Origin of the sequence: Acidaminobacter sp. JC074, assembly GCF_022496765.1 — a bacterium.
GTDB lineage: Bacteria > Bacillota > Clostridia > Peptostreptococcales > Acidaminobacteraceae > JABXKX01.
In genome coordinates this window covers 1-57,671 of the sequence record NZ_VANV01000017.1, presented here as the reverse complement: position 1 = coordinate 57,671, position 57,671 = coordinate 1, and the positions used below count along the sequence as shown (strand labels likewise).

The following is a 57,671-nucleotide window of genomic DNA, read 5'->3' as shown; positions in this document are numbered from 1 at the left end:
GTCACAAACAACTTATACACTTGTGATTACTCGTGAACAAGCTAATACTGATAGTAGCTTAAGTAGCTTATCGGTGACCAACTTTAGTTTGGATCAAAGCTTCGAAGCTAGCACCACATCTTATACATTAACAGTTCCTTATTCTACAAATCAAGCAACTATTAATGCAACTACTGCTTCTAGTTTGGCATCTATGAATGTGAATGAATCATTTATAGAACCTCTTGACGAAGGTGTGAACACATTTAATATTATTGTCACTGCAGAAGATGGTACAAGTACAACTTATACATTAACTATAACAAGAGAAGCTATCAGTTCTGACAGTAGTTTAAGTAATCTATCTATTACAGATTATAATTTAGACCCAACATTTGACTCTGGAACTTTATCCTATACGTTAACAGTTCCATATACCGCTTCACAAATAACTGTTAATACCAATGCATCGCATTTGGGAGCAGTTGTGAAAGTAGATGGAAATGTTGTTTCAAATCAAAATGGTACTTCGACAGTAGATTTAAATGTAGGACCTAATACGATAGTAGTTCTCGTTACTGCTGAAGACTTAACCACAACAACTTATGAGATAGATGTGACTAGAACTGCAGCAGATACAGATTCTACATTAAGTGGACTAACAGTCACTGATAATAGTTTAAATGAAGTATTTGAGTCGAGTACTGCTAACTACACCTTAACAGTACCTTATTCAACATCTCAAATAGAAGTTAATGCTACATTGACATCAGATAAAGCTTCTATGACCATTGATGGTAATTCTGTTACAGGTCAGTCTGGAAATCAGACTGTAAATTTAAATGTAGGTAGTAATACAATCCAGGTTATAGTGACAGCAGAAGATTCTTCAACAACAACTTATGAGATTACAATTACAAGAACTGCAGCAGATACAGATTCTACATTAAATACTTTATCAGTTTCTGGTTATAGTATTTCACCAACATTTGCTAGCGGGACTAAGAATTATAGTTTAAGCGTTTCAAATAGTGTTACATCAATTACTGTAAATGCAACGAAGGCTTCTTCCAAGGCGATTATGACCATCGATGGTTCTCAAGTTGTCTCTAAGAGTAAGTCATTGAGTGTTGGTTCAAACACAGTTAATGTTGTTGTTACAGCAGAAGATAATACTTCAAGTACTTATAAAATTACAATTACTAGAGCACAAGCGCCAGCGCCTGATCCGGGTGACAGCAGTGGCTCTTCAGGTGGTTCATCTGGAGGCTCAAGCGGAGGTGCACCATTTATACCACCGCCACCACCAGGCGCTAGTGAACCAGAACCAGAACCAGAAGATGAAGTGGATGTAGTTAAGAATGAGGATGGTACAGAGACAGCTATTGTTGATGTATCAGATGAACGTATAGAAGATATCATTAAAGATGACGAACAAGAAGTTGTTACTGTTCATGTAGAAGAAGGTGATCAAGCGGAAGTTGCATTAACAACAACTGCTTTAGAAGATATAACAGAGAGTGAGAAACCTTTAGAAGTGACCTTTAAAGAAGTAACATTTGAGTTTGATGCTGAAGTACTACAGGGCATGACAGTCAGTGAAAACTTAAAGATTGCTGTTGGACAAGCAGATGATAAACATAAAGATAGTAAAGTTGTCTCTGAAGTTTATGAGCTTGATTTAAAAGATGGTGATGAAAAACTATCATTTGATGTTCCTGTACCAGTTGTATTTTCATATGATCCTACTAAAATTAAATCTCTTGATGACTTGGCAATCTATTATTTAGATGAAAATTCAGGGGAGTGGGTCTATGTAGGTGGCAAACTTTTAGAAGGTGATAAAATCTCATTTGAAGCGAAGCATTTTTCAATTTATGCGATTAGAGAAAACAATAAGACTTTTAAAGATATTCAAACACATTGGGCCAAAGATGCCATAGAAACACTTGCTTCTAGAGAAATCACAAGTGGTGTGAGTCCAAGTGAGTTTGCACCAGATAAAACACTTACAAATGCTGAGTTCTTGGTATTAATGGTTAAGGTTCTAGGTTTGCCAGATTACGAAGGTTCCTTGAACTATGCTAACATTAAAGAAGGTGACTGGTATGAGCCTTTCTTTAGAAAAGCACAAGAAGCAAATCTCCTAGTTGGTACTTATGGTGTTATGATGGACCCTAATGAACCGATTAGACGTGAAGAAATGGCTAGTCTTTTAATGGATGCTTATCTCTACTATACGAAAAAAGATAGAGGGCAACAATTAGAATCAGCCGTTCAATATGCTAAAGACGAATCAAGTGTTTCGAGACACTTTATTGAAGATGTACGTATGACCTACCAGCTTGGTTTGATAGTTGGTGATAACAACAACAATTTCAATCCACAAAATGGGGCAACGCGTGCTGAAGCTGCAATTGTCATTAAGAAGCTTTTAAAATTATTAGAACTAATGTAAAAAATTAACGCCATCTTATGATGGCGTTGTTTTTTACTTTTCAACTACTGGAATCCAGAGTTCGCATACATAATCATCTGCTTGAGGGTTACCCGGCAAATAAAGTTCAAACTCAGGTGACATAGCATGTTCATAGTTGGTTGCTGGGAACCATTCGTTATAAACTTGCTTAGTGACTTCTTGTAGTTTGTGTGGAAGAGGCCCCTTTGCTTCAAATACGGCATAGGTCGCTTCTGGTACCTTAAGGACCACTGTGTCTTCTAGATCTGCTGTATTGCCATCTACTGCGATAAGGTACTTAAACTCCTCAACCTTACTATCGTAGCCATAACATACACCATAAGAAGTTTCTTTACCTGCCATCAGCTGTTCGAAAGACCCGTTAGCCATGCATTCTTGCCAGAATGCAGGTATAATCATAAAGTTCTCTCCATTTTTTGAAGTAACATCCTTTGAGAATCCTACTAAGTTAAATGCTTCTTTTCTTTCAATTCTATAATTCATCCTATATGCTCCTTTGATTTCAATTTTAAATGAAAGCGGTGGTACTGCCTTCAAGTTATAACCTTGATTTCTTACTTTTGATGGTGATACACCATGTAGTTTTTTAAAAGCTTTAGAGAACGATTCAGGTGTTTCATAACCATATTTATAGGCAATATCTATTATCTTATCTTTACTTGTTGTTAAATCAGTTACAGATAAGGATAATCTTCTTAATCGGACATACTCAGACAAGTTCATGTCTGTAAGCGCTTTAAATGTCCTAAGAAAGTGATATTTGCTACAAAGAGCTATTTTTGCCACTTGGTCGTAATCGATGTCTTTTAAAATGTTTTCCTCTACATAAGAAAGTGAATCATTTAGTGCTTTGAACCAGTTCATATACTTCATCCTTTCATCTATATCTTATCTAATATTATATCAAAAATCCTGTCTTCTATTGCTCGCTTTGGACAGATTACTAAAATTATCTGATAATTTAACTTGACAGGTATAGAAAAATGGCGTATTATTTTGTGTAAGGAATCGATTTCCTATTTTTTAGACTTTTGGTGGAAAGGTTTCCATGGGATTTAGATATTTTTTTTATAAACTAAGGAAAGGTTTCCATAAATATAGATCGTGAGGGTAATGTGAGTTCAATAAGAGATGTAGCCAAATTAGCAGGTGTAGGTGTAGGAACAGTATCAAGGGTGACAAATAACTCTGGTTATGTTGCTGAACAAACTAGAAAAAAGGTTGAGGCGGCTATTAAAGAGTTAGGATATGAGCCTAACGAAATGGCTAAAAGCTTGATTGCTAACAACTCAAAAATTATTGCATTGATACTGCCAACAATCCATCATCCTTTATTCAGTAAATTTGCATATCATGTGGAGCAGGTTCTAAATGCCAATGGTTATAAACTCCTAATATGTAACTCAAACTTTGAAGTAGAAAAGGAACTAGAGTACATTAAACTCTTAAATAAAAAAGTAATTGGTGGCATAATTTTTATCACAAATAGTAATATCAATGATTATTTATCAGAAAACTTACCGATTGTAACCATTGATCGTCACTTAAGTAATGAAATGATATATATATCTTCAGATAACTACGCAGGAGGACGTCAAGCAGCCAAACACTTACTTTCTAAGGGTTGCTCAAACTTGGGTTTTCTAGGTGGTTTCCCAAATGTTGAGACAGAAGTACATAAAAGAAAACAAGGCTTCAATGATTTCTTAACAGATAAGAATATCCCTTATACTTCTTTTGAAGAAGAAGATGTTATAGAAGACTTTGATAAATACATCGAGCAATTCTGGAATAAACACAGTAGTTTAGATGGTGTCTTTGCTGTTACAGACATTCTAGCTTATAAACTTATTAACTACTTACATAGTATTGGTAAGAAAGTACCGGAAGATGTAAAAGTAGTTGGTTATGACGGCATAGATTTATTTGACATATCACAAACTAAGTTAACGACAATAGTTCAACCAATAGACATTATGGGTGAAGCAGCAGCAGAAAGTGTGATGAATATCGTTGAAAAGAAAAAAGTAAAACATAAATATATTTTACCAGTTGAGTTAAGACAAGGAGAGAGTACTTAATGAATAAAGATAAGTTCAAGCATTATAAAATTGATGAATGGACAGTTAGTGAAGTAGATTTGGATTTTAATTATCTTAATAAATCTGAAACTCTATTTTCACAGGGAAATGGCTACCTGTCAGTTAGAGGTGGTTTTGAAGAAGTCTACTATGGAGAGCAAAGAAACACATTTGTCTCTGGTGTTTTTAACACCGTACAAGGGGAGCATGAAGTAGCTGAACTTGTAAATATTGCTGATTTTACCAATACAGAAATTTATGTAAATGGTGAAAGATTTGTTATGAACCCTTACAACACTAAATCATATAAGAGGCAGATGAACTATCAGACTGGTGAGCTAAAAAGAACCCTTGAATGGACTACCAGAGATGGTATAGATCTTAGTATTGAGTTTAAGAGATTTGTTTCATTAGAAGATAAGCATCTACTATGTGCTTCAGTGAGTCTTTTAGCTAATAAGCCATGTCAAATCACTATAGTAAAGTCAATTAATGGTATGGTGACTAATCATGGTGCCAGTCACTTTGAAGCTGGCGAAATGAAGTATGAAGCTAAAAAGATTGGTCAGTTTAACCAAACGACCACACAGAGTCAAGTAACCGTTTCTATCAACAGTATTTCAAATGCATATTTAAACTCAGCGTTTGTGGAAAGCTTTCCTCAAAAGACGATTGGACGTCGAGACTTGGTATCAAAATACAACTTTGATTTAGAAGAAAATCAAGAACTTGTTCTTGAAACAATTTCAAATGTCTATACAGATAGAGATTTAGACCATGAACCACTAAATGATGTTGGGCTAAATCAATTAATAGAAGTCTCGAACTGCAGATATGATTATTTTTATGACTTAAATAAAATAGCATGGCAAAAGTTCTGGGACTTACATGATATAAGAGTTGAATCAAATGATGTGATTTATCAATTGAACATCAGGTTTGCACTATACCATCTAAGACTGATGACACCTGTTCATGACAATAGAATGGGAATCGGTGCAAAAGGTTTTACTGGTGAAGACTATAAAGGTCATTCATTCTGGGATACAGAAATCTTTATCTTGCCATTCTGGATTATGTCAGATCCTGAAGTTGCTAGAAATCTATTAATTTATAGATACAAGCTCTTAAATAGTGCCAAAGAAAAAGCACAAAGAAATGGCTATCTTGGTGCTATGTATCCTTGGGAATCTGGTTGGATTACTGATTTAGAATGTACACCTGAATGGGGAAATATTGATGTAGTAACCAATAAACGAGAGCCAATTTGGACAGGAAAAAAACAGATTCATATAACAGCAGACATTATTTACGCCATGATGCAATATGTAAAAATGACAGGTGATCAAGGTTTCCTAGACGATTATGGCTATGAAATGATTTATGAAACCGCTAAGTTTTGGACTTCTAGATTAGAATACAATCAAGAAAAAGATCGTTATGAAATCTTAGATGTGATTGGACCTGATGAGTACTGTGAGCATATTGATAATAATGCTTTTACAAACTACATGTGTTATTGGAACATTGAATTAGCTGTTCAAACATTTGAAAAAGTAGATATAAAAAAGTATGGTCAAGATTCAGACTTAGAACAAATGAAATCTATCCTTAAGAAGATTTATATACCAGCATCTGATGAAACAGGTTTAATAGCGCAAGATGATTCATACTTAAATTTAAGCGAATTTCCAGAGTTACAAAGATATAAGTTTGAAGAAAAGCCACTGGCAATTTTCAAGAAGTACAGCATGGTTCATCTACATGATTATCAGGTAAGTAAGCAAGCAGATATGGTGATGTTGATGCTTATCTTAAAAGATAAGTTTTCAAATCAAGAGATCTTAAGAAACTTTGATTATTATGAACAAAGAACCTTACATGATTCATCATTAAGTTATTCGATGCATGCAATATTAGCAGGCCAACTCAATATGCCATATTACAAAGATATGTTTGAAAAAGCCTTAGAAGTGGATCTTAATGATGATGCTCAAATTGCCAAAACAGGTATACATGCTGCTTCAATAGGTGGTATATGGCAAAACTATGTATTTGCATTAGCAGGTATAGGGTATTATGATGGCAAGCTATCTATTGATCCTAAAATGATTGATACTATTGATCAAATAACGTTTAAATTATTCTATAAAGGAGAGCTTCTTTCATTTAAGGTTACTGAGAGGTCAGTTGATATAGAAAATTTATCAAGACAAAATGAATTAGAAGTATATATTATGAACAAAGCTTACACTTTAATTGAAAGTTTAAGCATAGAATTGGAGTAAATATGACTAGAAAAGAGCAACTGGTAAAAGTGGGTGCTGCCAAGAACTTTTGGTCAACTTATGATGTTGAAACTTTAGATATCCAGTCCTTATATATGAATGATGGCCCTCATGGTGTCAGAGCAACAAATAGCTCTGACATCATTGTTACAGATAATGAGCTTTCGACTTGCTTCCCTACAAGTAGTGCTATGGCATCCTCTTGGAATAAAGAGCTTATCTACTCGGTAGGCCAGGCAATTGGTAAAGAGGCAAGGGCTAATGGTATACAGGTTCTTTTAGGACCAGGTGTCAACTTGAAACGTTCACCTGTAGGCGGAAGAAATTTTGAATACTATTCTGAAGATGTTACATTAACAAGTGAAATTGCCTCAAGTTTTGTAAAGGGTGTTCAGTCTCAAGATGTGGCTGCTTGTTTAAAACACTATGTATTAAATGAACAAGAAGTTGAACGTATGACAATCAATTGTATAGTGGATGAGTATACCTTATATAATACTTATATTAAGACCTTTAGAGATATTATAAATGAAGCTTCACCAATGATGATTATGTCATCATACAACAAGGTGAACGGACAAAAAGTTACTGAAAGTAAGTACCTTTTAAATGATATTTTAAGAGATAAACTGGCCTTTAAAGGGACCATTGTCTCCGATTGGGGGGCTGTAGAAAACCCAGTTCAAGCCCTTAATGCAGGTGTCGATTTTGATATGCCTTTTATGGGGGAGTATCAAACCAAAGACATTCTTGAAAGCGATCTTTCAGAAAAAACTTTAGAAGAACGTTATCAGAGAATATATGAGATGACAAGCAAGCTTTCCTTTGACAAGTTAGATGTTGATTACGAAGTTCATCATAAACTTGCACAAAAGGTAGCCGAAGAATCCATTGTATTATTGAACAACAAAGATAAATTATTACCTCTATCTTCTGATAAAACAATAGGTATTGTTGGTGACTTCTTTAAGAAACCAAGAATACAAGGAGCAGGTAGTTCGAAGGTAAAAGCTTATAAGATATCGGATTTTGAATCAAGCTTAGTTAAGCGACAAGTGGAATTCGAGTACTTTGATAAAAATGATTCATCTGGCATAGAAGATTTTGCAAAAAAACATGATTACCTAATTTATTTCACTGGACTTAACGAGATGGATGAGAGTGAAGGTGTTGACCGATCAAGTATTACATTAGCAGATGATGAAAACATGATGATTAATCAATTATATGATCTGAATAGTGACCTAATTGTTGTATTAAACAATGGTACTGCAGTAGATTTTGATAGAATGGGTGATATCAATACTTTGATTGAGGTATGGCTTTCAGGTCAAGCTATTGGAGAAGCTTTCTGGAACATCATGTATGGTGATGTAAATCCTTCGGGTAAATTGTCGGAAACATTTCCACTTTCTAAGGATACACATCCTGTTCTAAAGGTAAATCCTTATGAAGTCTTATACTCAGAAGGTTCATTACTTGGTTATAAGTACTACGATTATTACGAGAAAGATGTAAGGTTTCCATTTGGTTATGGTTTAAGTTATTCTGAGTTTAGTATAAGCGATATTGATATGAGCCTTAATGAAACTGGTATTTCAGTCACTTATACCATAGAAAACATTTCTGATATAGATGGGGCCGAAGTTGTTCAAATCTATTATGGACAACGTAACAGTGATTACAAAACACCTGTAAAGGATTTGATAGCTTTTGAAAAAATATTCTTAAAAGCAGGTGAGAAAAAATCTATCGATCTTGAAATACCTATTGAAAAGTTTGAGAAGTATGATTTGAAGTTATGTGACTACTACCTTTCAAATATGGAGATTTTACTTTCGCTTGGAACATCTAGTAGAGATATTATTTATACTAAAGAAGTTTCTATAGAAGCTTCAAAAGAATATAAGTTAGCTGAACTAAATAAGTTGGGATTTGACTCAATATGCAAAGATTTTTACAACAATCAAGTCACTCGTGCGGCATTTGTGGAAAGCTTTTCATATCTGCAAGAAAGAGACTTGTTTGATATCATTTTAGATATGCCACTTAACTTGATTTACAGGTTGTTTCCTGATTTAATCCCCTATGAAAAGGTAGCAAAGCTTATGAAACTTGTTAATGAACAGAAAGAGGCGTTTATATGATAAAAGCAGTTGTATTTGACTTAGATGGTGTTCTTTTAGATACATCGAGTTATCACTTTGAAGCATGGTGTGAGATGGCAAAAGAGCTAGATATTCATCTTGAAGAGAGCTTTGAGCCAAATCTTAGGGGGGTGTCAAGAATGGAATCTCTTAAAAGGATACTAAAACATGCTGGTAAGTTAGATCAACATGAATCAGAAATGACACAACTAGCAACAAAGAAGAATAATATATATCTAGAGAAAATAAAACACTTAAATGTAGATTCACTTTATGAAGGTACTATAGATCTATTGGCTTATTTACAAGATAAAGGGATAAAGATTGGTCTTGCCAGCGCTTCGAAAAACGCTGAAGGTATTGTGACTGCGACTGGTATAAAAGAGTATTTTGATTATATTGTAGATCCATCTTTAGTACCTAATGGAAAGCCAGATCCTGACGTATTTTTGGATGCTATGATTCATATTGGCTCAAGACCTCATGAAACAATAGGTGTTGAAGATTCTAGTGCTGGTTTAGATGGTATCAATGATGCTGGTTTTATCTCTGTAGGTATCGGTGATACTGCCTTACTAAGTCAAGCCATGTTTGTCTTTAAAGACACCAAAACTTTTTCAGATAAGATAAAAGAGATGCCTTTTAATTTTCTTTAGGAGCAGAAATGGAAAGACAAGTAGAAAACAATGTAATTAATAATCCAGTAAATATCCATCAAGTATGTGATGTTCAGTTTGCGATTTCTTCGAAAATAGTCAAGTCAATAAAGCTTGAACTAAACTCAAAAGGAAAACTAGTTGTCAACATTCACGGGTCTTCAGGAAGTGGTAAATCAGGTGTTGCAGCACTTGTTGCTGACAGATTAAATGCATTTGGTATAAAGACATGTTTATTAAATGGAGACCATTATCCTAGAAGGATTCCTATAGTAAATGATGCAGAACGTTTAAGAGTTTACAGAGAAGCTGGTATGACGGGACTTATAGATGCGTCTCTTTATTCAGAAAAAGTTCAGCAAATTTTGAATCACTTAATGCATGACCATCAAGATGCCAATCCCGACTTATCTGAAAAATTTAAATGGATAAAGATTTATCAAATGTCTGGAAGAAAGGCTTTAGAGAGCTACTTAGGCACTTCTTATGAACAAGACTTTCATAGGGTTAATCAGATTATAAAGGGATTTAAAGAAGGTGACAGGGATGTATACCTCAAGCATATGGGGACAAGCATAAATGATATAAGTTTTCACAAGGTTTCCTTTGAGAAAACTGAAGTCCTCATATTAGAATGGACACATGGCAATAGTCAATATCTTAAAGGCATAGATATGTCAGTACTTTTACATGTTACACCAAAAGAATCACTAAAAAATCGTTTGAAGAGAAATAGAGATTCTTTTATTGGAAGTCCTTTTACAGATATGGTCATTGACATTGAAAGGGACCAAATCTATACCGAACTTTATAAATGTCACTTGATATTTGATCAGGTTGGTAATGCCTTATCTTTAAAGGATGTTTCATTAAATAGAAGGGCTTATGGTTAGAGGATGTAAAGTGAAATATGCAGAGCTGAAGTGCATATGGATCTTAAAATAAAGTATTAAAATTTCAGCATAAAGGTTAATATAATGACTTAATGGGTAAGTTTATTATAGGGTGTGTGGAATGCTTTCCATGACATTTATAGGAGGGAAAAATGAAAAAATTATTGGTAATGTTAATGATCTTAACGCTTGCAGTAGGAATGATTGCATGTTCAAATGACAAGGCTGAAGAAAATTCACCTACAGAAGTAACAATTTTAGGAACAATCAAATCTGAAATTGGTGAAGAATTTGAAGCAGCTTTAGATATTTACAATGCATCACAAAGTGATTATCTTGTTAAAGTTGTTCCAATGGACGGACAAAATGCATTCGAGAAAATGACATCACTTTATGCATCTAACAATGCACCTACAATCATGGTTATGGGTCAGGAAATGGCTGATTTTAAAGATAAATTATTAGATGTATCTCAAGCGGAGTTTTCGAAGTTGGCTTATGCAGGTACACAAGACAATGCAACTCATGATGGCAGAGTATTAGGTATGCCAGTGACAGTTGAAGGTTTTGGTTTACTATATAACAAAGCAGTTTTAGACGAAGCAGTTGGTGGTGACTTTGACCCTGCTACAATTAAGACAAGAGATGACTTAGAAAACTTATTCAAGCAAATTGAGTCAATTGGTAAAAAAGCGATTCACTTATCACCTATGGATTGGTCTTTAGGTGCTCACTTATCAAATAAGATGTTCACAACTCAATCTGAAACGCATGAAGGTCGTGTGGCATTTTTAGAAGGTGTTAAAGATGGCTCTGTTGATTTAGCATCTGATACTGGCTTTAACAACTGGGTGGATACTTTTGACTTATTAATGAAGTATAACAGCAATATTGAATCACCATTAAGTGCTGATTACGATCAAGGTTCTGTAGCATTAGGTAGCGGAGAAGTTGGTTTCTGGTTTATGGGTAACTGGGCATATGGTCCTTTAGTAGGTGTAGACCCAGAAGGTACCTTTGGTATTATGCCAGTACCAGTAAGTAATGAGGTTGATGCATATGGTAACTCTCAAATCTCTGTAGGTGTACCAATGTACTTTGTAATTGACCAAGAGCAGTCTTCAGCAGAAGAACAAGCTGGTGCGATTAATTTCTTAAATTGGATTGTTACATCTAATGAAGGTCAAGATTACTATGTAAATAAAATGAACTTTATTCCTGTATTTGATGAATTCAATCAAGAACCATCTGATTTTATGTCTAAAACCATTATGGAATACACAGCTGCAGGGCAGACTTTAGAGTGGGTAAACATGTTATATCCAGCTGATGCATGGCCAGCAATGGGTGCATCTATGCAAAAATACTTAGATAGTAAAATTGACAGACAAGGCTTAGCAGAAGAATTTATGGCTTACTGGACAGAACAATAGAATTAGCCTGCTTAGGCAGGCTAACTTTTAGATGAGAGGAGATAACTTTTGAATAGGAAGCATGAATTGAAATCATTCTTAACTTTTGGTTTGATTCCTTTGTTGGCATTCATCTGTGTATTACTCATACCTTTTTTAAATGGTTTAGTACTTACTTTTACAGACTGGAATGGCTTTGAAATGAATGAGTTTATTGGTCTCGATAATTATATAGAAGCATTTAAGGATGAGTCGTTTTGGCATACAATGGGCTTTACATTCAAATATGTTTTCTTCACAGTTGTTACCACCAATATTGTCGCATTTGGTTTAGCCTTATTGGTTTCATCGCAGATAAAAGGAAGAAACTTTTTAAGATCCACTTTTTTCTTACCAAATCTTATTGGTGGTGTCATCTTAGGTTTTATATGGCAGTTCATTTTCGCAAGACTTCTAACATATGTAGGTTCTTCACTAGAGATAGAGTTTATTAAGTACTCTTGGCTGGTAGATCCAGACAAGGCCTTTTGGGCAATGATTCTTGTTAGTGTATGGCAGATGTCTGGTTATATGATGATCATCTATATTACAGGTCTCACAAGCATACCAAATGATGTCTTAGAAGCATCATCTATAGATGGTGCAACAAAAATGAGACAGTTGTTTTCAATTAAGATACCATTAATGATTCAATCATTTACTATATCTATATTCTTAACAATAAAGAACAGCTTCATGGTATATGATGTTAACCTTGCATTAACCAAAGGTGGGCCTTACAGAGCGACAGAGCTGGTAACAATGCATATTTATAATGAGTCTTTCCAATATCACAATTACGGTACTGGTCAGGCCAAAGCAGTAATACTATTTCTTATTGTAATGGCAATATCATTAACACAAGTGTTCTTAACAAAACGATTGGAGGTTGAGTCATAATGAAAAAATCAAAAAACTTAATCCTCTATATAGTTGGTGGATTACTTGCTGTTTTTTATATCTTCCCATTTTTATTGATCTTATTAAATGCATTTAAAGAGAAGAGTGATATCATAAAGAGTCCACTTGGTTTACCTGAGACTTTCTCTTTTGATAATTTTGCTGAGGCCATGGAAAAGATGGACTTCTTTAGAGCAATCGGTAACTCATTCTTGATTACTATAATAGGTGGTTTGGTCTTGATATTCTTTGCATCCATGTTTGCATATTATTTATCAAGAAGTAAGAGCAAGTTTTCTAAAGTAATCTTCTTCATTATGGTTGCCTCGATGATTATACCATTTCAAGCTCTCATGGTGCCTTTTGTGTCTATCTATGGCAAGCTTGATATGTTAAACTCTAGAGCTGCTTTGATTTTTTTCTACTTAGGATTTGGTATTAGTTTATCAACATTCTTGTATCATGGTTTTGTAAAAAACATTCCAGTAGCTATTGATGAAGCTGCCAGAATTGATGGCGCGAGCAATCTTCAGGTCTTCTGGTTGATTATATTTCCGATGCTTAAGCCTGTTACAGCGACTGTATCGATTATCAACGCTCTTTGGATATGGAATGATTTCTTATTACCATCTTTAGTATTACACAGTGAATCAAGAACACTCCCGCTTTCTACATTTGTCTTTTATGGTAAATATACTTCTAACTATGGTTTAGCTATGGCTGGTCTTGTACTTTCGGTGATACCAATTATAGTATTCTATTTAATTATGCAAAAGCAAATCGTAAGTGGTGTCTCAAATGGTTCAATTAAGTAACTGCCTATATGGCAGTTTTTTGCTTTCTCTGTTTATGTTAGTCTTTGCATTATCACATTTTTCTTGAAGAGTATGCATAAATCTAATAAGATGGTAATAGCGAGGTATATATGAAAACACTAATATGGGATTTAGATGGGACTTTGGTAGACTCATATGAGAGAATTACTAAGGTAACACAAGAAGTATTAAAGCCTTATAGGGCTTTTACTATTGAAGAAATTCACAATAAAGTCATTGAGACATCAGTGGTCTCTTTTGTGACAAATCAAGCTGAAGATTTAGGTCTAGATATCAATGAGCTTTTTATTCATTATAAAGCTCTGACTGATCAAATTGCCGCGAGCGACTATAAGCTTATAGAAAATGCTAAAGAAGTATTAAAGCATTATCTGGATTTGGGCTGTAAACATTACATCTATACCCATAGGGGTTTATCAACCTATGATATTCTAGAAGCTCATGGTATAAGAGAATGGTTTGTTGACATCCTTACAAGTGATGACGGTCTTAAAAGAAAGCCTGATCCTGATGCACTCAATTATTTAATAGAAAAATACTCTTTAGACAAGGAAGAGACCTATTATATAGGTGATCGTTCCTTAGATGTATTATGCGGTAAGGCTGCAGGGCTTAAGACAGTCTACATTGGAAAGGATAAGACCATTGATGCAGATGTGGTAGTTTCAGAAATTAATCATATAAAACGATATATTTCATTTTAATGAAATAAGATGTTTTTTTGAAACTTTTTGTATCTTATGAAGTATAATAATATAAGAGAATATTAGATAAAGGACGGGCTATGAGGTATCAGACAGAATTATATGTAAAAAAGAGAAAAAGCAATAAATGGATCACACTATTTATAGTCGTTTTACTTCTGTGGGGAACAGTAATCATAACAGATTATTATAGAACAACTTACCGCTATGAGAAACCAATGTTTACAATAACTGATAAGAACGGTGCAGATGTAAATGGATCTGGCAAGTATTTGGGATTAGGTTATTCAGTTGATTTAATAGGTAATTTTACTTCTGAATCTGAACAAGTCAAATCTGCTGATTTCTATTTGTTTGGCATGCTATTAAAGCAAGTGGAGAATGACCAGTGATAAAGGGGATACTTCTTGATTCGGGTAGAGTTTTAAATCATTCTGCCAGCGGGCACTGGTTTATCACACCAAATTTTTTTGATCATGTCAATCAGAAGACCTTTGAATCCTTATCCAAGAAGCAGATAAGAGATGCCTTTATACAAGGACTTATGTATATAGACAAGCAAAAGGTCATATTGGATAAAGACACAGAATATAAGCATTTTATCAGATGTTATGAAATCTTTCTGGATGCACTTCCTGTTCTAAAGGACAGAGATAATCAAGCAGAAGACTTAGCTCGTGAGTTGGTCTACAATCCTGAAAAGTATGTCTTTTATAAAGATGCCAGGCCATTTTTAGAAGCCAATAAGTCTTATAAGATGGCTGTTGTATCAGATGCTTGGCCTTCTTTAAGAGATGTTTTTATGCACGCTGATTATACTAAATACTTTGATTCTATGGTAATATCATCAGAAATTGGTGTATGTAAACCATCTTCTATGATGTATCAGCAAGCTTTGACAGACTTAAATCTTAAGCCAGACGAAGTTATTTTTGTAGATGACAGACCAAAGAACTGCCTAGGTGCTGAGAAACTAGGGATAAAGAGCTACTTACTTTCAAGACACTGGTCAAACTATTTGGTTCATAAGTTTAAGTACAGACAGTTGACTGTCATTAACAGTTTAATTAAAATAACAAACCTTTAATCCAAAAACAGCAAATGCTGTTTTTTTTTAATATCTGGAAATTGGGGTATATAGATAAAAAGGAAGTGATTTTATGACGTTTAAAAATGTTAAACTAAGGAATAAAATCATAGTTCTAGCATTATTCATTATACTTGTCTTTACAGCACTTATCGCATTTTATATTATACCAACGGTTTCTAACATCATTGAGGAAAGGACTATGGTTAAATTGCGGGAATTGACTGATTTACCTTATTCAGAGATGCAAAGACAGTTCGCCCTTTATGAGTCAGGTGAAAAAACACTAGAAGAAGCCCAAAATGATGTACTTGATTTCACAAGAAATCTCAGATATTCGGAAGTTGAGTATTTCTGGGTTAACGACATAGATGGTTTAATGTTGATGCATCCAATTGCAGATCAGTTGGTCGGAAACAATGTACTTGGCCTTGAAGATGCAGATGGCAAGCTTTTTTTCCAGGAGATGATTGATACCGTTAAATCAAATGGACAGGGTATCGTCAGATATCAATGGCCAAAACCTGGTAAAGAAGAGCCGCAGCCAAAGATTTCATTTGTTAGAGGTTTTAAGGAATGGGACTGGGTTGTTGGTACAGGTGTTTACGTAGATGATTTACAAGAAATTAAAAATGATATCTATGGAAATGTAATCGTTATATCTCTTGTCATTATTGTATTTTCATTTGGTTTGATTATGCTTATAGTGATTCCTTTAAACAAGACACTAAGAGACATCATTGTGCATACAAACCAGTACAAGGATTTAGACTTCAGAGAGCCAATTGGTATTACCAGCAAGGATGAACTGGGTAAGATTTCAATGGCCTTTGACAAGGTTAGCGAAGGTCTAAGAGAACTGCTTCAAAACATGATTGAGACATCAGAAGAACTGACGCGTGATGCCATGACCATGGCAGGTGACGTGGCGGTACTAGAAGACTCATCCGATAAGACTTTATCATCAACAACTGATATCTCTGCTGTTATTGAGCAGACAACAGCTGCAACCCATACCGTTGCCAATACAGTCGATGAGATTAAAGATGCCATTACTGTTGTGGCTGAAAAAGCAACAGAAGGTGCAGATCAAGCCAGTGATGTCAGTAAAAGAGCCCTTCAACTTAAAGAAGACGCTGTACATTCTAAAAAGAATGCAAATGATATGTATTTAGATGTAAAAGAAAGATTGGCAGTAGCCATAGAAGACGCTAAGGAAGTCTCTAAGATCAGTCAATTACTAGATGAAATTCTTAATATCACATCACAAACCAATTTACTTGCCTTAAATGCGTCCATTGAAGCTGCTAGAGCAGGAGAAGCTGGTAGAGGTTTTGCAGTGGTAGCAGATGAAGTTGGTAAGTTAGCAGAAGCCTCAGCCAATATGGTTGAAGACAGTCAAAGAACCGTTGAAGGTATACAGAAATCTGTAAATACCCTTATTGCTGATGCCAATGGTATTTTAGAATTTATGGACTCAAAAGTAATGGCTGATTATGATAAGCTAAGTGATATTGGTGATAGGTACACAAACGATGCTGATATCTTTAATGGCATCATGATGGAGTTAAGTGCCATTTCAGAACAGTTGACCTCATCCATTGATTCAATTGCACATAATATGCATGAAGTCCAGGATGCAACCGCACAGGAATCAAGTGGTGTTGAAAACATTCTACTTATGACACAGGACATTACAGAGAAAACAAAGCATGTTAATGAAATCATTCAGATGAACATCAAGATGATTGAAGAGTTACATGAGTTGATTAATAAGTTTAAAATTTAGCCATTTATGGCTATTTTTTTTATCGGAATTGCCATTTATTGATACATCTTATTTTATTTGTTATAATTTTTATAAATAGATGAAATTTTCTGAATATTAATAAGGGGGCATTATGTACTACAGATTTTCTAAGTTGTCAAAAACTGTGATAGTCATAAATATACTTGTTTCATTAGGTATGTCTCTTTTCTTTGCCTATAGCATAATCAAATACTTAGGTACAGCTTTTAGTTTTGAAAATCTATTATCAGGTGGTGGTTTTATTAAAGAAGATGCAATGATACTTACCGAAAGCGGTGCAAGGTCTTACGCGGGCATCTTGACGGCTTATCAACTCTTGTTCTTTGCCAATGTATCTGCTTTGATTATGCTTATTTATTATGCCAGAACAAACAGCTTCTACGCAGGTTTTGCCTCTGCTTTTATCTGTATGTTTACAACCTTCTTTGGTGGTATTTCTTTATTTGCAGCTTTCTTTTCTAAAAGAAGAGAAGTAAAGACAGATACCAAAGATTACAAAGGCAGTTCGGAATGGTCTAAGTACATTCACAATCGCCTTAAAGGTGATCGGTATGGTTCTTATTATACACGTTAAAAATTTTGAAACCGTAGTTACGGTTTCTTTTAAGTTGTAGCGTTATTTGTGATAAAATAAGCATAAACTGGGGGAACATATGCATTTATTAGATTGGTTTATTAAAAGAAAGATACCAAAAGACATTGAGAACTACAGCTACAAGGTTATGCATATCACGGATACACCAGATATGACCTTCGGCTTTTTAGAGACAATCATAAGGCTGGTTTCACCTGATATGATTGTTCATACAGGTGATTTTGTAGATAACTACAAGCTTGAACTTTCGAGAAAAGACATAGATATATATGAAAGAAGGATACAGTCTTTACTTAGAGTTTTAAGAAGTAACAATAAGAAGCATATTGTCATGTGTCTTGGCAATCATGACGATGAAGAGATCGTAATGAAATACCTAGAAGAGGATGAAGTGCTTTGCAGGAATAAGACCATGAAGGTTAAAGACATAAGACTATCTATGGCACATTTATATCAAGCATGTTCAAAGGAAGCCGATATCTGTTTATTTGGACACTCTTATGACCAAGTGACAGAGTTTGGTAAGAGAATTCTTTTAAATGGTTTAGATGGTGTCTATGTAATAGACGCTCATTCTAAGGATATTGCAATGATTTCTTATCCTAAGGATACAGATGATTACAGGCAGAGAAAGTTTAAGATAGGACTGTGAGGTATTAATGAATATTGTAAGAGAAGCGCCTAAACATTTAGTGGTTGAGAGTGATAACTGTGAGAATTTGATTCAATCACTGGATCATGTATTTAAGTTAAGAATGGTCATCAGTCATTCTGAGGATATGTACGATGCTTATCTAAATATGATTTCTCTCTTTGATGAAGGTATGACCATTATTCTGGTGACAGATAAAATGAAGTCTAATTTGTCTATTGCAGGTGGCGATGTTGTCTATGTCGCTGCCATTGAAAGGGATTGTGAAGATGTCTTGATTGAGCTTGTCAGATTAAAAGGTGACATTCAGATTAAAGATATTAGGGCGACGCCAAGAATGATACTAATGAGGACGACGGGTGACCAAGACAAGTATATAGAGGCCGTTCAAAAGGATATACAGGGAGATCTGATCCTTTCTGACCATATCAATGAAAAGTTTGGTTCAGGAACCATCATCATGTTCACAGAAAAAAGACTTAATCTTCCTCTGGGCTTACAGGACTTTTTTAGTCAGGCCATTTATACAAGTCAGTCTTCAAATAACTTGATTAAGTTTTTAGGTAATCATACTGTTAAGTATGTCAACGCAGGTTTTGAGAACAAGGATTGGCAGGAGCTTGTCATTAAAATATACGATGCAAAGGAGCAATACTACCTTCATTACAAACGTTTGGCCATGGTCCTTGATGAGTTAGACTGTGGACTTATTTTAGGTGAGTCATGGGGGAAAGATGCTGCACTTGTATTTCTGAGTGTTGGTGTCTATCAGGTGCGCTTATTTACCTATATGGACATCAAGGAAATAAAGAAAATAGCCTTTGGCTTGGAATATGATTTAGAAGGTAATCGTTTAGTAGACTATGACTTGTATACTAAGAGAAAGAAACATTCTTGGTCTGAAGTCAGAAGAGAAGAACTCTATAGAAGAGAAGAACTTGGTGTTTATTATAGGAAAAAACTCATGAATGACTTAAGTGAAGATGTTCTTTTTGAACTCATGGCCTTAGAACGCCAAATAGATGACTAATACTTTCGATTTTCGGAAGTATTTTTTTGCAATCTGTTATATAATAAACTATATGCGCTTTTATGGGGGGAACATGTTACTGACGATACGATTAATTGCTGATATGGTTCATATAGCAATGATGTTATATATTTGTGTAATGATATTTGATGTATCATTCAATCAAGAAAGAAGAAAATGGATGGCTACTTCGACATTCATTATTTTTTTCGTAATGACTTTTAAGTCTTACCTTCAACTGGATTATCCTTTGATGGGTAGAAGTTTAGAGATGTTTCTTTTGATCATCATGGCCTTGTGTGTAAGAAGGCTTGTTAACAGATCCTTGGGTGAATCTTTGGCACTTTCTTTTGTGGTGATGATTATTGCTGCACCGGTCTATTTTATAGTGACTTTATTTTGGATGAGATCAGATGGTATTCATGCTACCTTTAGATACTTAGAAATGATAACTTCTATTGGTTTGATTGTTTTCTATGGACTTATAATGCTTGCACTTACCTCGCGCTTCAAAGGTATGATTAAAAATGTACTTAGAAAGTTAATTATTAACTTTAGAGTACAGCTTATTGCAACTTACATATTTATGAGTTTATCAGTTTTAGGTTCTGACTTAATAGAGTTACATCTAGATTCTACCGGTCACTATATGGTGATGCTGGGGCTTTCTTTCGGTGTTATGGGTTTACTTGTTACTTTTGTCTTGATAAATCGCCAAAGAAAGGTTCATGATATTTTGGATAAGAAGTTTAAGATGTTAGAATTTCAGTCTAAGACAGTAGATGACATGCTTTCAAATCTTTATCACGAAGAAAAAGATGATGCATATCTTCAAGCTATGCAAGCTTTAAAAGACTTAAAACATCCAGTATTACAAGGCCTATTAATGACACATGTTCAAATAGCAAAAAAAATGAAGTCAAAAATAGACTTTCATTTTGAAACAGATTTTCAGCATGTTCATATGGATGACTTGCAGATGGCTAGAGCTATTGGCGTGCTTGTTGACAATGCTTTAGAAAGTGAGTCGAAACTAGTAAAGGTATTCTTGACTGAAAAAGATGGTGCGAAATATTTTAGAGTTGAAAACACTTACAAGACTCTAAAAATAGAAAAAGGCCAGTGGCTGTCCACTAAAGGTAGAAATCGAGGACAAGGTTTAAAGAGTCTGCAGGCCCTACTAGATATACACCCTAACATGTCACTTGAGACTCAGGTAACTGAGACGCATGTCATAAAAGAACTAAAATTCAAAGAGGTTTAAAATGGATTACGTTATCATATTTTTAATCGCTTTAGTAGGTGTCTTTAAACACTTACTTATGCTTTTATTATCCTTACATTTATGTGATGGTAAAATAAATAAAAATAGATTTTCAATATTGGTATGGGCAGTACTCTTATCAGTTATTGAAACGGTGGTTCTTGAAGCAACCATGGGAGAAAAAATATATCTGATTCAGCTGATGGGTTATTTACTCTACGGTTTTGTCGTTTACACTTATGGAAGAAAGACATTTTATTATGGCTTGTCCATGACCTTTGTTGTAAGAACTCTTAAACTACCAATTTCGATATTAAGTGCTTCAATTGCTGGTTACTATAGTCTGACCAGTCATTTAGGTATGCTCTTAGCGACCTTGTTAACTGTCTTGTTTATGTATATCTTGTATGATTTGTTACAAAAGGGCAAGTTATCAGGTATTCAGTCTTTCATCGTCAAGTTTAATAGGACCATCTACATGTACATATGTGCCTTTTATATCTCTATAGGTGTAGTCATACCGTATATTGTGACCTTAATCGTTGAAAGAAGATTGGGTTACTTGTACTTTGGTACTGTGTTTAATTTTGCCATACTAGGGATGCTTCTTGTTTTTATCATAGTCTATATTGGTGCGCAGAGGTCTTACGTTAACAAGTCAAATACTTTAAGAGCCTATTTAGAGAAACATGGTGAGTTCCTTGAAGCGTATGATCACTACTCTAAGCTTGTTATACCTAGTCACTTGATGGATGAGTTAAATAAAATAAATCAGGTTTATCTTAAGACTATCTTCTTCAGAAAAATTGGCGAGTCAGTTGATAAAAAAGAAGATTTATCTATAAAACTGATAGATTGTGATTCTTTAAGCTCAAGACAAGATGTTCTCATAGAATACATTGATTATGTATTAAACACCGCGAGTGGCAATCAGTCTATAGAACTTGTTCATAAGGATTCATATCAACTGATTGTTAAATCGGATCAGATAAACAGTAGGGACCTTAACTTACCTAGATCTAATGAAATTGGATATGAGCTAATTAAGGCATCAGATGGTCTTACACAGATTGTAACATTCGTTTAAGACATTATTTAAGGGATATAAGCATATTAGAAAAGGGAGGCAACATGAAAAATCTTTGGACGTCGATATTTGTAAAAAACATGGATGAGTCGGTTAAGTTTTATCACGAGATTCTTGGTTTAGAAATGGATCGAAGGTATTCACCAGGTCCTGGCATGGAAATCGCCTTTTTAGGAAAAGGTGAAACTAAATTTGAGCTTATGTGTCAGGAAGGATTTGAAGTCAGTCACACTGCTTCTGTTTCAACTGGCTTTCAAGTGGCCTCACTTGAAGAAAGCTATCAGCAGATGAAAACTTTAGGTGTTAAAATCGCGACGGAGCCATTTTCGCCATCACCTTATATTTCATTTTTCTTTATAGAAGATCCAGATGGCTATAGGATTCAGTTGGTTGAGTTAAAATAGCTTTGGAAAGTTTCTATAAATCTTAAAATTACTTATATGTTTAATTACTATTTTTCTTATGATGGCTTTACGGTATAATAGGCCTAATAGGGGGATATCATGAATAAAAGAAAAGATTATATATCATGGGATGAGTACTTTTTAAGTGTGGCATTGGTGTCTGCAATGAGAAGTAAAGACCCAAACACACAAGTTGGTGCTTGTATCGTTGATAATGAAAATAAAATAGTCAGTATTGGTTACAATGGCTTTCCTGTAGGTTGTTCAGATGATGAACTGCCATGGGATAATGAAGGCGGTTTCTTAGAAACCAAGTATGCATTTTCCTGTCATGCAGAGCTCAATGCTATTTTAAACTCGAGCCGTTCAAACCTTAAGGGCTGTTCAGTATATACAACACTTTTTCCTTGTAATGAATGTGCCAAAGCCATTATACAGTCAGGGATAAGTGAAATTGTCTACTTGTCTGATAAGTATGCAGACACTGATATTGTCAAAGCTTCAAAGCTTATGTTAAATAAGTCAGGTGTCAAACTTAGAAAATTTGAAAGCACTAGAGAAGGTGTATTTCTGTCATTTGATGAAAATGATGTTTAAACTGGTCGATTAGACCAGTTTTGTTTTTGTCTAAGTAATGGTCAAATAAGTACATATATAATATACTTAGCTTAATGAAAGGAGATATGTATGAATTGTGATTTTTGTGGAGACATCTTAGAAGGTGATGAAAAAATATGCCCATCCTGTGGAAGGCCTGTCAAGTCTGCCATTATAAAAGAAGCAAGAGAAGTAAATAGACCACAGGAAAATAGAAAAGGGATACCGAAATTAATTGTCATTTTAGCACTTTTATTTATGACACCAATTGGCCTTATTCTTATGCCATTTTCTGATTTTTCGAGAAAAGTAAAAACGATTTTTTTTATAGTAATAGGTGCATGGATCATACTGTCAGTCTTTTTGATGTTCATACTGTCAGCCAATGTTATGGTTTAATAATGTGTGATGTATAGCAATTAGGGTATATAATAGCTGAGGTGATTTGATGAGTTTAAAAACTTCAGTTAAAAAAAGTCTAAGAGGTGCCATTGAGGCTGTAGACATATATCCACTGGTTATTATTGGTGCCGCAATATTTACATTAACGACTATGGTACGTATTCAAATGGATATAGAAAGGGACACTACTGCTTTTCTATTTGATTGTATCCAAATGTCACTTGCCTGTATGATTTCATACAGTCTGTTTTCAACGGCCTTATTTAAGAAATTGAATAAATCTATTCTTATGAGTCATGTATCAAGTCTATCAGTTTTACTGGTAGCTTTCCTGGCTCTTTTTATGTTTTCAAGACCTACAAGCGATGCCTATACACGTATGCGGGTTACTGATATTGCAACTGCAAGGATTTTTATATGGATATCTGCTTGCTTTTTAGCCTATATTGTTTTCTCAGCTAGAAAGTCATTCAGTATCTCTTTCTTTGTCTTTTTGAAAGCACTTGCCATAGCCTTTATTTATGGGTCCGTTTTGATGAGTGGAACCACAGGTGTTGCTGGTGCTGTACAGGGTCTCTTGTACAATGATATGAGCGAGAAAGTCTACATGCATTTATCAGCTCTGGTATTATTTACTTCCTTTACAATATTTATTGGCTCTTTTCCTTCATTAGATTTAGAAGGTCATGATCCAATCAGGCTAACTTTTGAGAAAAAACCTAATTTTATCAAAATCTTATTTACCAATATTATGATTCCTATTATAGGCGCTTTAACACTGGTATTACTTCTATGGATTGGCAAGGCCTTGTTAGGAGACTGGCCTAACTTTAATACCGTTATGGGTATAGTGATTTCTTATGCGATTTTTGGTATATTTCTCTACTTGATGGTTTTACCAGGTCAGGACAAGATAGGTGATATGTATAAGAAACTCTTTCCATTTGCCAGTATTCTTATTCTTTTATTTGGTGTCTACGCTTTTACAAGACATATAAGTCAAGAGGCCTTTAGGGGGCAAGAGTATTATTTTATATTGGTTATTTTGACTTCACTGGTCATTATGATTTTGATGCTAGTAAAAAAGGACAAGTCACAGAATGTCATCCCTTTTCTAGTTATGTTTTCAATGGTCGTATCCGTTTTGCCGATGATTGGTTATCACCAATTACCTGTAAATCTTGAAGTTGATCGATTGGCCTCTGTTTTGGAAGACCAAGGTATATTGGTGGATGGTGAAATAATCGGGAATTCTAGTATCGGAGATGACTTAAAAGGAGAAATTACAGAGTCTGTAGATTATTTGGTCTATTCAAGAGATGCTGATTTACCGGAGTGGCTAAGCAGAGATTTGAAAGAGCAGGACTACTTTGAGGATACTTTTGGCTTTGAAAGAACATGGCATAAAAGAGAGTTTAATGATGATTATGTCTATCTTCATTTAAGGCCAAGCAGTCATAGTATTGAAGGTTATGATTATGCAGTATATCTAGAACATTCAAAAGCTTCTTTCATGGGGGAAAAAGGTTGGTATGATCTTCAGTGGATAAATGACAGCCCTTCTGGTATCAAGATTTATTTAGACGATAGGCTGATTTTAGAAGATTACCTTGAGGATTATTTTATAGCCTTAGACCAAGTAGGGTCAAAAGAAGGTGGTAAGATTGAAGACTTGTCTTATAAACTTGAGTCTGATGAAATAGACATATTGATGGTTTTTCAATATGCTTCCTTTAGAAGAGACGATGACGATTCAAATTATGCAGAGGTAAAAGTTATCTATATAAAAGAAAAATAAGCCTGTAGAGATACAGGGCTTATTCTGGATGACTGATATTTGTTATTGTTCTAAACTCAGGTGGTCTTTCCATATGTTTTTTAACAGCACACATATTCATAGATTTAATGATTGCCTTTTCATATTTTGCAGGAAAACCCTCAGGTGTATGTAATTTGATTTCTACTAAATCTACAAGTTTTGTTTCCTTGTTGACATTGTAACTCATGGTGATTTTCATACCTACAGTGTCAATTTCTCTTTGCTGACAAAAGCCAAGTGCATAGATGCCTGCACATGTGGCAATAGATGCTAAAAAGGTGTTAAAAGGTGTAGGTGCACTGGCATCACCACCTGCTTTTACAGATTGGTCAGTAGAAATTGTAAAATTACCGATATGGGCATCAACTTTCTTTCCGCCTGGAAAGCTTACTTCCATTGTTCTCATAAGTATATCCTCCTTGTTTTTATCATAATGAAGATTGGATTTAAAATCAATTATTGATTGCAATTTAATCTTTTTTTCATATGTTTGCGGTATACTTAAGTAGATGAAAAGGTATTTGAAACTTTAATAGATACTTTATGAGTTTGTAATAATCCTAGTCTATAATGTTAAGCGAGGTAATCATGTATACAGCTTTATTAAATGGCAAATTGGTTCAGTCATTTGATGTTTATAATCAGTACGGTTTGGTCATTGAAGAAAAAGACAAGACCTTTAGGTTGGCAGGACCTGAAAAAGCCCTCACATGTGCAAAGTGTGGTGGTCATGTGTACTTTAATCATGGTACAGTAAAAAAACCCTATTTTTCACATTACAAGGGCCAGATGGATAAAAGCATCAACCATCATTCAGATGTTCAAAGTGGTGAACATGAGGATGGTGTATTTGTTCTTTATCATTATTTAAGTCGGTTTTATGATGTTCAACTAGACTATAGATTGGACTTTAAGAGAAATGCCAACTTATATATAGAAGGTTCTAAGAACTTGGCCATAGAGTTTGTATATCATCCTGATTCTATAAAAAAGCGCCATGAAAAAATGAAAGACTATAAAAAGAACAGACAAGAGGCCATATGGGTCATCAGCTCTAAAAGTAATTTTGTCAGTGATGAACACAGGTTCAATCAAGATGAAAGGACTTTTGCCTTAGAAGATAAAAATCAAAGAATCTTTATTTTAGACACTGAAAAAAAGACATTAACCATCCGTAAGTACTTGGAGTATTTTATTGGTGTTGATATAGCTGCAAGAGACAAGTTTTCAAAGACTTATGATCTAAATATGGTGCTCTTTGATATTGATAAAGGCTTTATTGTACATGACTTTGATCTGGCTTACATGACTGCTAGAAAAGCATTTGAACAAGCGGGTAAAGAAAAACTTCAACCTGTCAGTGAGCCTACAAGACACTTAGAGGTAAAGTCGTCTGATGAATCCAAGAGGAAGCTGATTGAAGCGGATAAAAAGCAGGGGAGAATTAAAACTGGTCCTGAAAAGACTTGTGTTTTATGTGGTCAGTTGACTTCTGAATACAGACAGTCTTTATCTGATAAGACTTGTGTATGTACTTGTGTTAGCCACTCAGATGCTCTAGCAGTAAGGGTAGTAAGAAAGAAGAAGACCAAAGAAGTGGATGCATCAGGTAAGAGGTGCATCATCTGCGGTGGTATTTCTAGTCATGACAAGTATCTTATAGACGATGAAAGTTGTATAGGCAAGTGTTTGTCAAAAGAACGTGCAGAAAGTATTTATAAAGCTTTTAAGACTTAATCTGTTTGTCTTGAATTTCATGGGGTAAAAAAAGAGTGAGTTTTTACATGTGAGGTTGATATGTTAAATAGAGGAATAGAATTATTTAATCAAGAAAAATATGATGATGCAGAAGAGGTATTTAGAAAGATTATTCTAGATAGATATGTTGAAAAAGACTATAGAACAGCGCTTTATTATATGGGCTTTGTTTTGTGTTACAAAGAAGCCTTTGATGAAGCTAAAGATGTCTATGAGGAACTTTTAGATATAGCAAAAGTGGAACATGATATGGAAAACTCTGCTATCATGTATCATCAGTTAAGTATGGTAGAAAGATTAAGTGGTCACTATGACAAGGCCATAGATTATTTGATGATTGAAAAAAATACAAGAAAGTGTTACTTAAAAGAGGACTATGTAGGTTTTTCATCTAATTACTATGAGTTGGGACTTTTGCATCTTAAAAAGAAAGATTTAGATAAGGCAAAATCATACATTGATTTGGCCATGATGAATGGTATCATATCTGAAGATCCATCTAGCATTGGGTCTTGTTATAAAGGCCTTGGAGACATAGAGATAGTTGAAGGTAACACCACAAAGGCAAAAGAATGGTATGAAGACTCTAAAAGATACTTAGAAAATGCACATGATGACTTTGGTGTAAAAGAGATACAATCTATGATTGACAAATTGTAGCAACTTTTGAGTTGCTTTTTATTTATTCAATAGGAGGTCATGCAGATGAAAAAATGGATAATCTTGATATTGGTCATACTTTTGGTAGGCTGTACAAATAAGGCGGTTGAGGACGTAGAATCCTTTACCTTTAAGGCACGGATACAAGAGATCACACAAGGTGGTTATATTGTCTTAGTTGATGAAGGAGAAGATGTTAGAAACTCCAGTGACCTGATTTCTATATCGACAGATCAATCCTTTGAACTAGATGACCATGTTCTTATAAAATATGATGGGGCCATCATGGAATCTTATCCTGCACAAATAAATATGCTTTCGATTGAAAAAATTGACTAGGCCGGAAGGCTTTTTCTTTTTATACGTAAATGGTATAATATTCTAAAAGAAAGGATGAAATTTTGAAAATTAAAGCAAATACTATAATAACGATACTAGGTGTCATGATAGCAATCTTAGCAGGCAGTCTGTCATTGACAGTGTCTATTTTACCTTTATATTTGGTTAAAACTCAATTGTTTTTAATAGCAGGTATATTTTTAACTATCATGATAATCATTGTGGTTCGAATGCTACTCAATCCAAACTGGCTTGTTAAAACCGCTACATTTCCAGTCATTTTTGCACTTATAATGGCCTCCTTAATCATCTATTACTCTGGATTTTATGATTTCATTTTAGCTGCAACAGGTATGGTTGAATACAAAGACAGTGCCAATACAGATATGGTTTTTAAACTTATGCCTATCTTGCATGTTGGCATATGGGTCAGTCTCATACCGCTATTTATTGGCGCATTTATGACTTTTAGGAATGTTAACAAGACATTACCTAGGAATCTAGATAAGTACTTACCGGCATCAGGCCGCGTCATTTCTGTTGAAGAGACAGATATCTACATGAATAGGTCAGCAGTTTATAAGGTGACACTAGAAATTAGGTCAGCTGTGAGTGATATTTATGAAGCTTCAAGAAAGCTGACAATTAGTATAGACAGGGTAGACCTATTAGTTGTAGGTAGTGAGGTTAGGCTATTGGTTCATGAAGATAAGAAGGATGATTTTCTGTTTGATATGGGACAGGGGGTCGTATTTTAAGAAGCGGAAGCTTCTTTTTCTTTTGAACAGAGTTTTTACAAGTCATGAATGTAGATGATTCGAAATCTATTGTTAAAGTTTACATTTATTTCTATTACAAAATAGTTAGATTTTTAGGTCTCCTTATGCGATATACTTAATAAAAAGGGGAGATTATGAGAAAATTATTTGTATTAGTGATGCTTGTTTTGCTTGTGAGTTGTCAGAATAGTCAGGAAAGTGTTGATTCTGTAGAGATTTCATTTGATAAGGGGATATTTTTACCAGACCTTGTTTCACTTGAAGGGACAAAGGAAGTATCTTGCACCTTTGACAAGGCAAATGGCCTTATTTATTTTGCGAGATCTGACCAGAATATTAATGGTGGAAAAACAGGCATATACTCTATGACTTACAGGGATGGCTGGTCTGAGCCCGAATTGTTGATTTACACAGAGGATTCAAAAAACTTTAATCCGACAGTTACTCGAGATGGTAAGTATATCTTTTTTTACAGGCTATATGAGAGTGATAAGAAGAGTGGTACATACTATGTAGAGAAAAACCTTGATGGCTACAGTCAGCCTCAACTTCTGATAGATGCCTATTGTGTGACATCAGCGGATTTTGAAACTTTTTATGCATCTCCAATTAAAGGCCAACATAAAGATGATATTGTTACTTTTACATACAAAGAAGGTGTCTTTAGTGATTTTCATTCACTTGATTTCAATACCGATGCTATGGAGACACATCCCTATATTTCTCCAAATGGGGATTTCATCCTATTTGATGGTATTCGTGATGGTATAAAAGGGACATACATATCTTATCTAGATAATGATGAATGGGCAAAGCCAGTTTATTTAGGAGACATATCATACCCATCCACTGATGGTCAGCATATCTTTTATAATAATCAGGAAGACATCTATGTAAAAGGTATTGAAGACCTTATTGCAGCGTATCAATCATCCTTCTTTTATAATCAAGACTTGCCTTACAAAGAGGCCAAGGTATTTTCAGAAGGACTAATATCACTTAATGGATATTCTCATTACCCGGCTTCATTTTCACCTAATGGTGACCTTATGTTTTATGGTCAAATGGACGAAGAAAGAAATAGGTACCTGCTTTATGTTAAAAGGGATCAATTATGGTCTGAACCTGAAAGAATCAGTTTTACAGAGGGTGATGAAATGGAGCCTTTTGTATCTAGAGACGGTAAAAGAGTTTATTTTTCTTCGTCAACGGATTCTGCGAATGCAAAACCGAGTAATCTGTATTATGTAGATTATGAAGAAGGGGTATTCTCTGAGCCTATTAGGCTTCCTGAGACCATTAATTCAAATCACATAGAATATTATCTTACTGAGAGTGACAATGGAAATCTTTACTTCACAAGAGAGAACAAGGGGATATATATGTCTGAGTTCAGTGATGGTGCGTATTTAGAAGCTGTTCATATTGATTTTCCTGGTTACTCATATGCCAGTCATCCTTGTATTTCAAGAGATGAATCCTTTCTGCTCTTCGATGCTAGAAAGAGTGGCAATCAAGGAAGTGCGGATATTTATATAAGCTTTAAAACAGAAGAAGGTTTTTCTGAACCTATCAATCTAGGAGAGTCTGTTAATACACCTGATTGGGACGCCATGGCCATGCTGTCGCCACAAGAGGATTATTTGTTCTTTGTAAGAGAAGGTGACAGTAGAAGAGATATTTACTGGATAGAACTTAATATAGAAGATTACAGATAACATAGACCTTCTATGTTATTTTTTTGTATTAAATAAATCTGAAGAAATATCCATTTAGTTTTACTCTGTTTATTTTCAGCTTATAATACAGTTGAGGTGTGAAATGAAAGATAAAAAAGAATTGATCATACTACTAATAGCGACTATTCCGCTACTCATATTTGGCTTGTTTGTAGTAGAGAGAGACACTGTATCAAGAGATGAGATACAAGAAGATAGCAGACGTCTTCATCAAATAAATGAAAATTATAATGAGGCAAGTCATCTATCAAGTCATATAGGTGGTCTGCTTTATTATGACCATAGTTTAAGAGACCATACTTTTTCAGTGTATCTAGATGAAAAGCATAATCAAGGCTTCAGATCTTTCCATTCAGGCTCGTCATCTTTTATAGATAGAGGTGTTCAGGCTTTTTACTATGAAAACTTTGGTACTGCATTTTTTCAATGAATAAAAAGCATGTAAGCCAAGTAAGCTACTTGGGCCAAACAACGGCTATAGATCCTGATAAACCTTTTGTCCTAACCTTTGATGATGGTGCCTTTGATATTAAACTCTATGATGCTAACGGGGACATAGTCAAAATCGACCAGTTTAGTGTGCCTGTATCTAGTGGTAGTCAATTGGCAATTGAACTAAGTGAGAGTTATACTAATGAAGCAAATCTATTTATAGAATATGGGGGTATCTATTATAACAGTCTAAGTGGTCCAAGTTCTTATCAAGAAGTCAACGCCTTTGATAACTTCATCAAGACCACTAGGCCTAGTGAATTGGTTGAAAATCAGTTGAATGAATTGACTGTAAAAGCTGGTTTTACTTTAAGAATGGACTTTGAACAGGCACCTATCAGTTATGAAGTATATTCTTGGTACGAACCAGATGTTTATGACCAAGTTCTTGTAAAGGATGGAGAGTTTACAGTATCTAGTCACAGACCATCTGAAATCTATCTTGTTAAAGCTTCTTATGATTTTGGTGAAAAATATTTCGTCTTTAAAGTAGATATTGTCGATTATTATACAGTGGTTCCTGATGTAATTTATCATGTCCTAGAAGAAGAATACCTCGATAATACTTATGAGGATCATTCTAGATTCACAAGAATCTATTGGACATATGATGGTATAAAAGACGAGTTTTACCCATCGACTGTCGTTATTGCAATTGATAAAGTTGAGACACTTTTACAGGCAAGAGACTATTTGAAAAGCAATCATTTAGATGATATTATGTTCTTGGAAAACACGTTGGTCTCAAATGGTGTAATAAACCAGTGGCTTTTAGAAGGCTATCAACCGGATGTGGAATACCACAGTAAAAGCAAGAAGGGACTGACTTACAAAGAGATTAAGGAGCTAAATTGAAGACATTGATAATAAATGGTTCACCTAGAAAGAAAGGTGATTCTATGGCCATTGTAGATGAAATGCTTAAATACCTAGATGGAGAAGTCAAGTTTATTCATACATACTATGCTGATATTAGTCCATGTCTAGATTGCAGGTTTTGCATGAAAAATAGCGGCTGTTGTATAGATGATGAAATGCAAGAAGTCTATAAACTCTTAAGTGAAGTGGATAATGTGATTATTACATCTCCAATTTACTTTTCTGAGCTGACGGGCAAGCTTTTAAGTTTTGCCTCAAGACTGCAAACCTATTATGTCCAAAGAGTTATGAAAAAAGACGAATCATTTAAGCTAAAAGAAAAAAATGGCCTTTTGATTCTAACTGGTGGTGGAGATGGTAAGCCAACACCAGCTATAGATAGGGCAGGTATTATATTTAGATTTATCAATGCAAAATCTATTGGTACTATTATGAGTTTAAATACAAACAATGTTTCAGCCACTCATGATCAAGTCGCTCTTGCGCAAGCAAGAGAGTATGCTTTAAAACTGAATGAATTACACAAATAGTCATGTTATGTGGCTTTTTTTTTTATGCTATACTAAAAATAGGTTGATTTAAAAGGAGTAATTTTGGATAAAAGGCAGAAGTTGATTGATAGATTAAAATCATATTTACGTATAGTCATAAGAGGTATTGCCATAGCCTACTTTTCTTGGTCTATGTTAATCGTAAGCGGGCTAGATATTGAGTCCTATAAATACCGATTAGAGCCTGTCTGTGACAGCATTGAATCATATGCAGACAATGGTCTGGCTCTTGTTCAAGTAAATGGCATGTACGGTTATGTTAACAAGTGGGGAGACTTTGTTATTGAGCCGCAGTACACTGATGCAAACAGTTTTTCAGATGGTCTTGCAAGCGTTCTAATAGGTGACAAGTATGGTTACATAGATAAAAGTAATAAGCTTATCATTAAGGCGCACTTTGATCAAGCTTCTTCTTTCGCTGATGGCCTAGCGGTTATAAAAGAAGCGGATAAGTATGGTGTCATCGATACATCTGGACAAGTGGTATTAAAAACAATGTATGATGAAATCTCCATAGATGGACCAGATATTTTTAGGTATGAGCTTGATAATAAATTGGGCTTTATATACACTGACTCCGATTATTTAACCGATTACGACTCTATAGGTAAGTTTTCAAATGAGATGGCGCCCGTTTCAAAGGATGGTAAATATAGCTACATCGATTTAGAAAACAAGATGCTTGTTGGGCTAGAGTTTGATTATGCATCACCTTATGTCTTAAATCAAGCTGTAGTTGGTTCTGATGGTAAGTTTGGTGTACTAAACGATGAAGGTCATGTGATTTTACCCATTGAATACGATGACATCAGACTCTTTGGAGATGACATAATAGGTATTAAGACTGGCTATAACTGGGGCTATGTAAGAGAGGATGGGAGTATCCTAGTTGAACCTGAATATGATATGGTTCATCCATTTTATGATGGTCTTGCAAGAGTTGAAATCAATAAAAAACATGGTTTTATTGATCAGAATAATGACTATATTATTGGTCCTATATATAACAGGGCTAGTAAATATTCTCATGGCTTACTCAGAATCAGACACAATATATTTTGGGGTTATGTGGATGAAGATAATGACTATGTTATTGAGCCTACATTTGATGATGCAACAGATTTCTTTGACAATGATACTGCCTTTGTAAAGGTTAAAGGTAAATGGGGTATCATGACACTCAATCATAGAATAAACTACTTCATAACCGCAGGTCTACCTATTATCCTATTGATAGGCTTAAAGTATTTATGGCGCTTATTAAAGCATCTTATTGGGACAGGTTGAACCTGTCTTTTTATGTGGAGACTACTTTTTAACTCAATCTATACACTTAATTAAAAAGGCTTAAATGATATACTTTTTATAAGGGGGGATGATGATGTTAGATAAAAATATAATTAAAAGCCAAATAGATAAGGTTTCTTCTGAGTGGGATATTTCAGGTAATTTTATCATCACAAAACAAGACCAAGTCTTACATAAAGAGGTATATGGCTATAGAAACAGAGATAAAAATCAAAAGGCTACGGATCAAACGCGTTATACATTAGACTCAAACGAAAAGTTTTTTGTTAACTTAGCTTTGGTATCAGCCATAGACAGAAAGCTCTTAAATCTGAGTGATACACTGGATAAGTTTGTAGCTGATTTTAAACACGGGTCAAAGATTACCATTGAACATTTGTTGAAAGATTTGACTGGACTGAGTGATTTCTACTTTGAAGGCCTAATGGTAGATCTTGAAAATGATCAGGCTTATCATGACCTGTCTTTTGAAGACCGTCTTAGAAGAGAACAAAGGGTCTACTTTGAGAATAGAGACTTTGACTCTGTTATGAAAAGAATAAAATCAATAGACCTAGTTGCGACACCTGGTGATGTAGAAGGTGAAGATTCCAAAACCAATGAAGTCATGCTTATTGAGATTTTAAGACAAGTGACGGGACTTTCTGTATTTGACTATTTGAAGGAGTATATCTTTTTACCGCTTGGTATGACTGTTAATGAAGGACATGATCCTAATACTTTGTCTTACAGGGTTCATGATGGCAAGCATTTGGTTTCTATACCGCTTGATTATAAGGCTTCTGGTCTTTTTAATGTTTCAGGAGATGATATTTCAAAGCTTCTGATGGCCATTTCAAAAAAAGATCTTTACTCAAAAGCTATGTGGAAGAAAATATTAAAAAGAGACGCTTATGGCAATAATCTATTGTTTTATAATGCCAATGGCTATGATTGCTCAAATACAGAATGTTTAGGTTTTGGTTTCTATCCATACTTTGATTTTGAAAGCGGTCTTGGTTTTGCTAGTTTAGTCAACGAACATCAGACTTTCAAGCACGTAGAAGGTGCCATGCATTATTTCAGAAGAGATTCAAGAGAGGTTGTATCTTCTTTAACCACCTATCCAGAACATACAAAAATGGTGGCTCTAAGTAAGAAACATTTTTGGCATGCCATTAATCTTGAAATTGAAGAAGATCAAAGAAGATTTGTATTTGATACCAAGGGTTCCATAGCCATGGCTTTAATGTACCCGACAAAAAAAGCATTTCTTCAAATGGAAGGTAATACGATTGTTGGACTTTTAGTATTAGAGATCAACAAGAAGAAGGGTGATTTCGACATTGATATCATTATTATTGATAAGAAGTATCAAGGTAGAGGTTATGGTAAGTTGATGGTTAAATGGGCAGTAGAGAAACTTAAGAGTGAAGGCGCTAAAAAGTTAACCATAGGTGTTAACAAGCAAAACCTAGGTGCTAAAAAAATATATATGAATGCTGGTTTTAAACCGAGTTCAGTTGGGCAGGGCGGTATGCAGCTTTCTATGGAAATTAAATAACTTTGGTGCTTTTGCATCAAAGTTTTTTTCTGTATAATAGCATTGAGGTGATGAAATTGTTAAATAGAATGAGAATGAGTTGGCCTTTAAATATCATTATTTTAACGGCTTTGGCTTATTATTTTTTTATGTCAGAAGAGTATCTGATAGCAGGTGTATTGATTGTCTTTTCCTTATTGTCTTTTTTCTTGTTTAATAAACAGAAGAAGTCAGATCAGGATAGGCCAAAGGAAATGAAGTTCAGAATGGGACTTTTTTCAGATTATAAGAAGAGGATTTTAGTTGAAGGTCTGTCACGTGATCAAATTGAGTCTTTGATGACCTCTCATGAAAGTCTTGAAGAAGATACTTATTCCTATAAGCTTGTGGATCTTGCTGATGGCTATATGGTAGAATGTTCGGACCAGATGACATTTTATGATTATCATAATTTAGTAGGTTGGTTATATGGAACAGGTGAACATGACTCAGAGAATATCTATGGTTTGGTTCATGATGACTATAATAATTATATCGTTAAGCTTAGACCAGATGGTTTAGGAGATACCCTTTATGGCCTGATAGATGATGGTAGAATGATTGAAATCTATTTACCTGAAGCCTATGAGGAAGGTGGTAACATCCGTGTTAAAGCTGGTGACTATGACTATAGACATCTTGAAAATATACTTAAAAAATATATGAAATAATTTAGTCCTTGGCCTAGGTCAAGGATTTTATCTTGGATAAATACCTTTAAAATGGGTATATAATTCAGAGAGGTTATTATGAGTTTGATATTTTTTTTCACGCATACTTACAGACATGAAAATCACCATATTAAGGTAAAGGCAGAGCTGACTGCAGTTATGTTACTTTTGATTTGCTTTTCTTTGGTATTAGAAGTTATTTCAAGTACCTATCTTAATCCGTCTAGCATCATAACGAATGCAGTTGCTGTACTTGCTTTTGCCTTTGTTTTGGTGCTTTTAAAGAAGGGAAAACTGATTGTTACAGGCAATTTGTTTGTGATTGCTGGACTGGCTAAGTTAATTGAGTTCTTTCCAATGAACTATACGCACCAATTTTATCTTCAGTCCTTTTTAGGCATGTTGGTAGCGGTTGCGATCTATACCAAAGCCTATCAATTGATTGCAACTATATCATATACACTTATATTAAATTTCTATAGACTGTTTTTCTTTGCAGGTCGTGTTAACCCTGGTTTTAAATTTGAAATCTATCAAGCCTGTCTAGGTGTTTTTCTTTTTGCAGTAGCTATATTTTTCTATGATAGAGTCATTAAAGACGAAATATTGATCAATAAGCGTACTAAGAAATTATCTGAAACGGATCAGCTTACCAGGCTAAAGAACCGACAGTATTTTGATCTAGCCCTTCAAAAGGAAATCCTATCTGATAGAGCATATGAGCTGGCACTCATTGACATAGATTATTTTAAGCGTGTGAATGATACCTATGGCCATCATGTAGGTGACCAAGTTTTGAAAACGCTGGGTGAGCTTATGAAGAAACACTTCACTGGAGCGCTTGTATCTAGATGGGGTGGTGAAGAGTTTGCTGTCATTGGTACAAATAAGGATTTTGGCTTAAAACTGACTGAGTTTAAGGATTTGGTTGAAGCCTATGATTTTGGTTTAGATCAAAATATCACACTATCAATAGGCTGCATCAAGTCTAATAAAATGTCTTATGATGATGTCTTAAGATTAGCAGACAAAAGCCTCTATGAGGCCAAGGAAAACGGTCGTAACTGTATTGTATACTATGAGAGGGCGCTATGATATCTTTAACTTCTATTTATACAGATTTATACATGAAGAAAAAAGCTCAGTATACCTTATTTTTCCTAGCCCTAATAGTGGTTTATTCAAGCCTGAGTCTACTTGTATCTCTTATGCTAGGTCAGTTTGACTGGATCTTGCTTATGTCTTATTTAGGTTGGCTTTTAATAGCCTATGGGATTTATAAGCTTCTTGTTAAGGGCTATTTAGAATCAGCCATTAATGTTTTTTCTATAGCTGGGATTGCTAAAGGCATGCTCTTATATTTTCTACCTGTAGGCATTTACTTCTATGTTCATATGTTTCTGATTATTTTTATTGTTTCGGCTATAAAATATAAAGAATATCAGATTAAGAGTATCTTTATCATAGCTTATTTAATGACACTTATCAGGTCCATGCAAGCGGATCTTGTCGGTATCTATGACACATCCGTTCGCTTGGTAAGCTATAGAATTTCCATAGTCATTGGCGTTCTTATGTTCATCTTAGTACTCTATTATCTGAGCCGCATTGTAGACAGAGAAATAAGAAATATTGAACGTTATGATAAGTTATCTAAAACAGATACATTAACAGGTGTTTCAAATAGATTGGCCTTTAATATGGATACAGAAAATTTAAATAGAAAAGTGACAAATGGACTTCTGATACTTGATTTAGACCACTTTAAGAAAATCAATGATAGCTTCGGCCATATGGTGGGTGATCAAGTCTTAAAGAGTTTTGCAGATCTTCTCTTTCAATACCTAAATGATAAAGGCAAGCTTTATAGAATAGGTGGTGAGGAGTTTGCGATCTTGTATAAAAATATTGATAGAACTTCCCTGGATGACTTTTGTCATGAAATTATAGAACTGGTGGCAAACGCAGACTTTGATATCAGTCAGAAAGTCACAGTTTCTATTGGAGCAGTTTATGTAGAAGAGCTGACTTGCTCTGATTTTGAAGATTGTTACAGGGCAAGTGACAAAGCCCTTTACAGAGCCAAAGAGACTGGTAGAAATAAGTATGTTCTTGTTTAGCCTAGATAATTATCTAGGTTAAAATTTTACCAATTGCCAAGTTTACAACTATGATTTAAGTGTATTATGCTTTTGCTCGATATGATTATTTATACTTATTTTTTTATATTTATTTAAAAATAAGTGTTGACAGGCATATTTCTTTTGGCTATACTAGCTATTAATAAAACGTTGATTGAGAGTAGTAGAATGAATGAAATCTTCAAAGAGAGTCGGTGATGGTGTGAATCCGATAAGATTAGTTGATTTGAATGGACTCATGAGTGGGCGCTGAAATTAAAGTATGCAACCCGGGTTCTCCCGTTATAGAGATATGTTATCGGCTATGCCTGTAACAGATGAGATAAAGGTTTATCCTTTAAATTGAGGTGGCACCGCGAGTAGATTCGCCCTCTATACTTTGTGTATAGAGGGCTTTTTGTATTTAGAAATGGAGGTAGTGTGTGAATTATAAATGAACTGAACAACTTATAAATCGTAAGCTTATGTCCATTAAGGACCAACTCAAGGAGGATTAAAATGAAAGAATTAAGAAATTCAGATGGTATGTTTGGTGAGTACGGTGGTGCATTTGTTCCAGAACCTTTAAAGGCACCTTTAAAAGAACTAGAAAAGGCTTTTTTTGAAGCTCTAGGGGATGAGTCATTTCATAAAGACTTAAGATATTATCAAAGAGAATATATTGGCAGATCCAACCCACTTTACTATGCAGAAAATTTAAGCAAAACTTGTGGCGGCGGAAAAATCTATCTTAAGAGAGAAGATTTGAACCATACTGGTGCCCATAAGATTAACAACACCATTGGTCAGGTTTTACTGGCAAAGAGAATGGGTAAAAAGCGAATCATTGCAGAAACGGGCGCTGGACAGCATGGTGTGGCTACTGCTACAGTGTGTGCCTTGTTTGATATGGAATGTGTGATATATATGGGTGAAGTAGACATGGCGCGACAAGCTCTAAATGTCTTTAAGATGGAACTTTTAGGTGCAAAGGTCGTAGCAGCAAAATCAGGTCAAAGAACCTTAAAGGAAGCTGTGGATGAAGCTCTAAATGATTATGTGATTAACTGTAAAAATACCTTCTACCTATTAGGATCAGCTGTAGGGCCACATCCATATCCATTAATGGTTAGAGAGTTCCAAAGCATCATAGGTAAAGAGGCCAGACAACAGATTCTAGATAAAGAAAATAAATTACCGGATTATGTAGTTGCTTGTGTAGGTGGTGGTTCAAACGCTATTGGTCTTTTCAATGGCTTTTATGAAGACGATGTGAAGTTGGTTGGTGTGGAACCAGCTGGTAAGGGGAGTAAAATTGGTGAACATGCTGCAACCATGACTTATGGAAAGCCTGGTGTGATTCACGGCTTTAAATGTTACAATCTGCAAGATGAAAAAGGTGAGGCGCTACCTGTACACTCTATAGCTGCAGGCCTTGATTATCCAGGTGTCGGACCAGAACACAGTCACTTTAAAGATACAAAAAGATGCGAGTATGTCACAGCATCTGATCAAGATGCTATTGAAGCCTTTAAACTACTTTCTAAAACAGAAGGTATTATTCCTGCCATAGAAAGTGCCCATGCAATTTCTTATGGTGTAAAGCTTGCTAAAGGCCTTGATGCTGATCAAACCATCATCATTAACTTATCAGGTAGAGGCGATAAAGATATGGTAAGAATGCAGGAGATTTTGAAATGAAATAAGAACTCAAGGCTGGTCGGAACAAGTTCCTGCTCGCCCTAGCATCCTGGCACATCGAGTGCTTCGTTACTTATGAAAAACAAGTTTTCAAACCAATAAAAGAATCCAGCTGGTCTGGATTCTTATTTTTCAATAGATGCATAGAAAAACTCAAAGACTTCTTCAAATATATCTAGATTCTCATCTAATTTTGAAGGCATAATATTATCGATAATGCCTCTTATCATATAGATGTATGTTTTTCTCATGGTTTGAGGAGGCAAGTCTTTCAGTTGATTATTTTTAATACCATCTTCAAAAACAGTGTCCATAAGCAAGTCGAGTTCATGAGATGATTGACTTAACATGTCATCTATAAAAGGAAAGTTTTCTTTAGAGATGGCGAGCCATTTTCTCGTTTTAAAGTTCTTTTCATCAGCATTAAACTCTATGAACTTGATCCCCATCTTATAGAGTCGATTTTTTATAGGTAAATCTTTTGCAGCTTCAAATTCTTGATTGATTTGAAGAAGATAATTGCCAACTGCCTGATAAAGCATGGTTCTTAAAAGTTCATCTTTATTTTTAAAGTGTGAGTATATGGATTGCTTCTTAATACCTAGTTCTTCAGCGATTTGAGACAGGCTGAAAAACTCACCATATTTTGTGTAGTAGTCATAAGAAACTAATAATATTTTGTCCTTTGTATTCATTTTCCCTCCTAAGCACTTTCATTTTATCATCAAACAAAGTATAATGTAATTTGATATGCAACTGACGAGTGTCAGCTAGGAGGTAAAATGAGAAGTATTAAGGGGAAAATTTTAAGTGTTGTTTTGTTGGTTATCACACTGTCATTAACGGTTACAGGCTTTGTAATCAATGAGAGAATAGATGCTCAGATGGAGAAGGATGCCACAGAAAAATTGTTAAAGGATGCAACCATTGTTGCAACTGAAGTTAACAGTCAGTTACAAGAGTTTGGGACTGTTGTTAGACAAATGGCTACCAATGATGAGTTTATCCATATTGTGAGTAAGTACAACAATAAGAAAATAAAACAATCATTAAGTTCATATGAAGCAGTTATTGAGATGTTAAAAAAAGTATCGTCAACATCTGATACAATTGGTCTTGCATGGTTAGGTTCTGTAAGAGCAAATGACTTGATTATAGAAGATCCACTTTATGTTACGCCAGATGACTTTAATATCAAAGCGCGTGACTGGTTTGTCCAAATGGAGGAGATTGATGGTTTAACTTATTCAAGACCCTACATTGATCAAATGACAGGTAAACAAGTTATTTCAGTCGTTTATCCAATTAAAGAAAATAATAAAATTATCGGTAATGTCGGCTTAGATGTCTACTTAGACGATTTGTCAGCTTACTTTGAAGGCTATAGAATCGGTGAAGCAGGTTATCCAGTACTCATAGACAGTGAAGGTACCTTTGTCTATCATCCAGATGAGGCTTTAAGAATGAAATCTCAACTAGGAGACTTAGGGGATGTCTTTGCAGATTTTCAAGAGGAAATGTTAGCAGGGCATAGTGATATCAGTGACTTTGAGTACAAAGGTGACCATAAGTATTTTGCCTATGCACCAGTAAAATCATCGATGTGGTCTGTTGGGGCAACTGTACCTAAAAGTGAGACAAGAGACGTCATCGCTTCATTTAAATGGACCAATACAATTTTATTTGCCTTGACTCTATTGTTCTTGGTGATAGCAGTTTATTTTGCAACTGGCTCAGCCTTAAAAAAGGTGCCGGTCCTTCTAAAAGGGATGAATGCCTTAGCTGAGGGAGATTTGACTCAAACTGTGGACATCAAGTCAAAAGATGAAATCGGTCAAATTGCATCTGCCTATAACAATATTGTTACGAGTTTTTCTTCAGTTTTAGGTGCTGTTCATGCTTCCTCTACTAATGTAGATAAAGCTTCTGAATCTATGGTTACAATATCTGAGGAATCAAAGATTGCCTTAAATGAAGTAGCGACTGCAGTATCTGAAGTGGCTGAAGCAGCATCAGATCAAGCCATTCAAACAGAACAGTCAGTAACAGGTATGCATAAGCTGGCATCAGAAATAGAAGATGTCATCACATCAACTGAGGAAATAAATACATCCACTAGACAAGTTCATGATTTATCCAATGAAGGGACTTCTGCTATAGAATCTCTAAACAAACAAGCCAAAGACAACCATGAATCTGTAGAAGCCATAAAAGTTATCGTTGGGGATATGGATAAGGCATCTAATGATATTTCAGAGATTGTTCGCATCATCAGTGATATCTCAAGTCAGACCAACCTACTTGCCTTAAATGCTTCCATTGAAGCAGCACGTGCAGGTGAAGCTGGTAGAGGTTTTGCAGTTGTCGCAGATGAAATTAGAAAGCTTGCAGAACAAACCAATCAGGCAACAGAAGATATCAGTGAAAAGATCAGTGATATACAAGCTAAGTCTGCAGATGCAGTTAAGCAAACAAATATCTCGGAAGAAATTGTTGAAAACAATGTTCAAGTTGTTAAGAAGACCCAAGAGATTTTTGATGAAATCGGCAAGAATTTAGAAAGCTTATTTAACTTAACTGTGACGTCTAAAGAAGCCGCTATTGAAGTTAGGGCTTATAAGGACGAGATTGTAGGTTACATTGAAGGTATATCAGCTGCATCAGAAGAAACATCTGCTTCCATGGAAGAGATGAGTGCTACAACTGAAGAACAGTTAGCCATTATGGAAAATTTAGCTGTAGAAGCAGAAAAGCTAAATGCACTATCTGACGAACTTCAAACTGAGTTAAATATATTCAAACTATAGGAAATGCACGCTAGAAATAGCGTGCATTAATTATTTATATCCGACTGGTCTCCAGTTTTGAGCATTATCCATCATGATAATCGTTTCATGTCTTGTTGGCAAGTGGTGTTTGATGATCTTTGCTTTATAACCGGATTCTCTTGAATAAATGAGTGTATCACTGTCTAACCAAGTCGGCACCCAATCGGCATGACTGTTATCTGTATGTAAGGTTATTTCCTCGGTATTGAAGTCATAGGTTGCTATTTGCCAAATGCCACTTAGTCTTGTAGAGTAGGCTATTTGACTGCCTGAAGGACTGAATTCACACCTTGAACAGTTTTCTAATAATAGTTGGCTTTCAAACACACTTTGATTGGTCCAATCATCGATTGTAATGGTATAGGTGTCCTGAGTACTTGAAAAATGTGTATATGTCACTTCATGATCATCCATGGAGAATGCTGGCCAGAAGTCCTTATCTGTATTGTGAGTTAGCTGTGTTTGATGATGACCATCTGCTGTCATGATAAAAATTTCCCTATCTCCATCTCTTGTAGATGAAAAGGCGATGCTCTTGCCATCGTGTGACCAAGTTGCAGCCCTGTCTTCACTGTCGTTAAAGGTTAATTGCATTAGGTTAGTACCATCTACATTCATGGTGTAGATTTCATCATCACCATCTCTATTTGAATAAAAGACCAAGCGCTTTTTATCTGATGAGAGATATGGCAAACCATCGTCAAAGTCATTGTCTGTGAGATTGGTAAGTGTATCAGATGAAACATCATAACTATAGATATCCCGATCACCATCCATATTGGAGTCAAAGTAAATGGTTTCTTTATGAGGATATGGCCTAAAATCTGGACCCCAATCTGAACTTGGATCATTAGTTATTTGGTATTCCTCATGAGTCTCGAGATTTCTAACATAGATTTCGCCACTACCAAAACCAGCCTCTTTATTATAAACTACCCATTTTTTATCATGAGAATATACTGGAACCCAAAGGGTTCTTGTGTCCTGTAAGAAAGGTTCGCGTACATGAGTCTTAATATTATAAGTAAAAAGTTCTGTTCGACTCGAGTTCTTGCCATGACAAATGATGTTGTCATCGTCATAAAAATCAATATAGCCTAGATGTTCTGTATCGGATAAGGTAATTGAACCGTCTTTTAAATCGAGTATGGCAAGCTTTTGGATACCAGATTCTATAGAGGTGTAGCCAATCCTTGTGCCATCTGGCGAAAATTTTGGCTGCTTGTCTTTTGTATGGTTATTTGTAAGCCTTGTTTGATGACTACCATCTGCGTTCATGATATAGATTTCAGAGTTTCCGTCTCGCGTAGATTCAAATACAATCTGTTTACCATCTGGTGAAAAGTCGGGCAAATGATCATCACCACCAGAAAAGGTCAAACGTTTGAGAGTTGCTTCAGGACTTCTGAGGTCTATAGTGTAGAGGTCTCTATTGCCATTCATGGTTGAGAAAAAGACAATGGTATAACCGTCAGGTGAAAAATCGGCGTGACCCTCAAGTGAGTTTAGATCAAGAATGATTTCTACTGATTTGGTCTGGCTGTTGAAAAGATATAAGTCTCTGTCACCACCTCTCTCTGAGGAAAAGAGTATGTCGTGTTCAAGAGGGGGGATGATAGTAGCTTCTTCTTGTATGACTTCTTTTACAATCTCTTTGACTTCAGCTGGAGAAGAGGGTTCTTGAGTCTTTTCTTGTATGGGCACCTCTACAGTCTTGGAACAAGCGACAAATAACAGTGTTAATAATAAGATTAGTTGTTTCATTTTATACCTCCTAGTTTCAGTTTATATAATTGCTATAAAATATCATGATAATAAATGCTAAACTTCTCATCCTGTAGTATACTAACTTGAAAGGAGTTTTTAATGATTGTCATTTTAGGTATATTGTCTCTTGTTATCGCTTTACTGTTAGAAAGTAGATATTCATATATTACAAGGTTTCGAAAAACTAAGTTTGGGAAAATATTTTTTGGCAGTAGACAAGCCATATTTTTTTCACAATTCACCCTGCTATTTATCATTGCTGGCTTAGTATCGGTCTTTAGGATGCCAGTTAACCAGTTTGATGTAATTGTAGGATTAGTTGGTGGACATTTAATAGCCCTTATCATTGTGGCCCAAAGAGAAGACCTCAAATAAACTGTTATGCAGTTTATTTTTTTTATTTAAAAAATTATTTATCTTTTGTTTATTTTCTATCAACTCAGGCTTTAACTCTAGGATTTATGATGGTTTTAGAATAGAAAGTAGATAGGAGAAAACGATGAAAAAGATGACTTACCTAGATCAATTAGAAGCGGAAGCCATATATATTATGAGAGAAGTAGCCTCTGAATGTGAGAATCCAGTGATGCTTTATTCCATAGGCAAGGACAGTTCAGTTATGTTGCATTTGGCTTTTAAGGCTTTTTACCCAGAAAAGCCGCCATTTCCATTTATGCATATAGATACGACTTGGAAGTTTAAAGAGATGATTGATTTTAGAGATAGAAGAGCCAGTGAACTTGGTATAGAAATGCTTGTTTATACTAATGAAGAAGGTGTAAAAAATGGTATCAATCCCTTTGATCATGGCAAAGATTATACAGATATCATGAAGACAGAAGCTCTTAAGATGGCTTTGGACAAGTATCAGTTTGATGCAGCCATCTGTGGTGGCAGAAGAGATGAGGAAAAATCTAGAGCTAAGGAGAGGGTGATTTCTCATAGGACAAAAAATCATATTTGGGATCCTCATAATCAAAGACCTGAACTCTGGAAACTTTTCAACACAAGACTAAAAAAAGGTGAAAGTCTAAGAGTCTTTCCTTTGTCGAACTGGACAGAAAAGGATATCTGGCAGTATATAAAAAGAGAAAACATTGAAATTGTACCTTTATACTTTTCAAAGCCTCGAGACTTTGTTGAAAGAGACGGTAATATCATTTGCATTGACGATGACCGTATGCCTATTTTAGAAAGTGAAGAAGTCAAAAGAGGAAAAATCAGATTTAGAACACTTGGGTGCTACCCCTTAACTGGTGCTTGTTACTCAGATGCAGAGACCTTGGAAGAGATCATTGAAGAAACACTGGGTGCGGCACTATCAGAGCGTTCTACAAGAGTCATTGACAGCGAAGAGGCTGGTTCTATGGAGAGAAGAAAAAGGGAGGGCTACTTCTAATGAATGAAAACAAAGATGTACTTAAGTTTATAACATGTGGTTCTGTAGATGATGGTAAGTCTACCTTGATCGGTAAGATGTTATTTGATGCAAAGATGATTTATGCGGACCAAAAACAGGCTTTAGAGCTAAGAAGTCAGGCTTCAAGAGATAAGAAGGTGGATTACTCCTTATTACTGGATGGTTTGATGGCTGAAAGAGAACAGGGGATTACCATTGATGTAGCCTATAGATACTTTGCTACTGAAAAAAGAAACTTTATAGTGGCTGATTGTCCTGGCCATGAACAATATACAAGAAATATGGCTGTCGGTGCTAGTTTTGCGGATTTAGCTGTACTCCTCGTTGATGCCAGGTCTGGCGTTTTAGCTCAAACCATACGACACTTAAATATTTGTGGCTTGATGGGGATCAAACATGTTATTTTAGCTGTAAACAAGATGGATTTGATTGACTACAATCAGACTAGATTTGAAGAGATTACTAGGGATTTTTATAGATATACATCCAATATGAACTTAATCAGTGTTCATGTCATACCAGTTTCTGCAACAGAAGGTGACAATGTAACAAACAGGTCAAACAAGACACCATGGTATCAAGGACAAACACTCTTTTATTACCTAGAGCATACTGATGTATTAAGTCAGATGTCGAATCACTTTTCAATGCCAGTTCAAAGGGTTACAAGACCAGACCATACCTTTAGAGGCTATCAAGGCTGTGTGGAAGAAGGCTTTTTAAATATAGGTGATGAAGTTATGGTCTATCCTGAAAAGCATAAGGCAAAAGTCACAAGACTTTTTTCTGGTGATACAGCATCTAAAAGTGTCATGAAGGGCCAAGCCATCACTGTGTGTTTGGATAAAGAGATTGATATCAGAAGAGGGCAGGTAATTTCAAAAGCTGATTTGATGACAACGGATTTGTTCAAAGTCAATATATTATGGATGGACAGGGACCAGCTTAAACTTGGCAAGAACTACCTTTTGAAGATAGGCACTAGAATGGTGAACGCTTCTATCGCAAGCATTGATTATCGCATTGACATACAAACAGGCAAACATTTGTCAGCTAAAGAGCTCTTTATGAATGAACTGGCTAGGGTGACCCTTATGTTAAGTGAAAAAATTACCATAGACACTTTTGAAAAGACTGAGGCTTTAGGATCCTTTATTTTGATGGATAGAATGACCAATAGGACGGCTGCATGTGGTGTTGTGATTGATGAGATAAAACGATCTGAGCATATCACATGGCAGGATATAGACATTACAAGAGAAATAAGGGCCAATCAAAAAAATCAAACTCCTAAAACAATATGGTTAACTGGATTGAGTGGTGCTGGCAAAACAACAATAGCCAATGCGCTTGAAAGAAAATTAATTGCCATGGGCATGCATACCATCTTATTAGATGGTGACAATCTTAGACATGGCCTTAACAAGGATTTAGGATTTGACCAGGTAGATCGTATAGAGAACATCAGACGTGTATCTGAAACCTGTAAACTTATGAATGAGGCGGGACTAATTGTTATTGCAGCTTTTATTTCGCCCTATGAAAATGACAGAAAACAGGCAAGAGTTATTGTGGGTGATGCCTACAAGGAAGTATTTTTATCAACACCTTTAGAAGTTTGTGAAGACCGTGATGTGAAGGGCTTGTACAAGAAAGCGAGAAAGGGAGAAATCCTAGACTTTACCGGTGTCCATACTTGCTACGAAATACCACAAGGGTCAGACCTTTCTTTGAATACCGAGACTGAATCTGTTGAGGCTTGTGTTGAATCGATTGTTCAAGCTTTTTTTAAGGAGTACAAAAATGACTAAAAGAATATTTATTTCATCCACAGGTCGAACGGGGACCCAGTTTTTTTCAAAGTATCTAAAACGTATGATAGACAATTCTGTTTCACTGCATGAACCAGGGACACCATGGCTGTCAAAACCAGATCTTTTAAAAAAGCAGCTAAAAGATTATGGCCTTTATCATATGACCATTGGTCAGTCAAAGAATACACATTCCATGTACAAACTCTCTAGAGATTATCTTGCAGAAGAAGTCAGCAAAAAAAAGGCAATTGATAATATTATTCAGATCAACAGACAAGTAGAAAGCCTTTATGAATCAGAAAATATCGTCTACTCCAGTGGCCATATTTATGGCTTACTGGGCCTGCTTGATGAGATATACAAGGACTCTAGATTCATCTTTATCATAAGAGATCCAAGGACTTGGATAGAATCGGCTATGAATAAGACCGAGTATTCCCTTTATGGACCTGTAGAATTAATTTTTAGAAATATTAGTTTGAAGCCTTCTTGTTTTTATGATGATCCTTACAAGCACTGCTGGCACAAGCTTTCAAAGTTTGAAAAATACTGCTGGTATTACAGTAAACTCAATGAGTTTGTACTGTCAGATATGGCTGAAAAAGAAAATTTCAAGGTATTTAAGTATGAAGATATATTCCTTTCAAACTTAAGAACCCACCACTTTAAGGAACTCTTGGATTTTGCAAGTGATTTTGAGTCTGGTCCAGTAAAAACCTCTTATTTTCCAAGTCTTTTAAACAAAAAAGTTGATTCAAAGTCTAATGGTGATGCTTGGCAATCATGGGATGTAAAAAAGGCAAAGATACTTCATAAACATTGCGGAGACTTGATGAAAAAGTTTGGCTATGGTCATGAAGAACTATGGATGGATATGGTGATGGCAGATGATTGATTACAATTACCTCATTGTTTTACTGATAGCAGGACTAATGGCCGGTATTATTACCGGCTTAGTTGCCGCTTCAGCATCTGTTATTATGACACCCATCTTAACGATTTTTTTGAAAATGGATGTTTATTCAGCCCTTGGTATATCTCTGGCAGCGGATGTCATAGCATCCTTAACAACCACTTATGTGTATCATAAACATGACTGCGTCGCTTATAAAAAGTCCACTATATTAATACTTGTTGCGGTCATCTTCACCTTGATTGGTTCCTATCTGACTCATAACACATCAAATACACTACTTGGGGTGGCTTCTGGTATAGGCATATGCATTTTAGCATTTCAATTTTTAAAGGGAAATTTTACTTCGAGGTTAAGTACTTTTAAGAAGAATCCGATCATAGGAAGAATTTTAAAAAGACCTCAAATATTTATTCTCGCTTCAGGGATTATTATTGGCCTTAATACAGGTGTAATGGGAGCAGGCGGTGGTGTCTTGATACTTTTTACAATGATCTTATCCTATGACATGGAAATGAAAAGAGCCATAGGCACATCTGCTTTTGTGATGATGGTAATCGCCTTTTGTGGTGCGGCCATTCATTTTTATTATGGAACCTTTACCCTTACAGATACCTTATTTGCGTCGTCAGGGGCTTTAACTGGCGCTTTCTTAGCTTCTAATTTTGTTCATGCATCTAATGAAAATAAGCTTTCTAAGATAGTTGGTACTATTTTTTCTTGTATAGGGACAGTCATGGTAATCAATCAGTTGCTTTAGATTTTAGATTTTGTTTATACTTTTTAGATAGCCAGTTTAGATGTAAGTCTTACAATGAAGTAAATAATATATGGATTGGAGAAAGTGATGAAAATTTTAATTGCTACTGACTGGTATATGCCTGTAGTAAATGGTGTTGTGACGTCTGTAAGAAATCTTAAAAGTGAACTTAAAGCCAAGGGGCATGATGTAAGGATTCTAACATTAAGACAATCTAGTCACCAAGAAATCGAAGACACATATTATATAGACTCTGTAGGTATAGGCAAGCTTTATCCCAACGCAAGACTGGCTAAATCCTTAGGCAAGCATGTAATAGATGAAATCATCCAGTGGGGGCCTGATATTGTTCATACGCAGGCTGAGTTTAACACTTACGCCTTCGCAAGAAAGATAAGAAAGAAACTAAATATCCCATTAGTACATACATATCATACAGTTTATGAAGACTATTTGCATTATATGCTTGGTCTTAAACCACTTAACAAGAAGTTTGTGGTTAAGTTTTCAAGAAGTGTTTTGAATCGTACCGATCATATAATCGTACCAACCAATAAGGTAAGAAGATTACTAGAAACCTATCAAGTATCAAAAGACATTTCTGTCATACCATCAGGTGTGGTGATGCCATCTGATGAGAGATACGATCCAGAGTGTTTAAGAAGTAAGTATAATATTAACCCTGATGATAAGGTGCTTTTATACTTAGGTCGTTTGGCTGAGGAAAAAAACGTAGAGGAACTAATTAAGTTCTTTAAAAAGTGTGATTTAGATAGGGTAAAGCTGATGATTGCAGGTGATGGACCCTATAAATATAAGTTAGAGGAGTATGTGGCTGACTTGGGTATCAAAGACCAAGTGATTTTTACAGGTATGATTCCTTCAAATCAGGTCTGGAGATATTATGATCTAGCTCATGTATTTTTAAGTGCATCAACAAGTGAAACACAGGGGCTTACATACATTGAAGCCTTAGCCTCTGGAAGGCCTTGTATATGTAGAAAAGATTCATGTATTGAGGATGTGATCATCAGCTATTACAATGGCTTTCAATACGATGACTATGAAGATTTTAAAGTCTATTTAAATAAGCTGCTTTATGATGGAGACTTCTACTTAGACCTATCACTCAATGCTAAAAAACATTCAGAAAAATATTCATCTGCAGTGTTTGGAAGTGCTGTTGAGACTTTATACAGTCAGGTGATAAAGGAGTATGATCAAATAAGATGACTAAAAAGCTTATCAATGGTTTAACAATTTTAGGTATGATTTTATCTCTTTTATTTCTTATTTATGGCTACAATCAAGGCCTTTTTACGTCACAGGACAAGCTGAATGCCTTTTTAAACGGCTTTGGATATTTCTCTGTTGTGGTCTTTATCTTGTTTCAAGCCATACAGGTCGTCATACCCATTTTACCTGGAAGTTTGGGATGTTTGGTTGGTGTCATATTTTATGGTCCAGTTTATGGATTTGCCTATAATTATATTGGCATCTCTATAGGGTCTATTGTTGCTTTTTACCTTGCTAGAAGGTACGGTACTAGCTTTGTCAAATCCATTACAAAGCCTAAGGATTATGATAAATATTCCAAGTGGATGAATAGCTTAAAGAACTTTGACAAGTGGTTTGCTCTTTTAATCTTTTCGCCCATAGCGCCAGATGATCTGCTCTGTTATCTTGCTGGCTTAACAAGAATCCAAACAAAGAAATTTGTGACCATTATTTTAATGTTTAAGCCTTTTAGCATACTGGCTTACAGCATTGGATTAGATTATTTGTTTGGCCAAATCACAAGATTGTTAGGTGCCTAGTCTATTTATGGGTATAATGAAGTCAAAGGAGCATGTATGAGTATTAGAAAATTAATTTTAAGATCCAACACATTTATAGTTTTATCTTCTTTGGTAGCCTTGTTTACAGTCGTTATGCTGGTGATTTCCATATTTTCAAGAGATGTTATCAGAACAATGGACAGGGATTTTTCAATAGATACTAATTTGTTTGTTGTTGATGATATTGTTAGAGATTTTAACACAAGTAACTGGGATGCGTTAAGTGATCAACTTGCCTTATATGACACCTATTTATTGGTGCAATCAGATAAGAGTCAGGTTTATAACAATCTTAAAGATTTCATAAGACATTATGATTCAACGAGTGAGTTTTATGAAAGAATTATGTCCTTTGAGTATGATGGAAAAGAGGCTATTTACAATGATGATAGAATGTCAGCCATTAGACTCATGAAAGAAGTAGACGGTGTCTCCTATGATGTTCTGGCCATTATGATTAAGGGGGAATGGGACTTAAGCATGGCAGACCCTGCTCAAGTTCAACAACTTGTTTTCAATTTTTTTCTAATAGGCCTACTCTCGATTGGGGTCATTATTGGCCTGAGTCGTTTGTTTACAAAGGTCATGGTTAGAAAAATCATGAAACCAGTAGACCTTTTGATGGCTGGGGTAAAGAGAGTTGAAAACAATGATTTTACTGAGGATGTTATTTATGACGGTGAACTAGAGTTTAAACGTCTCTGTGATGCCTTTAATGAAATGCAAAAGAATCTATTAGAAGAAATTCAACTTAACACTCAACTAGACCAGGCTAGAACCAATATGATTTCTGGGGTATCTCACGATTTAAGGACGCCACTTACATCTATAAAAGGTTTTTTAAAAGGCATGAAAGATGGTGTTGCCAATACTGAAGAGAAGAGGCAGCAGTATGTGGATATATGTTACAATAAGGCCTGTCATATGGATGACTTGTTAAATGAGCTGTTTTATTATTCAAAATTAGAAAGTAAGGCCATGCCTTTTAACTTTGAACAAGTAGACTTAAATGCCATGCTCGAGCATTTAGTAGAAGCTAAGAAAGTGGATTTAGATGAATTTGTTTCATTGATCTATCATAAATCTGATACCAAGAAGCTTTGCCAAGTGGACACTGACCAGTTTTATAGGGTCTTTACCAATCTTATCGACAACTCTATTAAATATGCAGGTGTCAGTCCACTTGAAATTGTTGTCTTAATAGATGAGTTTGATGATAAGTACCATCTTACATTTAAAGACAATGGTTTAGGTGTTGAGGATGAAAAGTTAGAAAGTATTTTTAATCAGTTCTATAGAGGCGATGAATCAAGGTCTGGCACAATAGAAGGTAGTGGTTTGGGTTTATATGTCAGTCAGCAAATTATTGAGCGTCATGGTGGCGAGATATCTGCTGAGAATAACCAAGGTCTAAGTATTTTGATTAAATTACCGATTGGAGGAAGAGATGGCTAGGATATTAGTTGTAGAAGATGATCCTGAAATAGCAATGCTTGAAAGCGACTATTTAGAAATAAATAATTATGATGTGGAAGTATTAAGTGATGGTTTAGAAGCTGTCTCGGAAGCCTGTAGCGGCAAGTATGACTTGATACTTTTAGATGTTATGCTACCAGGGCAAAATGGTTATGAAATATGCAAAAGCATAAGAAGTAAGATAGATATTCCGATTCTAATGGTGACTGCTAAGACCGAGTCCATAGATAAGATACGTGGGCTTGGCTTAGGAGCAGATGACTATATCTCAAAGCCGTTTGATCCTGCTGAGTTAATTGCAAGAGTAAAATCACATATCTCACGTTACAATCGACTGCTTAAAAAGACAGCTGACGAGGAGATCATTCATGTAGGTGATATAAAGATACTTTCAAAGTCATGGAAGGTTTATAAGGGGAGCAGTGAGATTAAGTTTACCAATAAGGAGTTTGAACTTTTAAAGTTCTTGGCTTCAAATGCCAATATTGTTTTTTCAAAGGAACAACTTTTCGAAAAGATTTGGGGATTTGATTATATGGGAGATTCTGCAACAGTCATAGTTCATATCAACAGAATAAGAGAGAAACTGGGAGATTCTAAGGAGATATCTTTAATAGAGACAATTTGGGGTGCTGGTTATCGATTAAACATATAGTAAATGACATGCTTGAATCTTTGAAAAATGGGTATGTTTTATATGAGAATCTCTATCAATTGGAGGATGATGATATGAAGTATACATGTGAAGTTCTTATAAACAAGCCGCGATCTGAAGTCATAGATTTGTTTGACAGTGTAGATAACTTATATAAGTGGCAAGACGGTCTAAAAAGCTTTGATATTTTAGAAGGGACAAAGGGACAGGATGGCTTGAAAAGCCGGATGGTTTATGCAAACAATGGCAAAGAGATGGTTATGACTGAAACGATTGAAAAATTTAACTTTCCAGATCAAATGATTGCCATTTATGAAGCAAATAATGTTTGGAACAGGTGTGATAATAAGTTTGTTGATCAAGGTGATAAAACCTTATGGATCATGGAAACAGAGTTTGTATGCTCAGGCTTTATGAGACTGATTACCTTCTTTGGTAAAAAAGCTTTTATTAATAAAACAAGTGAAGATATGAATGCATTTAAAAGATTTGCAGAAAGACAGAGATAGCTTAGGCTGTCTCTTTTTGTGTTGTTAGGCTATACATAATTGGGTGATTTGCTCCAATGTCTATCATAAATGATTGATAGTTTTATATAGGGGTAGTAAAACCATGATGAGGAGGGATTGTATGAAGTGGTTTTATAATTTGAAATTATCCGTTAAGTTAATCAGCGCCTTTGTAATTGTAGCACTTTTGGCTGCGGTTGTGGGTGTAGTAGGGTATTATAATTTGCATCAAATTGGCAATCAAAAAATGATTGCTGTAGAAAGCCTTTTAAGAGTTCAAGAGTCTTTTACAAGGATCAACGGTTTAGAGAACATGGTCATATCTCCAACGCTATCTATAGCTGAGAGAAAAAATGTCCTTGCTGAAATAGAAGTTGTAGAAGACACCATGAACGAAGAAATAACACATTACTTATCACTGGATCATGCTGATGAAGAATTGACAAAGTGGAGTAGTGTGCGTAGTGACATCGACGCATACTTATCTAGTCACGAGACTTTGGTTAAGTATGCTGCAGAATCTAATGCTTACATGATTGAGGACCCAGTTTCCTTAAGATACATAGTTGCAACAAGGGAAAGAGACCATTATAAGTGGATCTGGCTTTTAGAAGATGCCATTATTAATGAAAGTGAGTTTTCAGGACAATTAGATGGTGATAAATGTGCATTAGGGACGTGGTTGTCAGGCTATACAACTGAGAGCCCAGAACTCAATGCGGTCTTACACGAAATAGATTCATATCATATGAAGGTCCATGAATCCGGTGAAGATATCAACAAGATCATCTTCGATGCAGATGAAAACAAGTCTGAACGAGCTTATAGAGTGTATAAAGACAGCACTTTACCGAATATGACGAAAGTACTTGAGTATTTGGTTGAAATAGATCATATGGCTGAACGTTCTGAAGCCTTGTTCATAGCCATGACCGATTTGGCAATTTCAACAAATGCACCATTACATGCAGAGGCTTCTGATGCTCTGACGCTTATGGTGGATGGTACAACTGAGGAAGCATTAAGTGCTGTAAGCAGGTCTTCAACCATGATCACTATTTTTACAGTCATTGCAGCTATCTTGTCAGTGGTACTTGGTCTGTTTATATCGAATGTCATTAAAAAACCTATTTATACTATTTTACAAGCCGCTAATGAAATTGCAGATGGTAATTTAGATGTGGATACCAAAATCAATACAAAAGATGAGATTGGTGAACTGGCTCATGCTTTTGATAAGATGACTGATAACATCAATATGGTTATGACCAATATCAATGCCTCATCTGATCAAGTGGCTTCAGGTGCGACTCAAATGTCTGATTCTTCTATGTCGCTGTCTCAAGGTGCAACAGAGCAGGCGTCATCTATTCAGCAGCTGACGGCATCAACAGAAGAGATTTCTGTTCAAACAAAGGCAAATGCCGAAAGTGCTGAAAAAGCCAAAAGCATATCTAGTCAAACATATGAGTATGCCCAACAAGGCAATCATCAAATGGAAGACATGTTAGGTGCAATGGCAGAGATCAATGAGTCATCTAGTAACATTTCTAAAATCATCAAGGTAATCGATGATATTGCTTTCCAAACCAATATACTTGCCTTAAATGCTGCTGTAGAAGCTGCAAGAGCAGGAGAACATGGTAAAGGTTTTGCAGTGGTTGCAGAAGAAGTTAGAAATCTGGCTGCCAGATCAGCTGATGCAGCAAAGGAAACAACTGCCATGATTGAATCTTCAATCGACAAGGTAAAAGTAGGTACGGACATAGCAAACGTAACATCTGAAGCCTTAATCAAGATTGTGGATGGTGTTTCAGAAACAACAGATATTGTTACGGATATTGCAAATGCATCCAATGAACAAGCTTTACAAGTTGACCAAGTTAATTTGGGGCTTGCACAAATATCAGATGTGGTTCAAACAACATCTGCTACGGCTGAAGAAACAGCTGCAGCAAGTGAGGAGTTATCTGGACAAGCCAATATGCTTAAAGGTCAAGTAGCCAAGTTCAAGCTTAAGGGTGGTAGTCATAATGACTATGATATGGAAGTCCTGAAAATGATAGAAAACATAGAACTTTAAAAATCCACGTCAGTGGATTTTTCTTTCGATTTCTATGAGATTTTCAGTCCTAAAAAGGGTTGGCTGAAGTTGCAAAAAACATAGAAAAATATGTTAAAATGCAGAAAAACATAGAAAATAATTTCAAACATTTTTGTGCAGGTATTAACATGGCTCTTCATTAAATTTAACATGATTTTTGCAATTTTTTCAACGTTGCGAACTTGTGTTCTAGTTTCTTTTTTGATATAATAAAGCATATTTATTTTATTATTATCGAATTTGCTTTTCGCTATATATATATGTTTACTTATATTAATAATTCCTAGATTTATTTATTATTTTTCAAAGGAGTTATTTTTTTATGTCTGTAATTAGATGTTTAGAAGAAAAGTATGGACAATATTTGACTATTAAGGATGTTGACTTCAATTATGGTAGCGAAATGATGGAAAAAATAACTCAGCATTATGGCTATCGTGTAAATAAAGGCTTTAAAATTGAAAAGATCTATCAAGCAGTGTCTTATCGATTTATAAGAAAAAGAAATACATGGTATGTTCATGCATCGCTTGAATATGAAGCACCAAAAGAAGTTACAAGTCCTTATGTAGGGGCATTAGGTGTCGATTTTAATGTCAATCATCTTAATTGCTATCATGTAGATCGTTATGATAATCCAATAAAACATTTTACATTAAAGTATGAGATGTACTCAAAATCATCTAATCAAATAAAAGACATGTTAAACAAAGTAGCTGTAGATATTACGAATTACGCTGAAATCAATGGTTTAATGGTCGTCATTGAGAATTTAGATTTTAAGCATAAAAAACTTTATCTTAAAAGACAGACGAAGAAGTATAAACGAATGTTATCGGGATTTCCATTTGTTAAGTATATGAAAGCTATAGAAAGTAGATGTCTAAGACGAGGTGTAGCATTTAAGTATGTCAATCCAGATACACTTCAAAAGAATGTAAAAAAAAGATGAAACAAGAAGAGTTTGTTTTTTCAGAACTTTTCAAGCAGGTGACAGAAGGGATTGTTATTGTAGGGAAAAATAAGGTCTTATATAAAAATGACAAGGCCATTACTTATTTTGGACATTAGGTCGATCAAGTGTTCAGCCAAGGTATTGATAGACTTCCAATGGAAGATAAAGATGTCTATAAGATAGAAAATGACAGAGTGACTTACTATGTAGAAATTGACAACAAACCCCTCTTATATAAGGGAACAAGTGCTCATATGTATCTGATAAAAAACATAACTTCTACCTATCTTCAAGTTAATGACTATCAAAGAATATCTATGATTGATGAACTGTCAACACTTGTTAACAGACGTGCTTTGATACATGATTTCTCAAGCATGGGCCAACAAGATTTAAAACACACAGTGGTAGGTTTAATAGATTTAGATAATTTAAAGTCTGTTAATGATACCTATGGTCATGACAGAGGTGGTCAACACCCCACGACTAAAGTCACAGGCTTGTACTACGACTGAAGTCGAGGATATGTTTCTATATCCTAGTTGACCAGCTTAAGTACTTAGTGTACTACGTTATTTACATCATGCTACCTGTAGGTGCTCTGCCAGCTTGCAGCTCTAGCGTTACATTTTAAACAGTTTGTAGGGGTGCGGACGGTGAGTGTAGCTTAACAAGTGTAGATAACATTGGCGAGGCAGGCGAGTTTACTCGCGATACCTTAGAGTTTGCTCTAAGAGAAAGGAAATTACTTTATGGTTTTTGTATTAAACAAGAACAAAACACCGCTTAACCCTTGTCATCCTGCAAAAGCAAGATGGTTATTAAACAAGGGTTATGCGGTAGTACACAAAAGAGAGCCTTTCACGATTAGGCTAAAACAATTAATCGTTGATCCTGAAACAAAGGATTATAT

The 57,671-nt window shown here is 35.2% G+C and carries 56 protein-coding genes and 1 other annotated feature (1 of these 57 running past the window's edge); of the genes, 52 read left to right on the top strand and 4 right to left on the bottom strand.

Annotated features, from left to right (window positions below; all coding sequences use genetic code 11):
- Positions 1-2,437, top strand: the 3' portion of a protein-coding gene (locus EZV73_RS18915) for a cadherin-like beta sandwich domain-containing protein (protein ID WP_240841972.1). The gene continues 2,051 nt to the left of window position 1, outside the view; 2,437 of the gene's 4,488 nt are visible here — the last part of the coding sequence; its start codon lies off the left edge, out of view; it ends in the stop codon at positions 2,435-2,437.
- A gap of 33 nt (positions 2,438-2,470) precedes the next feature.
- Here the strand turns inward: EZV73_RS18915 and EZV73_RS18910 are convergent, their stop codons facing one another.
- The gene (locus tag EZV73_RS18910; RefSeq protein ID WP_240841971.1) at positions 2,471-3,322 is read right to left on the bottom strand and encodes an AraC family transcriptional regulator; all 852 of its coding nucleotides are present in this window, start codon (positions 3,320-3,322) and stop codon (positions 2,471-2,473) included.
- Positions 3,323-3,573: 251 nt separating this feature from the next.
- Here EZV73_RS18910 and EZV73_RS18905 point away from each other — a divergent pair, with 251 nt between their 5' ends.
- From EZV73_RS18905 to EZV73_RS18805, 21 genes are all read left to right on the top strand, one after another.
- Complete coding sequence (locus EZV73_RS18905) at positions 3,574-4,539, top strand: LacI family DNA-binding transcriptional regulator (RefSeq protein WP_240841970.1); 966 nt, start codon at positions 3,574-3,576, stop codon at positions 4,537-4,539.
- Positions 4,539-6,827, top strand: coding sequence for a glycoside hydrolase family 65 protein (locus EZV73_RS18900; protein ID WP_240841969.1), 2,289 nt, complete (start codon positions 4,539-4,541; stop codon positions 6,825-6,827). The genes EZV73_RS18905 and EZV73_RS18900 overlap by 1 nt, the downstream gene beginning before the upstream one ends.
- A gap of 2 nt (positions 6,828-6,829) precedes the next feature.
- Positions 6,830-8,974, top strand: a complete 2,145-nt coding sequence (locus EZV73_RS18895; RefSeq protein WP_240841968.1) for a glycoside hydrolase family 3 protein — start codon at positions 6,830-6,832, stop codon at positions 8,972-8,974.
- Complete coding sequence (gene pgmB / locus EZV73_RS18890) at positions 8,971-9,630, top strand: beta-phosphoglucomutase (RefSeq protein WP_240841967.1); 660 nt, start codon at positions 8,971-8,973, stop codon at positions 9,628-9,630. Before EZV73_RS18895 ends, pgmB begins: the two co-directional genes overlap by 4 nt.
- Before the next feature lie 8 nt (positions 9,631-9,638).
- Positions 9,639-10,523, top strand: a complete 885-nt coding sequence (locus EZV73_RS18885) for an adenylylsulfate kinase (RefSeq protein WP_240841966.1) — start codon at positions 9,639-9,641, stop codon at positions 10,521-10,523.
- A 152-nt stretch (positions 10,524-10,675) separates the two neighbouring features.
- Complete coding sequence (locus tag EZV73_RS18880) at positions 10,676-11,956, top strand: ABC transporter substrate-binding protein (RefSeq protein ID WP_240841965.1); 1,281 nt, start codon at positions 10,676-10,678, stop codon at positions 11,954-11,956.
- 48 nt (positions 11,957-12,004) lie between these two features.
- Entirely contained in the window at positions 12,005-12,874 is an 870-nt protein-coding gene (locus tag EZV73_RS18875; RefSeq protein WP_240841964.1) for a carbohydrate ABC transporter permease, read from the top strand.
- Positions 12,874-13,689 carry a carbohydrate ABC transporter permease gene (locus tag EZV73_RS18870; protein ID WP_240841963.1) on the top strand — a complete coding sequence of 272 codons (816 nt, stop codon included), beginning with the start codon at positions 12,874-12,876 and terminating at the stop codon, positions 13,687-13,689. The genes EZV73_RS18875 and EZV73_RS18870 overlap by 1 nt, the downstream gene beginning before the upstream one ends.
- Before the next feature lie 110 nt (positions 13,690-13,799).
- Complete coding sequence (locus tag EZV73_RS18865; RefSeq protein ID WP_240841962.1) at positions 13,800-14,414, top strand: HAD-IA family hydrolase; 615 nt, start codon at positions 13,800-13,802, stop codon at positions 14,412-14,414.
- A gap of 80 nt (positions 14,415-14,494) precedes the next feature.
- On the top strand, positions 14,495-14,806 hold the full coding sequence (locus tag EZV73_RS18860) for a hypothetical protein (protein WP_240841961.1): 312 nt from the start codon (positions 14,495-14,497) through the stop codon (positions 14,804-14,806).
- Positions 14,803-15,501: an HAD-IA family hydrolase gene (locus EZV73_RS18855; protein ID WP_240841960.1), complete on the top strand. Its 699-nt coding sequence runs from the start codon at positions 14,803-14,805 to the stop codon at positions 15,499-15,501. The genes EZV73_RS18860 and EZV73_RS18855 overlap by 4 nt, the downstream gene beginning before the upstream one ends.
- Positions 15,502-15,574: 73 nt before the next feature.
- Entirely contained in the window at positions 15,575-17,290 is a 1,716-nt protein-coding gene (locus EZV73_RS18850; protein ID WP_240841959.1) for a methyl-accepting chemotaxis protein, read from the top strand.
- 112 nt (positions 17,291-17,402) lie between these two features.
- Positions 17,403-17,885, top strand: a complete 483-nt coding sequence (locus EZV73_RS18845) for a hypothetical protein (RefSeq protein WP_240841958.1) — start codon at positions 17,403-17,405, stop codon at positions 17,883-17,885.
- Positions 17,886-17,964: 79 nt separating this feature from the next.
- On the top strand, positions 17,965-18,558 hold the full coding sequence (locus EZV73_RS18840; protein ID WP_240841957.1) for a metallophosphoesterase: 594 nt from the start codon (positions 17,965-17,967) through the stop codon (positions 18,556-18,558).
- Between the two features lie 7 nt (positions 18,559-18,565).
- Positions 18,566-19,588 (top strand): hypothetical protein, encoded by a 1,023-nt coding sequence (locus EZV73_RS18835; protein ID WP_240841956.1) that lies wholly within the window; start codon positions 18,566-18,568, stop codon positions 19,586-19,588.
- A gap of 73 nt (positions 19,589-19,661) precedes the next feature.
- Entirely contained in the window at positions 19,662-20,852 is a 1,191-nt protein-coding gene (locus tag EZV73_RS18830; protein ID WP_240841955.1) for a GHKL domain-containing protein, read from the top strand.
- A 1-nt stretch (position 20,853) separates the two neighbouring features.
- Positions 20,854-21,939 carry a hypothetical protein gene (locus tag EZV73_RS18825; protein WP_240841954.1) on the top strand — a complete coding sequence of 362 codons (1,086 nt, stop codon included), beginning with the start codon at positions 20,854-20,856 and terminating at the stop codon, positions 21,937-21,939.
- A 44-nt stretch (positions 21,940-21,983) separates the two neighbouring features.
- Positions 21,984-22,343, top strand: coding sequence for a VOC family protein (locus EZV73_RS18820; protein WP_240841953.1), 360 nt, complete (start codon positions 21,984-21,986; stop codon positions 22,341-22,343).
- A 99-nt stretch (positions 22,344-22,442) separates the two neighbouring features.
- Entirely contained in the window at positions 22,443-22,940 is a 498-nt protein-coding gene (locus tag EZV73_RS18815; RefSeq protein WP_240841952.1) for a dCMP deaminase family protein, read from the top strand.
- Positions 22,941-23,030: 90 nt separating this feature from the next.
- Positions 23,031-23,339, top strand: a complete 309-nt coding sequence (locus tag EZV73_RS18810; protein ID WP_240841951.1) for a hypothetical protein — start codon at positions 23,031-23,033, stop codon at positions 23,337-23,339.
- A 49-nt stretch (positions 23,340-23,388) separates the two neighbouring features.
- On the top strand, positions 23,389-25,140 hold the full coding sequence (locus EZV73_RS18805; protein WP_240841950.1) for a DUF4153 domain-containing protein: 1,752 nt from the start codon (positions 23,389-23,391) through the stop codon (positions 25,138-25,140).
- 19 nt (positions 25,141-25,159) lie between these two features.
- Here the strand turns inward: EZV73_RS18805 and EZV73_RS18800 are convergent, their stop codons facing one another.
- Complete coding sequence (locus EZV73_RS18800; RefSeq protein ID WP_240841948.1) at positions 25,160-25,567, bottom strand: OsmC family protein; 408 nt, start codon at positions 25,565-25,567, stop codon at positions 25,160-25,162.
- Positions 25,568-25,749: 182 nt separating this feature from the next.
- Here EZV73_RS18800 and EZV73_RS18795 point away from each other — a divergent pair, with 182 nt between their 5' ends.
- The 14 genes from EZV73_RS18795 to trpB all read left to right on the top strand — a co-directional run bounded on the left by EZV73_RS18795 (position 25,750) and on the right by trpB (position 39,719).
- A complete protein-coding gene (locus EZV73_RS18795; RefSeq protein ID WP_240841946.1) occupies positions 25,750-26,898 on the top strand; it encodes a competence protein CoiA family protein in 1,149 nt (382 codons plus the stop codon).
- A gap of 60 nt (positions 26,899-26,958) precedes the next feature.
- Positions 26,959-27,579: a tetratricopeptide repeat protein gene (locus EZV73_RS18790; protein ID WP_240841945.1), complete on the top strand. Its 621-nt coding sequence runs from the start codon at positions 26,959-26,961 to the stop codon at positions 27,577-27,579.
- A gap of 45 nt (positions 27,580-27,624) precedes the next feature.
- Positions 27,625-27,918: a hypothetical protein gene (locus EZV73_RS18785; RefSeq protein ID WP_240841944.1), complete on the top strand. Its 294-nt coding sequence runs from the start codon at positions 27,625-27,627 to the stop codon at positions 27,916-27,918.
- A 62-nt stretch (positions 27,919-27,980) separates the two neighbouring features.
- On the top strand, positions 27,981-28,676 hold the full coding sequence (locus tag EZV73_RS18780; RefSeq protein WP_240841943.1) for a hypothetical protein: 696 nt from the start codon (positions 27,981-27,983) through the stop codon (positions 28,674-28,676).
- 155 nt (positions 28,677-28,831) lie between these two features.
- Complete coding sequence (locus EZV73_RS18775) at positions 28,832-30,415, top strand: hypothetical protein (RefSeq protein WP_240841942.1); 1,584 nt, start codon at positions 28,832-28,834, stop codon at positions 30,413-30,415.
- Positions 30,416-30,518: 103 nt separating this feature from the next.
- Positions 30,519-30,866 carry a hypothetical protein gene (locus tag EZV73_RS18770; protein WP_240841941.1) on the top strand — a complete coding sequence of 116 codons (348 nt, stop codon included), beginning with the start codon at positions 30,519-30,521 and terminating at the stop codon, positions 30,864-30,866.
- Positions 30,863-31,783 (top strand): hypothetical protein, encoded by a 921-nt coding sequence (locus EZV73_RS18765; protein WP_240841940.1) that lies wholly within the window; start codon positions 30,863-30,865, stop codon positions 31,781-31,783. The genes EZV73_RS18770 and EZV73_RS18765 overlap by 4 nt, the downstream gene beginning before the upstream one ends.
- Positions 31,780-32,337: a flavodoxin family protein gene (locus EZV73_RS18760; protein WP_240841939.1), complete on the top strand. Its 558-nt coding sequence runs from the start codon at positions 31,780-31,782 to the stop codon at positions 32,335-32,337. The genes EZV73_RS18765 and EZV73_RS18760 overlap by 4 nt, the downstream gene beginning before the upstream one ends.
- 63 nt (positions 32,338-32,400) lie before the next feature.
- Positions 32,401-33,645 (top strand): WG repeat-containing protein, encoded by a 1,245-nt coding sequence (locus EZV73_RS18755; protein ID WP_240841938.1) that lies wholly within the window; start codon positions 32,401-32,403, stop codon positions 33,643-33,645.
- A 94-nt stretch (positions 33,646-33,739) separates the two neighbouring features.
- Positions 33,740-35,209: a GNAT family N-acetyltransferase gene (locus EZV73_RS18750; protein ID WP_240841937.1), complete on the top strand. Its 1,470-nt coding sequence runs from the start codon at positions 33,740-33,742 to the stop codon at positions 35,207-35,209.
- Positions 35,210-35,265: 56 nt separating this feature from the next.
- Positions 35,266-35,898: a hypothetical protein gene (locus tag EZV73_RS18745; RefSeq protein WP_240841936.1), complete on the top strand. Its 633-nt coding sequence runs from the start codon at positions 35,266-35,268 to the stop codon at positions 35,896-35,898.
- Between the two features lie 78 nt (positions 35,899-35,976).
- Positions 35,977-36,993: a GGDEF domain-containing protein gene (locus tag EZV73_RS18740; RefSeq protein WP_240841935.1), complete on the top strand. Its 1,017-nt coding sequence runs from the start codon at positions 35,977-35,979 to the stop codon at positions 36,991-36,993.
- The gene (locus EZV73_RS18735) at positions 36,990-38,018 is read left to right on the top strand and encodes a GGDEF domain-containing protein (RefSeq protein WP_240841934.1); all 1,029 of its coding nucleotides are present in this window, start codon (positions 36,990-36,992) and stop codon (positions 38,016-38,018) included. Before EZV73_RS18740 ends, EZV73_RS18735 begins: the two co-directional genes overlap by 4 nt.
- A 162-nt stretch (positions 38,019-38,180) precedes the next feature.
- Positions 38,181-38,415: a binding site (T-box leader), on the top strand.
- A 122-nt stretch (positions 38,416-38,537) separates the two neighbouring features.
- Positions 38,538-39,719: a tryptophan synthase subunit beta gene (trpB, locus tag EZV73_RS18730; protein WP_240841933.1), complete on the top strand. Its 1,182-nt coding sequence runs from the start codon at positions 38,538-38,540 to the stop codon at positions 39,717-39,719.
- A 125-nt stretch (positions 39,720-39,844) separates the two neighbouring features.
- On the opposite strand, the gene EZV73_RS18725 is transcribed toward trpB, so the two are convergent.
- Positions 39,845-40,414 (bottom strand): TetR/AcrR family transcriptional regulator, encoded by a 570-nt coding sequence (locus tag EZV73_RS18725; protein ID WP_240841932.1) that lies wholly within the window; start codon positions 40,412-40,414, stop codon positions 39,845-39,847.
- 87 nt (positions 40,415-40,501) lie between these two features.
- Between EZV73_RS18725 and EZV73_RS18720 the strand changes: the two genes are divergently transcribed.
- Positions 40,502-42,526 carry a methyl-accepting chemotaxis protein gene (locus EZV73_RS18720; RefSeq protein ID WP_240841931.1) on the top strand — a complete coding sequence of 675 codons (2,025 nt, stop codon included), beginning with the start codon at positions 40,502-40,504 and terminating at the stop codon, positions 42,524-42,526.
- Between the two features lie 30 nt (positions 42,527-42,556).
- Here EZV73_RS18720 and EZV73_RS18715 read toward each other — a convergent pair whose 3' ends face one another.
- The gene (locus tag EZV73_RS18715) at positions 42,557-44,311 is read right to left on the bottom strand and encodes a hypothetical protein (RefSeq protein ID WP_240841930.1); all 1,755 of its coding nucleotides are present in this window, start codon (positions 44,309-44,311) and stop codon (positions 42,557-42,559) included.
- A 102-nt stretch (positions 44,312-44,413) separates the two neighbouring features.
- Here EZV73_RS18715 and EZV73_RS18710 point away from each other — a divergent pair, with 102 nt between their 5' ends.
- From EZV73_RS18710 to EZV73_RS29010, 15 genes are all read left to right on the top strand, one after another.
- Positions 44,414-44,689, top strand: coding sequence for a hypothetical protein (locus EZV73_RS18710; protein WP_240841929.1), 276 nt, complete (start codon positions 44,414-44,416; stop codon positions 44,687-44,689).
- 124 nt (positions 44,690-44,813) lie between these two features.
- Positions 44,814-45,713: a sulfate adenylyltransferase subunit CysD gene (gene cysD / locus EZV73_RS18705; RefSeq protein WP_240841928.1), complete on the top strand. Its 900-nt coding sequence runs from the start codon at positions 44,814-44,816 to the stop codon at positions 45,711-45,713.
- The gene (gene cysC / locus EZV73_RS18700; RefSeq protein ID WP_240841927.1) at positions 45,713-47,545 is read left to right on the top strand and encodes an adenylyl-sulfate kinase; all 1,833 of its coding nucleotides are present in this window, start codon (positions 45,713-45,715) and stop codon (positions 47,543-47,545) included. The genes cysD and cysC overlap by 1 nt, the downstream gene beginning before the upstream one ends.
- Complete coding sequence (locus EZV73_RS18695; RefSeq protein ID WP_240841926.1) at positions 47,538-48,443, top strand: sulfotransferase; 906 nt, start codon at positions 47,538-47,540, stop codon at positions 48,441-48,443. The genes cysC and EZV73_RS18695 overlap by 8 nt, the downstream gene beginning before the upstream one ends.
- Positions 48,436-49,221 carry a sulfite exporter TauE/SafE family protein gene (locus tag EZV73_RS18690; protein WP_240841925.1) on the top strand — a complete coding sequence of 262 codons (786 nt, stop codon included), beginning with the start codon at positions 48,436-48,438 and terminating at the stop codon, positions 49,219-49,221. Before EZV73_RS18695 ends, EZV73_RS18690 begins: the two co-directional genes overlap by 8 nt.
- 87 nt (positions 49,222-49,308) lie before the next feature.
- Positions 49,309-50,454, top strand: coding sequence for a glycosyltransferase family 4 protein (locus tag EZV73_RS18685; protein WP_240841924.1), 1,146 nt, complete (start codon positions 49,309-49,311; stop codon positions 50,452-50,454).
- Positions 50,451-51,038: a TVP38/TMEM64 family protein gene (locus EZV73_RS18680; RefSeq protein WP_240841923.1), complete on the top strand. Its 588-nt coding sequence runs from the start codon at positions 50,451-50,453 to the stop codon at positions 51,036-51,038. The genes EZV73_RS18685 and EZV73_RS18680 overlap by 4 nt, the downstream gene beginning before the upstream one ends.
- 36 nt (positions 51,039-51,074) lie before the next feature.
- On the top strand, positions 51,075-52,514 hold the full coding sequence (locus tag EZV73_RS18675; RefSeq protein ID WP_240841922.1) for a HAMP domain-containing sensor histidine kinase: 1,440 nt from the start codon (positions 51,075-51,077) through the stop codon (positions 52,512-52,514).
- Positions 52,507-53,190 (top strand): response regulator transcription factor, encoded by a 684-nt coding sequence (locus tag EZV73_RS18670; RefSeq protein WP_240841921.1) that lies wholly within the window; start codon positions 52,507-52,509, stop codon positions 53,188-53,190. The genes EZV73_RS18675 and EZV73_RS18670 overlap by 8 nt, the downstream gene beginning before the upstream one ends.
- Positions 53,191-53,264: 74 nt before the next feature.
- Positions 53,265-53,699: a hypothetical protein gene (locus EZV73_RS18665; protein WP_240841920.1), complete on the top strand. Its 435-nt coding sequence runs from the start codon at positions 53,265-53,267 to the stop codon at positions 53,697-53,699.
- 121 nt (positions 53,700-53,820) lie between these two features.
- On the top strand, positions 53,821-55,782 hold the full coding sequence (locus EZV73_RS18660; RefSeq protein ID WP_240841919.1) for a methyl-accepting chemotaxis protein: 1,962 nt from the start codon (positions 53,821-53,823) through the stop codon (positions 55,780-55,782).
- 343 nt (positions 55,783-56,125) lie between these two features.
- A complete protein-coding gene (locus EZV73_RS18655; RefSeq protein ID WP_240841918.1) occupies positions 56,126-56,755 on the top strand; it encodes an IS200/IS605 family accessory protein TnpB-related protein in 630 nt (209 codons plus the stop codon).
- Complete coding sequence (locus EZV73_RS28705; RefSeq protein ID WP_255813673.1) at positions 56,752-56,874, top strand: hypothetical protein; 123 nt, start codon at positions 56,752-56,754, stop codon at positions 56,872-56,874. Before EZV73_RS18655 ends, EZV73_RS28705 begins: the two co-directional genes overlap by 4 nt.
- Positions 56,875-56,883: 9 nt before the next feature.
- The gene (locus tag EZV73_RS28910) at positions 56,884-57,273 is read left to right on the top strand and encodes a GGDEF domain-containing protein (RefSeq protein ID WP_240841917.1); all 390 of its coding nucleotides are present in this window, start codon (positions 56,884-56,886) and stop codon (positions 57,271-57,273) included.
- A 237-nt stretch (positions 57,274-57,510) separates the two neighbouring features.
- Positions 57,511-57,671 (top strand): RRXRR domain-containing protein (locus tag EZV73_RS29010; RefSeq protein ID WP_369123965.1); only part of this gene is annotated, 161 nt, incomplete at its 3' end.

What these genes read in the sequence shown, in the direction of transcription:
- EZV73_RS18740 (WP_240841935.1), top strand. Translation starts at nt 35,977, where the DNA reads ATGAGTTTGATATTTTTTTTCACGCATACTTACAGACATGAAAATCAC.
- EZV73_RS18690 (WP_240841925.1), top strand. Translation starts at nt 48,436, where the DNA reads ATGATTGATTACAATTACCTCATTGTTTTACTGATAGCAGGACTAATG.
- EZV73_RS18800 (WP_240841948.1), bottom strand. Translation starts at nt 25,567, where the DNA reads ATGAGAACAATGGAAGTAAGCTTTCCAGGCGGAAAGAAAGTTGATGCC.
- EZV73_RS18825 (WP_240841954.1), top strand. Translation starts at nt 20,854, where the DNA reads ATGGATTACGTTATCATATTTTTAATCGCTTTAGTAGGTGTCTTTAAA.
- EZV73_RS18845 (WP_240841958.1), top strand. Translation starts at nt 17,403, where the DNA reads ATGTACTACAGATTTTCTAAGTTGTCAAAAACTGTGATAGTCATAAAT.
- EZV73_RS18710 (WP_240841929.1), top strand. Translation starts at nt 44,414, where the DNA reads ATGATTGTCATTTTAGGTATATTGTCTCTTGTTATCGCTTTACTGTTA.
- cysC (WP_240841927.1), top strand. Translation starts at nt 45,713, where the DNA reads ATGAATGAAAACAAAGATGTACTTAAGTTTATAACATGTGGTTCTGTA.
- EZV73_RS18665 (WP_240841920.1), top strand. Translation starts at nt 53,265, where the DNA reads ATGAAGTATACATGTGAAGTTCTTATAAACAAGCCGCGATCTGAAGTC.
- EZV73_RS18750 (WP_240841937.1), top strand. Translation starts at nt 33,740, where the DNA reads ATGTTAGATAAAAATATAATTAAAAGCCAAATAGATAAGGTTTCTTCT.
- EZV73_RS18865 (WP_240841962.1), top strand. Translation starts at nt 13,800, where the DNA reads ATGAAAACACTAATATGGGATTTAGATGGGACTTTGGTAGACTCATAT.
- EZV73_RS18885 (WP_240841966.1), top strand. Translation starts at nt 9,639, where the DNA reads ATGGAAAGACAAGTAGAAAACAATGTAATTAATAATCCAGTAAATATC.
- EZV73_RS18895 (WP_240841968.1), top strand. Translation starts at nt 6,830, where the DNA reads ATGACTAGAAAAGAGCAACTGGTAAAAGTGGGTGCTGCCAAGAACTTT.
- EZV73_RS18775 (WP_240841942.1), top strand. Translation starts at nt 28,832, where the DNA reads ATGAGAAAATTATTTGTATTAGTGATGCTTGTTTTGCTTGTGAGTTGT.
- EZV73_RS18725 (WP_240841932.1), bottom strand. Translation starts at nt 40,414, where the DNA reads ATGAATACAAAGGACAAAATATTATTAGTTTCTTATGACTACTACACA.
- EZV73_RS18820 (WP_240841953.1), top strand. Translation starts at nt 21,984, where the DNA reads ATGAAAAATCTTTGGACGTCGATATTTGTAAAAAACATGGATGAGTCG.
- EZV73_RS18695 (WP_240841926.1), top strand. Translation starts at nt 47,538, where the DNA reads ATGACTAAAAGAATATTTATTTCATCCACAGGTCGAACGGGGACCCAG.
- EZV73_RS18900 (WP_240841969.1), top strand. Translation starts at nt 4,539, where the DNA reads ATGAATAAAGATAAGTTCAAGCATTATAAAATTGATGAATGGACAGTT.
- EZV73_RS18830 (WP_240841955.1), top strand. Translation starts at nt 19,662, where the DNA reads ATGTTACTGACGATACGATTAATTGCTGATATGGTTCATATAGCAATG.
- EZV73_RS18720 (WP_240841931.1), top strand. Translation starts at nt 40,502, where the DNA reads ATGAGAAGTATTAAGGGGAAAATTTTAAGTGTTGTTTTGTTGGTTATC.
- EZV73_RS18785 (WP_240841944.1), top strand. Translation starts at nt 27,625, where the DNA reads ATGAAAAAATGGATAATCTTGATATTGGTCATACTTTTGGTAGGCTGT.
- EZV73_RS18840 (WP_240841957.1), top strand. Translation starts at nt 17,965, where the DNA reads ATGCATTTATTAGATTGGTTTATTAAAAGAAAGATACCAAAAGACATT.
- EZV73_RS18675 (WP_240841922.1), top strand. Translation starts at nt 51,075, where the DNA reads ATGAGTATTAGAAAATTAATTTTAAGATCCAACACATTTATAGTTTTA.
- trpB (WP_240841933.1), top strand. Translation starts at nt 38,538, where the DNA reads ATGAAAGAATTAAGAAATTCAGATGGTATGTTTGGTGAGTACGGTGGT.
- EZV73_RS18680 (WP_240841923.1), top strand. Translation starts at nt 50,451, where the DNA reads ATGACTAAAAAGCTTATCAATGGTTTAACAATTTTAGGTATGATTTTA.
- EZV73_RS18805 (WP_240841950.1), top strand. Translation starts at nt 23,389, where the DNA reads ATGAGTTTAAAAACTTCAGTTAAAAAAAGTCTAAGAGGTGCCATTGAG.
- EZV73_RS18870 (WP_240841963.1), top strand. Translation starts at nt 12,874, where the DNA reads ATGAAAAAATCAAAAAACTTAATCCTCTATATAGTTGGTGGATTACTT.
- EZV73_RS18735 (WP_240841934.1), top strand. Translation starts at nt 36,990, where the DNA reads ATGATATCTTTAACTTCTATTTATACAGATTTATACATGAAGAAAAAA.
- EZV73_RS18715 (WP_240841930.1), bottom strand. Translation starts at nt 44,311, where the DNA reads ATGAAACAACTAATCTTATTATTAACACTGTTATTTGTCGCTTGTTCC.
- EZV73_RS18790 (WP_240841945.1), top strand. Translation starts at nt 26,959, where the DNA reads ATGTTAAATAGAGGAATAGAATTATTTAATCAAGAAAAATATGATGAT.
- pgmB (WP_240841967.1), top strand. Translation starts at nt 8,971, where the DNA reads ATGATAAAAGCAGTTGTATTTGACTTAGATGGTGTTCTTTTAGATACA.
- EZV73_RS18860 (WP_240841961.1), top strand. Translation starts at nt 14,495, where the DNA reads ATGAGGTATCAGACAGAATTATATGTAAAAAAGAGAAAAAGCAATAAA.
- EZV73_RS18670 (WP_240841921.1), top strand. Translation starts at nt 52,507, where the DNA reads ATGGCTAGGATATTAGTTGTAGAAGATGATCCTGAAATAGCAATGCTT.
- EZV73_RS18850 (WP_240841959.1), top strand. Translation starts at nt 15,575, where the DNA reads ATGACGTTTAAAAATGTTAAACTAAGGAATAAAATCATAGTTCTAGCA.
- EZV73_RS18910 (WP_240841971.1), bottom strand. Translation starts at nt 3,322, where the DNA reads ATGAACTGGTTCAAAGCACTAAATGATTCACTTTCTTATGTAGAGGAA.
- EZV73_RS18835 (WP_240841956.1), top strand. Translation starts at nt 18,566, where the DNA reads ATGAATATTGTAAGAGAAGCGCCTAAACATTTAGTGGTTGAGAGTGAT.
- EZV73_RS18655 (WP_240841918.1), top strand. Translation starts at nt 56,126, where the DNA reads ATGTCTGTAATTAGATGTTTAGAAGAAAAGTATGGACAATATTTGACT.
- EZV73_RS18685 (WP_240841924.1), top strand. Translation starts at nt 49,309, where the DNA reads ATGAAAATTTTAATTGCTACTGACTGGTATATGCCTGTAGTAAATGGT.
- EZV73_RS18765 (WP_240841940.1), top strand. Translation starts at nt 30,863, where the DNA reads ATGAATAAAAAGCATGTAAGCCAAGTAAGCTACTTGGGCCAAACAACG.
- EZV73_RS18815 (WP_240841952.1), top strand. Translation starts at nt 22,443, where the DNA reads ATGAATAAAAGAAAAGATTATATATCATGGGATGAGTACTTTTTAAGT.
- cysD (WP_240841928.1), top strand. Translation starts at nt 44,814, where the DNA reads ATGAAAAAGATGACTTACCTAGATCAATTAGAAGCGGAAGCCATATAT.
- EZV73_RS28705 (WP_255813673.1), top strand. Translation starts at nt 56,752, where the DNA reads ATGAAACAAGAAGAGTTTGTTTTTTCAGAACTTTTCAAGCAGGTGACA.
- EZV73_RS18795 (WP_240841946.1), top strand. Translation starts at nt 25,750, where the DNA reads ATGTATACAGCTTTATTAAATGGCAAATTGGTTCAGTCATTTGATGTT.
- EZV73_RS18880 (WP_240841965.1), top strand. Translation starts at nt 10,676, where the DNA reads ATGAAAAAATTATTGGTAATGTTAATGATCTTAACGCTTGCAGTAGGA.
- EZV73_RS18770 (WP_240841941.1), top strand. Translation starts at nt 30,519, where the DNA reads ATGAAAGATAAAAAAGAATTGATCATACTACTAATAGCGACTATTCCG.
- EZV73_RS18810 (WP_240841951.1), top strand. Translation starts at nt 23,031, where the DNA reads ATGAATTGTGATTTTTGTGGAGACATCTTAGAAGGTGATGAAAAAATA.
- EZV73_RS18660 (WP_240841919.1), top strand. Translation starts at nt 53,821, where the DNA reads ATGAAGTGGTTTTATAATTTGAAATTATCCGTTAAGTTAATCAGCGCC.